We start from the raw sequence: 57,671 nt of genomic DNA on the forward strand, positions 1-57,671 counted from the left end.
CGGTGACCACGCGAACACCCATCGGTACGCTACGCAGCGGGCCAAAGATAAACGACAGGGCCATCAGCATCATCACCGCCACGGACATCGGCTGGAAGATTTTGCTCCACATATTGAGCTGATAACGCCCGGCATCCTGCCCGCTCGACTTCAGGTATTTGACGTAGTTGTGCAACCCGCTGATGGAGAGCGCGTCCGGATCCAGCGCCACCACCCCGAGTTTGTCCGGCGTGAGGTTGGTTTTCCACGTCCCGGACACCGTCTGAGAGCCGGTGATTTGTTTCGGGTTCGTCAGGTCAGACTCGTCAACCTGGGATAACCGCCACTGCTTGTGTTCGGGGTCAAACTTCGCTGACGATGCGTGACGTACAGACTGTAAACGACGCTCATCATTGAAGGCGTAAATACTCACGCCGCCCAGCTCATCATCCCCTTTCACGCGTTCGATATAGACGAAGTTCTGGCCATCTTTCGCCCATAACCCTTGCTGTGTAGAGAGCAGTGAACCGCCGTACATCGCCTGGGCACGATAGTTACGCGCCATCTGTTCGCCCTGCGGTGCCACCCACTCGCCAATCGCCATGGTCAACAGCACCAGTGGGATCGCGGTTTTCATGACCGACAGCGCCACCTGCAAACGGGTAAAGCCCGATGCCTGCATCACAACCAGTTCGCTGCGCTGTGCCAGCATCCCCAGCCCCAGCAGCGCGCCCAGCAGGGCCGCCATCGGGAAGAAGATCTGCACATCTTTTGGCACGCTGAGCAGGGTATACATCCCTGCACCCAGCGCGTCGTAGCTCCCTTGCCCGGCTTTTTTCAGCTGATCGACAAATTTGATAATGCCGGAGAGCGACACCAGCATGAACAACGTCATCATGATGGTGGTGAAAATGGTTTTACCGATATAGCGATCAAGAACGCCAAACGCCTGCATTAGATGGCTCCTTTACGCGAAAATCGGGCACGTATGCGGCGCACTGGCACCGTATCCCACAGGTTTAATCCCAGCGCCAGTAAGATGTACAGGCTGTTGACGAACCACGTCCAGACCATCGGGTCCAGCTTACCCTTCGCGCCGTTAGAACGAATCGAGGTTTGCAGCAGGAAGTAGATCAGGTACAGCAGCATCGCCGGCAGCATCGAGAGCACGCGCCCCTGACGCGGGTTCACCACGCTCAGCGGCACGACAATCAATGCCATCATAAACACGGTGAAGACGAGCGTAATACGCCAGTGGAACTCCGCGCGCGCTCTGTCGGTATCGGTGTTCCACAGCGTACGCATATCCATTTGCTCGGTATCCGTTGGATCGAGCGCCACCGCCTGATGACCAATAATGGCCTGATAGTTCTGGAAATCCGTAATACGGAAGTCACGAAGCATCGCGGTGCCTTCAAAGCGGGTGCCTTTATTCAGCGTCACGACCTGGGAACCATCTTTGCGCTGCGCAAGCTGACCGGAGTCTGCCACCACCACCGATGGACGGGCGTTTCCTTTGGTCCGCAGCTGCGCCAGGAAGACGTCGTTGAATTTACTGCCGTCGACGCTCTCAATAAACAGCACTGAGTTTCCGTCGGTCGCCTGCTGGAACTGCCCCTGCGCTAATGCCGCCATACCGGGGTTCGCTTTTGCTTCAGCCAGCACTTCATCCTGATGACGAGAGGACATTGGGCCCGCCCACATCACATTCACCGCGGCGACGATACCCGTGAACAACGCCAGTATCATGGCGGCTTTCACCAGAACAGCTTTGCTCAAGCCACAGGCATGCATCACCGTGATTTCACTCTCGGTATAAAGCTTACCGAGCGTCATGAGCAGACCGAGGAAAAGACTTAGCGGCAGAATAAGCTGCGCCATTTCCGGGATCCCTAAACCAAGCAGGGAAAGCACCAGATTCGTTGGAATTTCGCCGTCAACGGCCGCACCGAGGATCTTGACCAGCTTCTGACAGAAAAAAATCAGCAGCAGGATGAAGAGGATCGCCAGTTGGCTTTTGAGCGTCTCCCGCACCAGATATCTTATGATTATCACTTTAAATACGCCCGTAAAAACCCGTCTCTTTGCTGGAAAATCGCTTGTTTCATGGCTTAAACGTCATTTATTCTCTTGAGTCGTCGAAATCATCGCTAAGATTAAAACACCCGGCGGATTCACGCTTCAGGACTTTTTCTGACGTGTCGAAACCGTAATAACGTAAGATTAACACGAAGTCACCACAACAGCGGACTTGAGTTACGAAAGGTTTCAATTCTATCCGTAGCAGCCGCTGTTGTCTTTAAGATTCAGGAGCGTAGTGCATGGAGTTCAGTGTAAAAAGCGGTAGCCCGGAGAAACAGCGGAGTGCCTGCATCGTTGTGGGCGTCTTTGAACCACGCCGACTCTCCCCGATCGCCGAGCAACTCGATAAAATCAGTGACGGCTACATTAGCGCCCTGCTGCGCCGTGGCGAACTGGAAGGCAAACCTGGGCAGACGCTGTTACTGCACCATGTTCCGAACGTGCTGTCCGAACGTATTCTGCTGATTGGCTGCGGTAAAGAGCGCGAGCTGGATGAACGTCAGTATAAGCAGGTGATTCAGAAAACAATTAATACCCTGAATGACACCGGCTCAATGGAAGCCGTTTGCTTCCTGACCGAACTGCACGTCAAAGGTCGTAACACCTACTGGAAAGTGCGCCAGGCTGTCGAAACCGCAAAAGAGAGCCTGTACAGCTTCGATCAGCTCAAGACCAATAAAAGCGAGCCGCGCCGTCCGCTGCGTAAAATGGTCTTTAACGTGCCAACCCGTCGCGAACTCACCAGCGGCGAGCGCGCCATCCAGCACGGTCTGGCGATTGCCGCCGGGATTAAAGCCGCAAAAGATCTGGGCAACATGCCGCCTAATATCTGTAACGCCGCCTATCTGGCCTCTCAGGCGCGCCAGCTGGCTGACTCCTACAGCAAGAATGTCATCACCCGCGTTATCGGCGAACAGCAGATGAAAGAGCTGGGTATGCACTCTTACCTGGCGGTGGGCAACGGCTCGCAGAACGAATCCCTGATGTCGGTTATCGAATACAAGGGCAATCCGTCAGAAGACGCGCGTCCTGTTGTGCTGGTCGGCAAAGGCCTGACCTTCGATTCCGGTGGTATCTCCATCAAGCCTTCTGAAGGCATGGATGAGATGAAGTACGACATGTGTGGTGCAGCGGCGGTGTATGGCGTGATGCGTATGGTGGCTGAACTTCAGTTACCGATTAACGTTATCGGCGTGCTGGCGGGCTGCGAAAACATGCCGGGTGGACGCGCTTATCGTCCGGGTGATGTCCTGACCACCATGTCCGGCCAGACCGTTGAGGTGCTGAACACCGATGCCGAGGGCCGTCTGGTGCTGTGCGACGTATTAACCTACGTTGAACGCTTCGAACCTGACGTGGTGATCGACGTGGCCACCCTGACCGGTGCCTGCGTGATCGCGCTGGGCCACCACATCACCGGCCTGATGTCGAACCACAATCCGCTGGCGCACGAGCTTATCGGCGCGTCCGAACAAGCCGGTGACCGCGCATGGCGTCTGCCACTGGGTGACGAATACCAGGAACAGCTGGAGTCTAACTTTGCGGACATGGCGAACATCGGCGGCCGTCCTGGTGGTGCCATCACCGCGGGCTGCTTCCTGGCACGCTTCACCCGCAAGTACAACTGGGCGCACCTGGATATTGCCGGCACCGCATGGCGCTCCGGAAAAACCAAAGGCGCGACCGGTCGTCCGGTTGCGTTGCTGTCGCAGTTTCTGCTAAACCGCGCCGGATTTAATGGCGACGAGTAAGTCAAAACGGCAGTAAACCGTAGGCCGGGTAAGGCGAAGCCGCCACCCGGCTTAAGTATTTAAAGTGAGCACAAGAAGCCCCATATATGAAGAATGCAACGTTCTACCTTCTGGACAATGACACCCATCAGGATGGCCTCAGCGCCGTAGAACAGCTGGTGTGTGAAATTGCCGCAGAACGTTGGCGCGCAGGTAAGCGGGTTCTGATTGCCTGTGAAGATGAACAGCAGGCGATTCGTCTTGACGAAGCGCTGTGGGCGCGCCCGCCAGAGAGTTTTGTACCGCATAACCTGTCTGGCGAAGGGCCGCGCGGCGGCGCACCGGTCGAGATAGCCTGGCCGCAAAAGCGCAACAGCAGCGCGCGCGATATTCTGATTAGCCTGCGGATAGATTTTGCAGATTTTGCCACCGCTTTCACAGAAGTGGTAGACTTTGTCCCTTACGAAGAATCCTTGAAACAACTGGCGCGCGAACGCTACAAAGCGTACCGCCTGGCTGGTTTTAACCTGAATACGGCAACCTGGAAATAATGGAAAAGACATATAACCCACGCGATATCGAACAGCCGCTTTACGAGCACTGGGAACAGCAGGGCTATTTCAAGCCTAACGGCGATGAAAGCAAAGAGTCCTTCTGCATCATGATCCCGCCGCCGAACGTCACCGGCAGTTTGCATATGGGTCATGCCTTCCAGCAGACCATCATGGATACCATGATCCGCTACCAGCGCATGCAGGGCAAAAACACCCTGTGGCAGGCGGGGACTGACCACGCGGGTATCGCGACCCAGATGGTGGTTGAGCGTAAGATTGCCGCTGAAGAGGGTAAAACCCGTCACGATTACGGTCGCGACGCCTTTATCGATAAAATCTGGCAGTGGAAAGCAGAATCTGGCGGCACCATTACCCGTCAGATGCGCCGTCTCGGTAACTCCGTAGACTGGGAGCGCGAGCGTTTCACCATGGACGAAGGCCTTTCCAACGCCGTAAAAGAAGTGTTCGTCCGTCTGTACAAAGAAGACCTGATTTACCGTGGCAAACGCCTGGTTAACTGGGACCCGAAACTGCGCACCGCGATCTCTGACCTGGAAGTGGAAAACCGCGAGTCTAAAGGCTCCATGTGGCACATCCGCTATCCGCTGGCCGACGGCGCGAAAACCGCAGACGGTAAAGATTACTTAGTGGTGGCGACCACCCGTCCGGAAACCCTGCTGGGCGATACCGGCGTGGCCGTTAACCCGGAAGATCCGCGTTATAAAGATCTGATTGGCAAATTCGTGGTGCTGCCGCTGGTGAACCGCCGCATTCCGATAGTGGGCGACGAACACGCCGACATGGAAAAAGGCACCGGCTGCGTGAAAATCACCCCGGCGCACGACTTCAACGACTACGAAGTGGGTCGTCGTCACGCCCTGCCGATGATCAACATTCTGACCTTCGACGGTGACATCCGTGAAAGCGCAGAAGTGTATGACACCAAAGGCAACGAATCCGACGTTTACTCAAGCGACATTCCGGCGGAGTTCCAGAAGCTGGAACGCTTTGCCGCGCGTAAAGCGATTGTGGCTGCCGTTGACGCACTCGGCCTGCTGGAAGAGATTAAACCTCACGATCTGACCGTGCCGTACGGCGACCGTGGTGGCGTGGTTATCGAGCCAATGCTGACCGACCAGTGGTATGTGCGTGCCGACGTGCTGGCAAAACCGGCTGTTGAAGCGGTTGAAAACGGCAGCATTCAGTTCGTGCCGAAGCAGTACGAAAACATGTACTTCTCCTGGATGCGCGATATTCAGGACTGGTGTATCTCCCGTCAGCTGTGGTGGGGTCACCGTATCCCGGCATGGTACGACAACGAAGGCAACGTATACGTTGGCCGCAGCGAAGATGAAGTGCGTCAGGAAAACAACCTGAGCGCAGACGTTGCCCTGCGTCAGGACGAAGACGTGCTGGATACCTGGTTCTCCTCCGCGCTGTGGACCTTCTCCACCCTCGGCTGGCCAGAGAACACCGACGCGCTGCGTCAGTTCCACCCAACCAGCGTGATGGTGTCTGGCTTCGATATCATCTTCTTCTGGATTGCCCGCATGATCATGATGACCATGCACTTCATTAAAGATGAAAACGGCAAGCCGCAGGTTCCGTTCCATACCGTCTATATGACCGGTCTTATCCGTGACGATGAAGGCCAGAAGATGTCCAAATCCAAGGGCAACGTCATTGACCCGCTGGATATGGTGGACGGGATCTCCCTGGAAGAGCTGCTGGAAAAACGCACCGGCAACATGATGCAGCCGCAGCTGGCAGAGAAGATCCGCAAGCGCACCGAGAAACAGTTCCCGAACGGGATTGAATCTCACGGTACTGACGCCCTGCGTTTCACCCTGGCGGCGCTGGCCTCCACCGGTCGCGACATCAACTGGGACATGAAGCGTCTGGAAGGTTACCGTAACTTCTGTAACAAACTGTGGAACGCCAGCCGCTTCGTGCTGATGAACACTGAAGATCAGGATTGCGGCTTCAACGGCGGCGAGATGATCCTCTCTCTGGCCGACCGCTGGATCCTGGCGGAATTCAACCAGACGGTGAAAGCGTTCCGCGAGGCGCTGGACAGCTACCGCTTCGACATCGCGGCGGGCATTCTGTACGAATTCACCTGGAACCAGTTCTGTGACTGGTACCTGGAGCTGGCGAAGCCGGTCATGAACGGCGGAACGGAGGCAGAACTGCGCGGTACGCGTAACACGCTGATTACCGTGCTGGAAGGTCTGCTGCGTCTGGCGCACCCGATCATTCCATTTATCACCGAAACCATCTGGCAGCGTGTGAAAGCGATCGCGGGCATCAACGCCGACACCATCATGCTGCAGCCGTTCCCGGAATTTGATGCCGCTAAAGTGGATGAAGCTGCCTCAGCGGATACCGAGTGGCTGAAGCAGGCGATCGTCGCTGTACGTAACATCCGTGCAGAAATGAACATCGCCCCGGGCAAACCGCTGGAACTGCTCCTGCGCGGTTGCAGCGACGCGGCTGTTCGTCGTGTCACCGAGAACAATACCTTCCTGAAAACCATGGCTCGTCTGGAAAGCATCACCGTGCTGCCAGCCGATGACAAAGGTCCGGTCTCCGTGACGAAAATCATCGACGGCGCCGAGCTGCTGATCCCAATGGCAGGTCTCGTCGACAAAGACGCAGAGCTGGCACGCCTGGCGAAAGAAGTGGCAAAAGTCGACGTGGAAATTGGCAAAATCGAAAGCAAACTGGCGAACGAAGGCTTTGTCGCCCGCGCGCCGGAAGCGGTCATCGCCAAAGAGCGTGAACGCCTGGTTGCTTTCGCCGATGCGAAGACCAAGCTGATTGAGCAGCAGGCGGTGATTGCGGCCCTGTAATGCTTTTACCCCTTACGCTTCAGGGCGTAAGGGGTATTCTTCCTGAAAACTCCTCGCTTGCACTCCCCTTTCTGCGGTGCTATTAACAGCAATTGTGTGTCAATTTTTGTAATGAGTAATGCTATGAGCGTGATTACCCCCGTCGCGACGACGATGCGTCGGATCGCTGTGCAGGACAACCCGGCTATCGCCGCCGTTATCCGTACGGTTTCTGCCGAATATGGCCTGACGGCTGATAAAGGCTATACGGTTGCTGATCCAAATCTGGACGAGCTGTTCCAGCTTTACAGCCAGCCGGGCCATGCCTACTGGGTTATTGAGCAGAATGGCCAGGTGGTGGGCGGCGGCGGCGTTGCTCCGCTCAGCTGCAGTGAGCCGGATATCTGCGAGCTGCAGAAAATGTATTTCCTGCCATCTGTTCGCGGACAAGGCCTGGCGAAGAGACTGGCGCTGGTCGCACTCGACTATGCCCGCAATCAGGGTTTTACACGCTGTTACCTCGAAACAACCGCCTTCCTCAAAGAGGCCATCGGCCTGTATGAACATCTGGGCTTTGAGCATATTGATGCACCGCTGGGCTGCACCGGCCACGTCGATTGCGAAGTCAGGATGCTGAAAACGCTGTAAATACTTTTGCTGCCCTCTTCTGTTAAGCGGTGGTTAACTGAATGCTCTACACTCTCAGTTCACACCATAACGGGGGAAACACGATGTCGAAGATAAAAAGCTACGCCGCACCGCAGGCGGGTGCAGAACTTGAACTGTACGAGTACGATGCGGGCGAACTAAAAGCAGAAGACGTCGAAGTACAGGTTGATTACTGCGGGATCTGCCACTCGGATCTCTCCATGATCGACAACGAATGGGGCTTTTCAAGCTATCCACTGGTCGCCGGACACGAAGTGATTGGCCGCGTCGTGGCGCTCGGCAGCGCTGCGCAGGACAAAGGCCTGAAAGTGGGCCAGCGCGTGGGTATTGGCTGGACGGCACGCAGCTGCGGTCATTGCGACGCCTGTATCAGCGGCAACCAGATCAACTGCCTTGAAGGCGCCGTTCCAACCATCCTCAACAAGGGCGGTTTTGCCGATAAACTGCGCGCCGACTGGCAGTGGGTCATTCCGCTGCCGGACAGCATTGATATCGAATCCGCAGGCCCGCTGCTGTGCGGCGGCATTACCGTCTTTAAACCGCTGCTGATGCACCATATCACCGCCACCAGCCGTGTGGGTGTGATTGGTATCGGGGGGCTCGGTCATATTGCCATCAAACTGCTGCACGCGATGGGCTGCGAAGTGACGGCATTCAGTTCTAACCCGGCGAAAGAGCAAGAAGTGCTGGCGATGGGGGCGGATAAAGTGGTGAACAGCCGGGATCCAGACGCGCTGAAAGCACTGGCGGGTCAATTCGATCTGATCATCAACACCGTTAATGTCGATCTCGACTGGCAGCCGTACTTTGAAGCACTGGCCTACGGCGGTAACTTCCATACGGTGGGTGCCGTGCTGAAGCCGCTGCCGGTTCCGGCGTTTACCCTGATCGGCGGGGATCGCAGCGTGTCCGGCTCTGCAACCGGCACGCCGTTCGAGTTGCGCAAACTGATGAAGTTCGCCGGGCGCACGAAAGTATCGCCAACCACCGAACTCTATCCGATGTCGAAAATCAACGAAGCGATCCAGCACGTGCGTGACGGCAAAGCCCGTTACCGTGTGGTGTTGAAAGCAGATTTTTAATGTGACACCCCCCTCTCCCACCGGGAGAGGGCGCAAACACTAAAAACGGTAACGGTTGTTACCGTTTTGCTTCTACCATGGCCTTAAACACCTCTGCCACCGCAACCGCTCCCGGATCCATTACCCCATCCAGATTCTCTTTATTCACATACGACGAACGTCCCGCGCCCGCTTTGCCCATTCTGGCCGTTGCCTCTGCGCCCTGCTGTGCCGCCTGCGCCGCCGCCTGAAGATCGTTTTTCTGCAACGTCTCCAGCGCCGGCTGTAGCGCATCGATCAGCGTGCGATCGCCGAGATCGGCCCCGCCATACTGCTTCATCTGTGCCAGCCCGCTCAGCAATGCATCCGCAAGCGATTGTCCGTCATGCAGCTTTTGTCCGGCTGCCGTGAAAAAGATCGACATTAATACGCCACTCGATCCGCCCATCACCGTTGCCAGCCGCTCGCCCACCAGCAGAAGTAATGTCGACACGTCGTTAAGAGGAAGGTTGTTCTCCTCCAGACGCTGCGCAATCTCCCGCGCCCCTTGCGCAAAGGTGGATCCGGTATCGCCATCCCCCACTTTCGCATCCAGCGCGTTCAGACGGTTTTCCAGCTGAATCAACGTCTTTGTCACCACAGAGACATATTCGCCCACCTGCGGATTTGCGGACGGGGTAAACTCCACGCGGTCATGGATCGCACTATGCTCCAGGGTACGCAGCGGGGCAAACGCCACCGGCTTCTGCCAGCCCAGCGTCTCAACCTCTTCATGAAGGGCTTTTTCGAACAGATCGTTTAACTTCAGCAGCGTCAGCGAAAAGCCCTTCATATCGAGGGCGCTCACCAGCGGTGCCGGGCCAATCAGGTACGCCAGGTTATCTTTCAGTGCCGAGTGGGCCAGCTCTTTGGTGAGCAGAGCCATCTCAAGCGCTGATACGCCCCCCAGGTTATTGATCAACACTGCGAAGCGCCCGTCACCCGCCTTCGCCTTGAGCGGCGTCACCAGCGTGTCGATAATCGCTTTACTGTTCTGCGTATCCACGACGGAAGCCCCCGGCTCACCATGAATGCCCAGACCCAGCTCGACATGACCTTGCTTAATGCGCCCTTCTTCCTCGTCGCTTCCCGGCAGATTACACGTTTGCATCGCAACACCCAGGCTCCAGAGGTTATCGCAGGCCTGTTGCGCAATATTACGCACTTCACTCAGCGATTTTCCGTGCTCTGCGGCATAACCCGCGATCTTATGAACCAGCGCCGTACCGGCAATGCCGCGCGGCTGTTTGTTGTCCGGCAGCGCAATATCGTCTGCCACAATGACCATCTCCACCTTCAGGCCGTAGCGTTTCGCCTTTTCTGCCGCCAGACCAAAATTCAGGCGGTCACCGGTGTAGTTTTTAACGATCAGCAGGCAGCCACGGTCACCCGTCACCGCCACAATGGCATTCAGCACCGCATCCACGCTCGGCGAGGCGAAAAGATCGCCGCACACTGCTGCCGTCAACATACCTTTTCCGACAAACCCGGCGTGTGCAGGCTCGTGGCCGGAACCGCCACCGGAGATCACCGCCACGCGGCTCTTGTCCCAGTCGCTGCGGGCCACAATGCGAATGGCAGGATCAACATCAAGCTTGACGAGGTTACCGTGCGGAGCAGAAATCAGAATGCCTTCAATAGCATCGTTGACCAGTTGTTTGCGATTATTAAAAAAGAATCTGGACATACATTCTCAACTTGTTGTGAACCGTATGCAAAAGCATAGTCCGCGCTGGGTAATACGCCGCAAAGTAAGGAATTTTTAACGCCATTTTGCCGTCAGGTTGCCTATACTCCACCCAGGACTAAGAGAGGATGAGTATCATGAGTACACCATTGTTAATTGCCAGGACGCTGGAGAAAGAGCTGTTTTTACTGCCTGCGATGGCGAACCGTCACGGCCTGATCACCGGCGCCACCGGGACGGGGAAAACCGTTACCCTGCAGAAGCTGGCCGAATCGCTCTCTGAGATTGGTGTGCCGGTCTTTATGGCCGATGTAAAAGGCGATTTAACCGGTGTGGCTCAGGAGGGGGCACCCTCAGAAAAACTCCTTGAGCGTCTGAAAAATATCGGCGTCAATGACTGGACGCCGCACAACAACCCGGTAGTTGTCTGGGATATCTTTGGTGAGAAAGGTCATCCGGTACGTGCCACCGTCTCCGATCTTGGCCCGCTGCTGCTGGCCCGTCTTCTGAATCTCAACGATGTCCAGTCCGGGGTGTTGAACATCATCTTCCGTATTGCCGACGATCAGGGGCTGCTGCTGCTCGATTTCAAAGATCTGCGCGCCATAACCCAATATATCGGCGATAACGCTAAATCCTTCCAGAACCAGTACGGCAACATCAGCAGTGCCTCCGTGGGGGCCATTCAGCGCGGGTTACTGACGCTGGAGCAACAGGGTGCAGAACATTTCTTCGGCGAGCCGATGCTCGATATCAAAGACTGGATGCGCACAGACAGCAACGGCAAAGGCATCATCAACATTCTCAGCTCAGAGAAGCTCTATCAGATGCCGAAACTCTACGCCGCCAGCCTGCTGTGGATGCTCTCTGAACTTTACGAACAGCTACCGGAGGCGGGCGACCTTGAGAAGCCGAAGCTGGTGTTCTTCTTCGACGAAGCGCACCTGCTGTTCAACGATGCGCCGCAGGTGCTGCTCGACAAGATCGAGCAGGTTATCCGGCTGATCCGCTCCAAAGGCGTCGGCGTGTGGTTTGTTTCGCAAAACCCGTCGGATATCCCCGATAACGTGCTGGGGCAGCTCGGTAATCGCGTCCAGCACGCCCTGCGTGCCTTTACGCCAAAAGATCAGAAAGCCGTCAAAGCTGCCGCACAAACCATGCGCGCGAACCCGGCCTTTGATACCGAAGCGGCGATTCAGGCGCTGGGTACCGGTGAAGCGCTGATCTCCTTCCTGGATGCCAAAGGCAGCCCGTCAATTGTGGAACGCGCCATGGTGATAGCCCCTTGCTCGCGAATGGGGCCGGTAACGGACGATGAGCGCAACGGCCTGATTAACCACTCCCCGGTTTATGGGAAATACGAAGATGAGGTGGATCGCGAATCTGCCTTCGAGATGCTGCAAAAAGGGGTACAGGCCACCACCGACTCGCAGGACGCCCCACCCGCCAGGGGTCAGTCAGTCGCGGTGGATGACGGCATTCTGGGCGGGCTGAAAGACATTTTGTTTGGCAGTACCGGGCCGCGCGGCGGCAAGCGCGATGGCGTTGTGCAGACAATGGCGAAAAGCGCCGCGCGGCAGGTCACGAATCAGATAGTGCGCGGCATGCTGGGGAGTCTGTTAGGCGGTCGCCGCCGGTAGCGGAGCAACCCACGGCCGTCCCAGCGCCGAGCCCTGCACACCGTGCTCATGCAGATAGCGATCAATCTCCACCATCCCCGTCCAGCGGTTCTCACACCACAGCGGTGCCAGAAGCGTTGGACGACGGGCGCTGGCGGAGATACGGTGATAGACAATCTCGGGCGGCGTATGACGGATCATCTCCCCTGCCGTTACCGTATACTCGTCGAGTGCGATGCCATTTAACCGCCCGGCTTGCCAGGCTTTGGCCATAATGCTGCCCTGCACAATATGCAGCGGGTGCAGCTTGATCCCGTCCACGCCTGTCTCAATGACTTTTTCCAGCGTCTCCAGGCCATGCTGCTGCCCTTCTCCCGGCAGGCCGACAATCAGATGCGTGCAGACTTTCAGGCCACGTTCGCGGGCAAGGCGCGTGGTGCGCTGATAGCAGGCAAAATCATGGCCGCGATTAATACGGTGCAGGGTTTTGTCATGCGCGCTCTGCAGGCCTAGTTCCAGCCAGATCTCATAGCCCTGCTCTTTATACTCGCTGAGTAAATCCAGCACCGCGTCAGGCACGCAGTCCGGACGCGTACCGACACACAGCCCGACAATGTTCGCCTGAGCGACCGCCTGCTGATACATCGAACGCAGCACCTGTACTTCCGCCCATGTGCTGGTGTAGGCCTGGAAATAGGCCAGATACCGCTTTGCCCGGTTTACAAGGCTGGCCTGATGCGCGAGCTGTTCCGCGATAGATTTATGCTGCTGCGCCTCGTCCGCAAAGGAGGCCACGTTACAGAAGGTGCAGCCGCCGCGCCCGAGCGTACCATCGCGATTCGGGCAGCTAAAACCGCCATGCAGCGTCAGCTTGTGAACCTTTTGCCCGTAGCGCTGCAAAAGATCCCCACCAAACATATTGACTAATTTCTGTAACTGCATAATCTGATAGACCGTCCCGAAGAAAGGGGACAAGCCTGCCATTTTTAGCCACCATCGGCGATGACCTGGATCAATCGCCCTGGCTGGCCTTTATCTATTTGAATAACTACTCAAGATTACTGCAATTTCATTCACGGCAAATGTGATTACTTTTCCTTATGTTCTGATTGTTTTTTTTATTTATAACGCCAGCACTGAAAAACAGTGACTTTATGCGGGTTTAAACCGCACAGCAGTTTATTATCCTGTAAAAAAACCAGCATTCAGCACGCTGCATCAATAATACCGCTTTCATATAGTGAGTCAGATCACACTCCGCTGCGACTTCGCAGGGCGCTTAGTGGTTGTAAAAATAGTTAAATATCTTTTAAATACAATGCATTATCTTCTCTATAGCACATTTTTGTATAAATAAGATTGCCATTTGACCTGTGTACCAATTCCCGATAAGTTGGAAATCCGCTGGAAGCTTTCTGGATGAGCGGCCTGCTCATCATATTTATGCAGTAATTGAGATTCCCTCTGAAGCAAGTCCTCAAACTTGTTTACCTGCGCGAAAGGATGAAAAGAGGGCGAATGCGAGGTCCGCGTATGAAACGCAAACCCCGTCGCCATGCTCTTTCTGTGCCTGTGCGCCACGGTTCAGTGGGAAGCCCGACGAGCCTGGGGAGGTTCACTGATATGTTGTACGATAAATCCCTTGAGAAGGATAACTGTGGTTTCGGCCTGATCGCCCACATAGAAGGCGAACCTAGCCACAAGGTAGTGCGTACTGCTATTCACGCACTGGCCCGTATGCAGCACCGTGGTGCCATCCTTGCCGATGGTAAAACCGGCGACGGTTGCGGCCTGCTGCTGCAAAAACCGGATCGTTTCTTCCGTATCGTGGCGGAAGAGCGCGGCTGGCGTTTAGCCAAAAACTACGCTGTCGGTATGCTGTTCCTGAATCAGGATCCTGAAAAAGCTGCCGCCTCACGCCGCATCGTTGAAGAAGAACTTCAGCGTGAAACCCTGTCTATTGTCGGCTGGCGCGATGTGCCAACCAACGAAGGGGTGCTCGGTGAAATCGCCCTCTCCTCGCTGCCTCGTATTGAACAGATTTTTGTTAATGCGCCTGCGGGCTGGCGTCCACGTGATATGGAACGCCGTCTGTTTATTGCCCGCCGCCGCATTGAAAAACGTCTCCAGGACGACAAAGAGTTCTATGTCTGTAGCCTCTCGAACCTGGTGAACATCTATAAAGGTCTGTGTATGCCGGCTGACCTGCCGCGCTTCTACCTGGACCTGGCGGACCTGCGTCTGGAATCGGCCATTTGCCTGTTCCACCAGCGCTTCTCCACCAACACCGTTCCACGCTGGCCGCTGGCACAGCCGTTCCGCTATCTGGCGCACAACGGCGAGATCAACACCATCACCGGTAACCGCCAGTGGGCGCGCGCCCGTACCTATAAGTTCCAGACCCCACTGATCCCGGACCTGCATGATGCTGCGCCGTTCGTTAACGAAACCGGCTCTGACTCCAGCTCCATGGATAACATGCTGGAGCTGCTGCTGGCAGGCGGCATGGATATCGTGCGTGCCATGCGTCTGCTCGTGCCACCGGCCTGGCAGAACAATCCGGATATGGATCCGGAGCTGCGTGCATTCTTTGACTTTAACTCCATGCACATGGAGCCATGGGATGGCCCGGCGGGCATCGTCATGTCCGACGGTCGTTTTGCCGCCTGTAACCTGGACCGTAACGGTCTGCGTCCGGCGCGCTACGTCATCACCAAAGACAAGCTCATCACCTGCGCCTCAGAAGTCGGTATCTGGGATTACCAGCCTGACGAAGTGGTTGAGAAAGGCCGCGTAGGGCCGGGCGAGCTGATGGTTATCGATACCCGCGGTGGGCGTATTCTGCACTCCGCTGAAACAGACAACGATCTGAAGAGCCGCCATCCCTATAAAGAGTGGATGGAGAAAAACGTGCGCCGTCTGGTACCGTTCGAAGATCTGCCGGACGAAGAAGTGGGCAGCCGCGAGCTGGACGACGATACGCTGGCAAGCTTCCAGAAGCAGTTTAACTACAGTGCGGAAGAGCTGGATTCCGTCATCCGCGTGCTTGGTGAAAACGGCCAGGAGGCTGTCGGCTCCATGGGTGACGATACCCCGTTTGCCGTGCTCTCCAGTCAGCCACGTGTAATTTATGACTACTTCCGTCAACAGTTTGCACAGGTGACCAACCCGCCAATCGACCCGCTGCGTGAAGCCCACGTCATGTCATTGGCAACAAGCATTGGTCGCGAGATGAACGTCTTCTGCGAGGCAGAAGGCCAGGCTCACCGCCTGACCTTTAAATCTCCGATCCTGCTTTACTCCGATTTCAAACAGCTCACCACGCTGAAAGAGGATCACTACCGTGCAGACACGCTCGATATTACCTTCGACGTGACCGAAGCGACCCTCGAAGAGACGGTGAACGCGCTGTGTGACAAAGCGGAACAGATGGTGCGTAACGGCACCGTTCTGCTGGTGCTGTCTGACCGTAACATTGCGAAGAACCGCCTGCCGGTGCCTGCGCCAATGGCGGTGGGGGCTATCCAGACGCGTCTGGTCGATAAGAGCCTGCGCTGCGACGCCAACATCATTGTTGAAACCGCAAGCGCACGCGATCCGCACCACTTTGCCGTGCTGTTAGGCTTTGGTGCGACGGCGATCTATCCATACCTGGCCTACGAAACGCTGGCTCGTCTGGTGGACACCCGCGCGATCGACAAAGATTACCGTACCGTGATGCTGAACTACCGTAACGGCATCAACAAAGGTCTCTACAAAATCATGTCCAAAATGGGCATCTCGACCATCGCCTCTTACCGCTGCTCGAAGCTGTTTGAAGCGGTTGGCCTGCATAACGACGTGGCAAACCTCTGCTTCCAGGGCGTGGTTAGCCGCATCGGCGGCGCCGGTTTTGCCGACTTCCAGCAGGATCTGGTGAACCTGTCTAAGCGCGCCTGGCTGGCACGTAAGCCGCTGGAGCAAGGTGGTCTGCTGAAGTACGTTCACGGTGGCGAGTATCACGCCTACAACCCGGACGTGGTGCGCACGCTGCAGCAGGCCGTCCAGAGCGGCGAGTACAGCGATTATCAGCAGTATGCTGAGCTGGTGAACAACCGCCCGGCAGCCACGCTGCGCGATCTGCTGGCGCTGAACCCAGGTGATGAAGCGGTCAGCATCGACGACGTAGAACCTGCGTCTGAGCTGTTCAAACGCTTTGACACCGCTGCGATGTCCATCGGCGCATTAAGCCCGGAAGCCCACGAGGCGCTGGCCGAAGCGATGAACAGCATCGGCGGTAACTCTAACTCCGGTGAAGGCGGTGAAGATCCTGCCCGCTACGGCACCAATAAAGTGTCCCGTATCAAGCAGGTGGCATCCGGTCGCTTTGGCGTAACGCCTGCGTACCTGGTTAACGCCGACGTCATTCAGATTAAAGTCGCTCAGGGGGCAAAACCGGGCGAAGGCGGTCAGTTACCGGGTGATAAAGTCACCCCGTACATCGCCAAACTGCGTTACTCGGTACCGGGCGTGACGCTGATCTCCCCGCCGCCGCACCACGATATCTACTCTATCGAGGATCTGGCGCAGCTGATTTTCGACCTGAAACAGGTCAACCCGAAAGCGATGATCTCCGTGAAGCTGGTTTCCGAACCGGGCGTCGGCACCATCGCGACCGGTGTGGCGAAAGCCTATGCGGATCTCATCACCATTGCCGGTTATGACGGTGGTACTGGTGCAAGCCCGCTCTCTTCCGTGAAATACGCGGGTTGTCCGTGGGAGCTGGGCCTGGTGGAAACCCAACAGGCGCTGGTGGCAAACGGTCTGCGTCATAAGATCCGTCTGCAGGTGGACGGCGGTCTGAAAACCGGCCTCGACATCATCAAAGCGGCGATTCTGGGTGCGGAAAGCTTCGGCTTTGGTACCGGCCCGATGGTTGCGCTGGGCTGTAAATACCTGCGTATTTGCCACCTGAACAACTGTGCGACCGGCGTTGCAACCCAGGACGAGAAGCTGCGTAAGAACCACTATCACGGCCTGCCGTTCAAAGTGACAAACTACTTTGACTTCATCGCCCGTGAAACCCGCGAGCTGATGGCGCAACTGGGTGTAAAACGTCTGGTGGATCTGATTGGCCGTACCGACCTGCTGAAAGAGCTGGACGGTTTCACTGCCAAACAGCAGAAACTGGATCTGGGCAAGCTGCTGGAAACGGCCGAGCCGCATCCGGGTAAAGCGGTCTACTGCACCGAGAACAACCCGCCGTTCGACAATGGCGTGCTGAACGCGCAGCTGCTGCAGCAGGCGAAGCCATATGTGGATGAGAAGCAGAGCAAAACGTTCTGGTTTGATATCCGCAACACCGACCGCTCTGTGGGCGCGTCGCTCTCTGGTTACATCGCGCAAACGCACGGCGATCAGGGGCTGGCAGCGGATCCGATCACCGCGCACTTCAGCGGTACGGCGGGTCAAAGCTTCGGCGTGTGGAATGCCGGCGGCGTTGAGCTTTACCTGACTGGCGATGCTAACGACTACGTCGGAAAAGGCATGGCGGGTGGTCTGCTGGCGGTGCGTCCTCCGGTGGGCTCTGCCTTCCGCAGTCACGAAGCCAGCATCATCGGTAACACCTGTCTTTACGGCGCGACCGGTGGCCGTCTGTTTGCCGCGGGCCGTGCGGGTGAGCGTTTTGCGGTGCGTAACTCCGGTGCTATCACCGTGGTGGAAGGCATTGGCGATAACGGCTGTGAATACATGACGGGCGGGATTGTTTGCGTGCTGGGGAAAACCGGCGTGAACTTTGGCGCAGGTATGACGGGCGGTTTTGCATACGTCCTGGATGAAGATGGTGAGTTCCGCAAACGCGTGAACCCAGAACTGGTGGAAGTGCTGGACGTTGATACGCTGGCGATCCACGAAGAACACCTGCGCGGTTTGATTACCGAACACGTGCAGCATACCGGTTCTTCGCGCGGCGAAGAGATCCTGGCGAACTGGCCGGCGTTCTCTGCGAAATTCGCGCTGGTTAAACCGAAGTCCAGCGATGTTAAAGCCCTGTTGGGTCACCGTAGTCGTAGCGCAGCAGAGCTGCGTGTGCAGGCGCAGTAAGGAATTCAGATGAGCCAGAACGTATACCAGTTTATCGACCTGCAGCGTGTTGATCCGCCAAAGAAACCGCTGAAGATCCGTAAAATTGAATTTGTAGAAATCTATGAGCCGTTTTCAGAAGGCCAGGCCAAAGCACAGGCAGACCGCTGCCTGTCCTGCGGTAACCCTTACTGTGAGTGGAAATGTCCGGTCCATAACTACATCCCTAACTGGCTGAAGCTGGCCAACGAAGGGCGTATTTTTGAAGCCGCCGAGCTTTCTCACCAGACCAACACCCTGCCAGAAGTGTGCGGCCGCGTGTGTCCGCAGGACCGTCTGTGTGAAGGCTCCTGTACGCTGAATGACGAGTTTGGCGCGGTGACCATCGGTAACATTGAGCGCTACATCAACGATAAAGCGTTTGAGATGGGCTGGCGTCCGGATATGACTGGCGTGAAGCAAACCGACAAGCGCGTGGCGATCATCGGCGCGGGTCCGGCGGGCCTGGCCTGTGCGGATGTCCTGACCCGCAACGGCGTGAAGGCGGTGGTCTTTGACCGTCATCCGGAGATCGGCGGCCTGCTGACCTTCGGTATCCCGGCCTTCAAGCTGGAGAAAGAGGTTATGACCCGTCGCCGTGAAATCTTCACCGGCATGGGCATTGAGTTCAAACTGAATGTAGAAGTGGGCCGCGACGTGCAGCTCGACGATCTGCTGAAGGATTACGACGCCGTGTTCCTGGGCGTGGGCACCTATCAGTCCATGCGTGGCGGACTCGAGAACGAAGACGCGCCAGGCGTGTACGACGCGCTGCCGTTCCTGATTGCCAACACCAAACAGATCATGGGATATGGCGAAACGGCTGACGAGCCTTACGTCAGCATGGAAGGCAAACGCGTGGTGGTACTGGGTGGCGGTGACACCGCGATGGACTGCGTGCGTACCTCCATTCGTCAGAACGCGGCGCACGTAATCTGTGCTTACCGTCGTGACGAAGAGAACATGCCGGGCTCAAAACGCGAAGTGAAAAACGCGCGTGAAGAGGGCGTGGAGTTCCAGTTCAACATCCAGCCTCTGGGTATTGAAGTGAATGCCAACGGTAAAGTGAGCGGCGTGAAGATGGCGCGCACCGAGATGGGTGCCCCGGATGCCAAAGGCCGTCGTCGCGCGGAGATCGTGGCTGGTTCTGAGCACGTGATCCCGGCTGACGCGGTCGTCATGGCGTTCGGTTTCCGTCCTCACAGCATGGAGTGGCTGGCGAAGCACAGCGTTGAGCTGGATTCGCAGGGTCGTATTATCGCGCCAGAAGGCAGCGACAATGCGTTCCAGACCAGCAACCCGAAAATCTTCGCCGGTGGTGATATCGTTCGTGGTTCTGACCTGGTGGTGACAGCAATTGCCGAAGGCCGTAAGGCGGCAGACGGTATACTGAATTATCTGGAAGTGTAAAAATTGGCCCGGCGATTGCCGGGCCAACTTTTATTTTTTAAGCAGTTGCCAGGTTAAATCGGTCTCCAGCGCGGTTTGATCCGAAATATGGTTAAACGCGCTGTCATTGAGCACCGGGAAAATGGTGACGGTAAAGTTCATCTGCTGGCCGCTGGGTACCCTGCCGTTTTCAACCGCCACGACAGCCTCGTTATTGCGGATATAGAGCGATGACCCATTATCAGTATCCGGCGTAAAATTCACCTGATCCGTTGTTTTCCCTACGTTGTAGCTTTTACCATCCAGCGTCAGGTTGCTGACCTTTATCGCCACACCACCGTTCTGACCAAACTGAAAACGCCCTTTCTGACCAGAAGCCCCCTGTAACAGCGTCGCCATCTGTTGTTTTTCCGGGCAATAGACGCTGACATTTATGTCTTTTTCCGGCATTTTGTTCCAGCTCTGCTGGCTGGTGACAATGCTGTCACGCCGCATCTGGTGATAATCCACAACCGGCTGAGAGAGCGTTAGCTGACAATCGTCAGCATAAGAAAGGCACGGTAAAGCAAGCAGCAATAGCGCAGCCAGACGTTGAATGTTCATCGACATACTCCGTTAACTTCTTCGTAAAACGCGTCTTCGTCGTGCTTTTCAGGAAGCGTAAAATCAAGTTTGCACAGACGGTTATTGTCATCATCAACGGCATAAAGCGCGCTAATCTGATCGGCATCGTTCAGGAAGACATGTCCGTCATCAACCACCGTCACCACGTAGTTATTTTTATCATCCACCACCGAAAGACCTTTCGTCAGCGGCTTCCCGTCGGCCTGCTTAATACGTAACATCACGCGGCGACTGTTCAATACTTTAAAGCTCACTTCGCTTACCGAGCCATGTGCAGCAGCAATATATTTGGTCCCGTTCGCCAGGGTCATGCTCTGCGGTAGCTTGTTCGCATCCACTTCGATACGTGAGTTACGCCATTCAGTCAGGCCGGGAATGACAGCCTGGCCCCAGCGGTCGGTCCAGACGGTGCCCTGCGGCGTGGTGATCTCAACGCCCGCTTTCGGTTCGCTAAGTCTGGCGATGGCAAACGTGTCCTTGATGGAATACGGTGAGAAGGTCACACCGTCTTTGTGCATCGCAATGCCGCCAGACAGGGTCGCATTGTAGTTACGCTGATGATCGCCGCTGGTACCGCCCCCGACGCTAAGCTGGGTGTAGTGAAGATTAGTGTTGATGTTGCCGTTGAAGCTGTTTTCCTGTGATTCGTCATCACGATCGGCAGAAATATAGTAGTTGGTGTTCTCCCCCAGCGAGCCACTGTTCGCCAGACCATAGCTGGTGCTGTCGCCCTGCTTACGCATATACGAACTCAGGCTCTGCGAGCCGCCTAACGGAATGCTGAGGTTGATATAGAGCAGATCGTCGTCCTGGTCGTCCCCCGTGCTGCCCACTGCGCTTTGCCAGTTCACGTTGATTGAAGCGTATTTGAAGGTTTTTCCCCACGACAGAAGCAAGTAGCGGGAATCTTCGCCGTCTCCTGCGGCCTGGTTGTAGCTCAGGCCCGCACTAAATGCCCCGGCCAATTCTGTGGACCAACGTACGTTGGCCGAATAACTGTTGTCATAGCCCTGATAATCATCATCCATGGCATCTGCGAGTTCGCGATAATCACCGCTGTAATGCGCCACGCTGGCAGACAGGCCGACATTCTCAGTCAACGAGTAATCGCTCTGGAGTTCGTTTTTGATACCGTTATCACTGTCGCCAAATTGCGCGTTGCTGGCGGCCATACTGGTTGAGACGTTCCAGCCATCGGTAACCATAAATTCTGTGCGCGCCCCCGCGGCCTGATAATCTTCGGCTACCACGCCGGAGGCAAGCAGGTTCATCCAGGGGAAAATTCGCCAGCCATCGGATACGTTGAACACCAGCGGATCGCTGTAGTCACTGTCTATACCACGCACCTGGCCCGCCGAAACGGTCAGGCCGTTTGGTTTTGAAAGATTTCGGGCTTTTACAGATGCGGCGGGAACAATATAGTGGTTGGTCGAACCGTCGGACTCCACAACGGTGACGTCAAGATCGACGTTGTTACGGACCATCGGGACGTCATCCAGCGTGAACGGGCCCGCCGGTACTAACGTGTTAAAAATGAGTCTTCCGTTTTGACGCACTTCAACGCGCGCCTGCGAGGTTCGGGCAATACCGGATACGCTCACCCCCGAACTGTCTTTCTGCAGACCACTGGTCGGCATTAACTGCACACCGGTAATCGGGACGCCGCTTAACACATCTGACATGGCGTTAATTTCCCCCACCTGCATGGTCAGGCGTTGAGGAACAAACACATGCTCTGCGTAGGTATAAATACTCTCTGCGTTTCGGTTGCCGTTGTCATCCGTCAGGATATAGCGGCTGCGTAGCGACCAGTCCATCGCGTTGAAGCCCGCCTCCAGGCTTGCCTGTGAGTAACGGTTACTGCTGCTGTCACTTCCGCTGTATTCGTTTTTGGTGCTGAAGAGCGAGTAGTTAAGCATGCCTGCCGTGCCGCCATGCTGGAAATTTTTGACATCAGCGCTCAGGCTGTTAAGTGCTTCCGCTGGCAGATAAAGCTCGACCGCTTCCTGGTTTGGCAAGGGATTGATCACCGCCTGAGCGTAATCGCTACGCAGATCATGGCAGGTCTCATTCGCCTTTATGGGCACCGGCATGAGACCTGCAAATTCCAGGAAGTCGTTATCAACGCACATCGTTCCGTCTTCACTGAAGCGTACGGCCGCTGTTCCGCGATCGTTACCGTTCACTTTGACAGAAACGGAATGCGTCCCCGGTAAAAAGCGCGGCGCTTGTGCAAAATAGCGGTTTAGATCGGCCCCAAGACCACGTGATTTCAGGATATCAGTATCAAACGTCACCTCCCTCGCGTGGAGGGAGGGAGCATCAAGCAACATCAGAGGTATTGCGCTATAAATCACAGCGCGCACAAAAAGTGCAAGTTGGCTTTTTTTACGCACCGCCATAATCCTTTATTTTTTATTGAGATCCGAGATAAAGCTGGGCACTTCGACCCCATAGCGGCTGGCCGGGAAAAACTTCACTTTCGTGTTTCCACTGACGGATTTGCCCATAGAAACCGTCATGGTTTCACCGGGTAAAATGTAGGTTTTGGCAAGCGATCCGCTGATGCCTGAAGGCTGCAGCACCACGTTCTGTGCCAGACGCACAACATATTTGCTTGGGTTTTTTACCGTGACGGACGTGCCTGACGCGGTCCATTCGAGGAATTTCCACGCATCGGTTACCACGGCCAGCTTCGCAGGGCGAATCAGTACGGGCAGGTCCTGACGAATATTGATGCCAATTTTCACTTTATTGTCATCGCTCTTCGGCGGGATCCCTTCGAAGGTCACACGCTTGTAGTGCTCAACGTCCAGCGGTTTGCTGGTTTGCAGGATGAAGCGCAATTGCTGAGTCTGACCGGGCTCGAGACGTACCACGGGCTGAGTGGTGACAAGTTTCAGGCCTTTATCATCTGGCAGATCCACCACGTCGGTGTACAGCAGCGACGGATGGCTATCGGTATTTTTGACGTTAATGGTGCCACTGTGGGTCGCTTCATCAATCACCAGCAGACTGGTTTCTGGCACCATACCGGCTGCATGTACGCCAAACTGCACAGAGAATAAAGCTGCGGCAGCGAGTGTTTTAAATAAAACCTTTTTAGAGCATGTCATATGTATATTCCTTGAAAGCACTACTTAACATTCCGTGTTGATGGCGCTTATTTTTGAGAGAAAGGGTGTTCCCTCTGCATTAAATTTAACTCACTTTAAATTTGAAAGAATTACAGATACTTTAGGCTGATCGTCAACTGACCATCCAGCCGGGTATCATCGGTAATGGAAAGCGTTGTGGTATTCTGAATAGCCAGAGACGTTACCAGCGGAAATGTTGCTGTCTGGAAAGCAAGCGGGTCAATACTTCCCGCTAATGCGACGGTAATATTACGATTATTTTCACCCTGACTTGAACCATCAGTACTCTTAGCCCAGGTCATTGAGCCATTCTGCTGATATATTGGATCGACAGATTTTCCGTCTGCAGTAACGCTATTCACCTTCATAAACATGGCATAAGAGCCAATATTTACCGTGCCTGCTTTGCCAACGCCATAGGTCTGGTTAGTCGCACTCTGTGCCCCACCCGTAAATGTACCGGCAGAAACGGTTAATCCTGCGTTAGAGTCGGCGCGATCGTCTATCATATTCCAGGCCACTTTTGTTGCTGCCGTGCAGGTAATGGTGAGATCGATATTCCGTTGCCCTAACTGGTTCACCGCCGTAGAGGACAATTCACCTAAGCGGATATTTCCATAGTCCACCACGCCGCCATTGCTAAATTCAGGAGTACAGGCCGAGGCTGTCAGCGTCCCTTTAATTTTCAATATCGCGGTTTCAGCGGCAAACGTAGAGTTTACGCAAAGGAATAATGCTGTAGCCAATAGAATTTTTTTCACGAGTTAATCCATAACTTATGATTTAAAGAAAATAAAATTCGACTGAGTTCATCCTTGATAGTCGCTATTACCTCCGTTTGCAAAATGCATGGTGCGATAATATAGAAATCATAAATACATGCAACTTAGGTTTATTAACTTTTCTTTTTAGATTTACTCAAACAATAGGCAGGATTTATAAAACAGAGGTTTCCAGTTCTTTTTTGACCATTTATATTCAGAATAATTATTGCTTGCGATGATTTATTTTCGCTGGCTTTGTATTCCAAAATTTCTGTCATATAGAATAAAGCATTGCACTGTCTTAATTTTGTACAAATCTATACATAGAAAAAATATTCGTTCAACAGGCGCTTAATCTTTACATCGACAAAAAAAATCCAGCCGACTGAGGAGGGCTGGATTTTATAATGGATGACGTTTATTTTACCACTCTGAGAGCCGGACGCCCGCCGCGTGGTGGCGGATCGTCATCAGGATCGTTTTCATCCTGGCGGTCAGGTTTGTCGCCGTCAATAACCGACATCACCGTGTCGCTGTCTCGCTCCCCGGTTGCATCGTCTTCATTCAGGCTGGCAACGTCTTCATCGTAAGCCGCTTCCGGCTCGAACATCGTACCCGCGCCGTTTTCCCGCGCGTAGATAGCCAGCACCGCGGCCAGCGGCACGGAAACCTGACGCGGTACGCCGCCGAAACGCGCGTTAAAACGCACTTCGTCGTTCGCCAGTTCAAGATTACCCACCGCACGGGGGGCAATGTTCAAAACGATCTGTCCGTCACGCGCGTATTCCATCGGAACCAGCACGCCCGGCAACGTCACATCCACAACCAGGTGCGGCGTGAGCTGGTTATCCAGCAGCCATTCATAGAAGGCGCGCAGCAGATACGGACGGCGTGGTGAAAGTTGTGACATTTCCACAGTCATTAGCCTCGGCCGAGACGCATTTCACGTTCCGGTTCAGTTAAGGATGCCAGGAAGGAGTCGCGTTCAAAGACGCGGGTCATATAGCCTTTCAGCTCTTTTGCGCCCGGGCCGCTGAATTCAACGCCAAGTGTCGGCAGGCGCCACAGCAGCGGTGCCAGGTAGCAGTCCACCAGGCTGAACTCATCGCTCAGGAAAAACGGTTTCTGGCCGAACACAGGGGCAATCGCCAGCAGCTCTTCACGCAGTTGTTTACGTGCAGCGTCTGCTTCTGAAGCAGAGCCGTTTTCGATCACGTTCATCAGCGTGTACCAGTCTTTCTCGATACGCTGCATGTACAGGCGGCTTTCGCCACGCGCAACAGGGTAAACAGGCATCAGCGGTGGATGCGGGAAACGCTCATCCAGGTATTCCATAATGATACGGGATTCCCACAGGGTCAGCTCGCGATCCACCAGCGTTGGTACACTTTGGCTCGGGTTGAGATCGATCAGATCCTGAGGTGGGTTATCCTTTTCCACATGCTCGATCTCAAAACTGACACCCTTCTCGGCCAGCACGATACGAACCTGATGGCTATAAATGTCAGTAGGACCAGAAAACAGCGTCATTACCGAACGTTTGTTGGCAGCGACAGCCATGAAAACCTCCAGGTATATTCAGAATTTTTACTGCTACCGACCCGGTGGGGCCAGCCAGATGATGTAGCGCCCATCCCAGAGAAGACACATTGTTCAAGAATCGAACAAAAATCGAGTATTCACCGATATTTGGGCAGAAAATTGGATGATAGTTTACCAGATTTTGATGGCTTTGTGGTGAGGGGATTCTGGAAATGCGGAAAAAGAGGAGATATATGCATTGATAATGTGGATAACCTGAGCATTACCCATAAAAAAACCCGCCGAAGCGGGTTTTTCGCCAATCGTTCTGCGTGAGCAGAAAATGATTAACGTTTGGAGAACTGTGGACGACGACGTGCTTTACGCAGACCCACTTTCTTACGTTCAACCTGACGAGCGTCACGAGTAACGAAGCCAGCTTTACGCAGTTCAGAACGCAGGGATTCGTCGTACTCCATCAGAGCGCGGGTGATACCGTGACGGATCGCACCTGCCTGACCGGAGATACCACCACCTTTAACGGTGATGTACAGATCCAGTTTTTCTACCATATCAACCAGTTCCAGCGGCTGGCGAACTACCATGCGGGCAGTTTCGCGACCGAAGTACTGTTCCAGAGAACGCTGGTTGATTACGATTTTACCGTTGCCCGGTTTGATGAACACGCGAGCTGCGGAACTTTTGCGGCGACCAGTGCCGTAGTATTGATTTTCAGCCATTGCCTATAATCCCGATTAGATGTCAAGAACTTGCGGTTGCTGTGCCGCGTGGTTGTGCTCGTTACCTGCGTAAACTTTCAGTTTACGGAACATAGCACGACCCAGCGGGCCTTTTGGCAGCATGCCTTTAACCGCGATTTCAATCACACGCTCAGGACGGCGAGCAATCATCTCTTCAAAGGTCGCTTCTTTGATACCACCGATGTGGCCAGTGTGGTGGTAGTACATTTTGTCTTCACGCTTGTTGCCGGTTACAGCAACTTTTTCTGCGTTCAGAACGATGATGTAGTCACCAGTATCAACGTGCGGAGTGTATTCCGCTTTGTGCTTACCGCGCAGGCGACGAGCCAGTTCAGTAGCCAGACGGCCCAGAGTTTTACCGGTCGCGTCAACAACATACCAGTCGCGTTGTACGGTTTCTGGTTTAGCTGTAAAAGTTTTCATTAAAAGCTTACCCAAATAATAAGTTACACGTTGGTGAACACCCAAACGTTTAGTCAGTTGAGGTTCACACGACAAAGTCCGGCAAACCTACCCCTTCGAATAGCTCATGCCGACACATAGAAAGTTTCGGGAAAAAAACCTTCTCGTAACGTGGGGTCGCAAGATTATAGAGAAGTTGAGGTCAAAGATCGACCCTTAAATGTGATTTGGAATGGGTTTTTCGGGGGGCGAGTTTTTGCGGTCCGGTGCCCTCACCCCCAGCCCCTCTCCCACAGGGAGAGGGTAGCATTTAAGGCATATGCTCCAGCTTCAGATACTCCTCGCTCTGCATCTCCTGCAGGCGCGACAGGCAGCGCTGGAACTCAAACTTCAAACGTTCCCCCTGATACACCTCATATAAAGGCACCTCGGCGCTCACCACCAGCTTGACGTGGCGTTCGTAAAACTCGTCCACCAGCGCAATGAAGCGTCGCGCCTCGCTTTCCATCAGCCGTGTCATGACGGGTACATCCAGCAGCATCACCGTGTGGAACAGGCGCGAAAGAGCGATGTAGTCGTGCTGACTGCGGGCATCCACGCACAGCGTCGCAAAAGAGACCGCCAGCGTTTGGTTTTCAACACCGAGCGTAGGCAACGGACGATGGTTAATCTCCAGCGTCGGGGCGTTTTCGCGCTTTGCCCCCGCCAGCGCCAGCCACAGTTTATCCATCTGGCGGGTGGTCTCGGCATTCAGCGGTGAGAGCCACAGGTGCGCCTGAGTCAGCGTGCGCAAACGGTAATCCACGCCCGCATCAACATTCATAATGTCACAATGCTGTTTGATGGCATCAATGGCAGGCAGGAAACGCGCCCGCTGGAGGCCGTTACGATACAGCTCATCCGGCGGAATATTCGAGGTGGCGACCAGCGTGATGCCGCGGGCAAACAGCGCTTTCATCAGGCCGCCCAACAGCATGGCATCGGTGATATCCGAAACAAAAAACTCATCGAAACAGAGGACGTCCGTTTCAGCTTTAAACCTGTCAGCCACAATCTCCAGCGGATCGCTTTTGCCCTGCAGCGCCGTTAACTCTTCATGCACCCGCAGCATAAAGCGGTGGAAGTGCAGGCGTTGTTTACGCTCACCCGGCAGGCTCTGATAAAACAGATCCATCAACCAGGTTTTCCCGCGACCGACACCGCCCCACATATATAAACCGCGTGCCGGAGCGTTAGCCTGTGGCTCTTTTTTTCCGAGCAGTCGGCTCAATGCCGCCTTCAGTCCACCGCTCTGCCCTGCTTCCGCAGGTTTTGCCGTAAGCTCATGGAAAAGGGTATCCAGACGGTTAACCGCTTCACGTTGAACGTCATCCGGCTGATGTGAGCCCTCGTCCAGGGCCAGTTGATATCGCGATGCGGGGGACAGGTTTTGCATAATCTTGTTGTTATTCCTTCAATTAAACCTCATCAGCAGGCGTGACTGATGAAAAAAAGGCCGTTCTACACTACGCGATGATACGTCAGGATTCCACTTCTGCAGAAATAGCGGTTATAGTGGCAATATCAGGCACAGGCAGGAGCCGAGCCAACACCCTACGGAACAACAAGACAACGGGAGAAGTTCATGACCTGGGAATATGCGCTAATCGGTTTAGTCGTCGGCATCGTGATCGGTGCTGTGGCCATGCGTTTCGGTAATCGCAAATTGCGTCAGCAGCAGTCACTGCAATACGAACTGGAAAAGAACAAAGCCGAGCTGGAAGAGTACCGCGAAGAGCTGGTCAGCCACTTTGCCCGTAGCGCTGAGCTGCTGGACAACATGGCGACCGACTACCGCCAGCTGTATCAGCACATGGCAAAAAGCTCCAGCAGCCTGCTGCCGGAAATGACCGCGGAAACCAACCCGTTCCGCAACCGTCTGGCAGACTCTGAAGCCGGTAACGATCAGGCCCCTGTTCAGATGCCTCGCGACTATTCTGATGGCGCGTCCGGCCTGCTGCGCGGCGGTGTTAAGCGCGATTAATCACACAACCTGAAATTATTTTACGGGCGCAGCGATTGCGCCCGTCCTTTCTTCCTGACCCCAGCTATTATTTAGTTAAACACCTCATTGTTCAGCGGTTTAAAATTCAATAACATCAACGTGTTTTTGGGCCCGTTTTTTCCTTTACTCCAGGTTACGAGAGTCAGCATCGATGAAGAAAAAGAACCAGCTGTTGAGCGCGTTAGCGTTAAGTGTCGGGTTATCTCTCTCGGCGTCCTTCCCTGCCTTTGCCGCCCTTCCCTCGCAGGTGCCGGGCCAGACGGCGATTCCGAGCCTCGCACCCATGCTGGAAAAAGTGTTGCCTGCGGTAGTCAGCGTGCAGGTTGAAGGCACTGCCGTGCAAAGCCAGCGCGTACCTGAAGAACTGAAAAAATATTTTGGCGATGAGTCGCCCGACCAGCAGGCTCAGCCTTTTGAAGGGCTGGGCTCAGGCGTCATCATTGATGCGGCCAAAGGCTATATTCTGACCAACAACCACGTTATCAGCCAGGCCGATAAAATCAGCGTGCAGTTGAATGATGGTCGGGAATTTGATGCCAAACTGATCGGCGGCGATGACCAGAGCGACATCGCGCTGTTGCAGGTGCAAAACCCAAGTAATCTGACCCAGATTGCCATCGCGGACTCCGACAAACTGCGCGTCGGCGACTTTGCTGTTGCCGTGGGCAACCCCTTTGGTTTAGGACAAACGGCGACCTCCGGGATCATTTCCGCGCTGGGGCGCAGCGGCCTGAATCTTGAAGGCCTGGAAAACTTTATCCAGACCGATGCCTCCATTAACCGCGGGAACTCCGGCGGGGCGCTGCTGAACCTTAACGGCGAGCTGATTGGTATTAACACAGCAATCCTCGCGCCAGGTGGCGGCAGTATCGGGATCGGGTTTGCCATTCCCAGCAATATGGCCAAAACGCTGGCACAGCAGCTTATCCAGTTTGGTGAAGTCAAACGCGGCCTGCTGGGCATCAAAGGGATGGAGATGAGCGCCGATATCGCAAAAGCGTTCAACATCAACGTGCAGCGCGGTGCGTTCGTCAGTGAAGTGCTGCCCAATTCCGGCTCGGCAAAAGCGGGCATTAAATCAGGTGATGTGATCGTCAGCCTGAATGATAAGCCGCTGAGCAGCTTTGCAGAACTGCGCTCACGTATCGCCACCACCGAACCGGGCGCCAAAGTGAAGCTGGGCCTGATTCGTGACGGCAAACCGCTGAATGTGGAAGTGACGCTGGACAAGAGTACCTCTTCCTCCGCCAGTGCGGAGCTTATCGCCCCCGCACTGCAGGGAGCGACCCTCAGCGACGGGCAACTGAAAGACGGCACCAAAGGCATCAGCATCGATACCGTAGAGAAGAGCAGCCCTGCCGCGCAGGCGGGATTGCATCAGGATGATGTGATCATCGGCGTGAATCGCACCCGCGTGCAGTCCATCGCTGAGCTGCGCAAGGTGCTGGAAAGTAAACCAACGGTCATTGCCCTGCAAATTATGCGCGGCAACGAATCTATCTATATTCTGTTGCGCTAAGCATTTGCTATCCCGGGTATCACCGCCGCGTGTGATGTCCGGGATAACTCATGTTATGCTGCAAACCGTTCCTTTTTTAACGACACGCGCATCATGCTTTTAAAGCTCTTTCGTTCCATTGCCATCGGTTTGATTGTTGCGGGCCTGCTGTTAGCGGCCATGCCGTCTTTACGCCAGTTCAACAAGCTGTCGGCTCCCCAGTTTGACAGCGCGGATGAAACGCCTGCCACCTATAATCAGGCCGTTCGCCGTGCCGCACCCGCAGTGGTGAACGTCTACAACCGTGGTCTTAACAGTTCAGCCCATAACCAGCTGGAGATCCGTACCCTCGGCTCCGGCGTGATTATGGACGATCGCGGATACATCATTACCAACAAGCACGTGATCAACGATGCTGACCAGATCATCGTCGCACTTCAGGATGGCCGCGTGTTTGAGGCCTTACTTGTCGGCTCTGACAGCCTGACCGATCTGGCCGTGCTGAAAATCAACGCCACCGGCGGGCTGCCCGTGATTCCGATCAACCGAAAACGCACTCCGCACATTGGCGATGTGGTTCTGGCTATCGGTAACCCATACAACCTGGGGCAGACCATCACCCAGGGGATCATCAGCGCCACAGGTCGCATCGGTCTGAACCCATCGGGACGGCAGAACTTCCTGCAAACCGATGCCTCCATCAACCACGGGAACTCCGGCGGCGCGCTGGTCAACTCGCTGGGCGAGCTTATGGGTATCAACACCCTCTCCTTCGATAAAAGCAACGATGGCGAGACGCCGGAAGGGATCGGCTTTGCCATTCCGTTCCAGCTGGCAACCAAAATTATGGACAAGCTGATCCGGGACGGTCGCGTGATCCGCGGTTACATCGGGATTGGTGGTCGCGAAATTGCCCCTATGCATACGCAGGGTGGCGGGATCGATCAGATTCAGGGGATTGTGGTTAACGAAGTGGCGCCTGGCGGACCGGCTGCCAATGCGGGCATTCAGGTTAATGATGTCATTCTGTCGGTCAACGGCACACCGGCGGTCTCTGCGCTTGAGACGATGGACCAGGTGGCAGAAATTCGCCCGGGTTCCATCATCCCGGTTGAAGTCATGCGCAACGATAAGAAACTGACGCTGCATGTGACCATTCAGGAATACCCGGCCACAAACTGACGGGCATAAAAAAACGGAGCGTAGCGCTCCGTTTTTTTTTACCGGGACAAGATCACTTGTTAACGAACTCTTCGCCCAGCGTGATATCTTTCTTCAACGTGTCCAGCATGCCTTCCATCGCGTTTTGTTCAAACGCGCTCAGCGTGCCAATTGGCTTACGCTCTTCGATACCATTTTTACCGAGCAGCAGCGGCTGGGAGAAGAAGCGCGCGTGTTCGCCATCGCCTTCAACATAAGCGCATTCAACCACGCCCTTCTCGCCCTGCAGCGCGCGAACCAGTGACAGACCGAAACGTGCAGCCGCCTGGCCCATAGACAGCGTTGCAGAACCGCCACCCGCCTTCGCTTCCACCACTTCGGTGCCTGCGTTCTGGATACGTTTGGTCAGGTCAGCCACTTCCTGCTCGGTGAAGCTCACGCCAGGGATCTGCGAGAGCAGAGGCAGAATTGTCACACCAGAGTGACCACCGATGACCGGCACTTCAACTTCCGTAGGCTGCTTGCCTTTCAGCTCAGCCACGAAGGTGTTAGAACGGATGATATCCAGCGTGGTCACGCCGAACAGTTTGTTCTTGTCGTAAACGCCTGCTTTCTTCAGCACTTCTGCCGCAATAGCGACCGTGGTGTTCACCGGGTTAGTGATGATACCGATGCACGCTTTCGGACACACTTCAGCGATCTGCTGCACCAGGTTTTTCACGATGCCTGCGTTGACGTTGAACAGGTCGGAACGATCCATACCAGGCTTACGCGCCACGCCGGCGGAGATCAGCACAACGTCAGCACCCTGCAGCGCAGGACGCGCGTCTTCGCCGGAGAAGCCTTTGATGTTAACAGCGGTCGGGATGTGGCTCAGGTCAACCGCCACACCTGGGGTTACCGGAGCAATGTCGTACAGGGAGAGTTCTGAGCCTGAAGGCAGTTGGGTTTTCAGTAGTAGGGCAAGCGCCTGGCCGATACCACCAGCAGCGCCGAGGACTGCGACTTTCATCCTAAACTCCTTATTATGGTTAACTTAAGTATCTGTAAATCCGTTGCGGCGACCTTAATTCAGCAGGTAATTAATTACAATTTTCGTAGCTAAAGAATTTGAGGTCACGCGACTTTCTCTCTTCCCAGAAGACTCTCTGACAACAGACGGCAACGAATTAAGAGGTGGTTACAATACACCCTGCCACGCCACCAAAACAACATCATTTTGATAACATTTAATTTACTTTTAAGCTTATTTGCGTGGCGTGACCCAGGCATGTTTTCCGATAACGAAATCTGATAATATCACTCCCTTTCATAACATTATTTCAGGCTACTGCCTGGTAGATAATTTGCATAAAAATTCATCCACATGCATAATAATGTTGTTTCTATCGTCATATTCCGGGTGACTTATGCGAAGCTCGTCTAAGCAAGAAGAATTAGTAAAGGCGTTTAAAGCGCTACTCAAAGAAGAGAAATTCAGTTCTCAGGGAGAAATTGTTCAGGCGCTGCAGGAACAAGGCTTCGACAATATCAACCAGTCGAAAGTCTCCCGTATGTTGACCAAATTTGGCGCGGTGCGTACCCGTAACGCCAAAATGGAGATGGTCTATTGCCTGCCAGCTGAACTTGGCGTGCCGACAACCTCCAGCCCGCTGAAGAATCTGGTTCTGGATATCGACCACAACGATGCCGTTGTGGTGATCCACACAAGCCCCGGTGCCGCACAGCTGATTGCCCGCATGCTGGACTCTCTGGGTAAAACGGAAGGGATTCTCGGTACCATCGCCGGTGATGACACCATCTTTACCACGCCAGCCAACGGCTTCTCGGTGAAAGATCTCCACGAGGCGATCCTGGTTCTGTTCGAACAGGAGCTGTAATCCTCTCTCCCCGTAGCGTCGCTACGGGGTTCATTCTGCCCCCGCTGCGTTTTCCCCTGTTTTCTCCTGTCCTCAATTTAACAAATAGTGCTTTTTACCACTCATTAACATTCAGCCAGTGAATGATAAATCAAAGAATCGCACAAAATATCAAAATCATTTATCCATATGATTTACTTAGATATAACACGCCAGGGTGAACAGAAAACAACCAACATTATGCCATTAGGTTATAAAAATTGCGCTGTTTAACACGTAATTACCCATGAAACAATTAGTCTGGTATTAATTTTTACCGTTATTAGCGTATACTTGATTTTGTGATGAGGGTCACGAAACAAAGACCCCACTAAAAAATTCGACTAGGTAAAAATCATGAAAATCAAAACAACTGTAGCGGCGCTGAGCGTCCTGTCTGTCCTGTCATTCGGTGCTTTCGCAGCAGACTCCATTAATGCCGATCAGGCGCAATCCCGTGAGGCTATCGGTACGGTTTCTGTCGGCGCAATCGGCACGTCTCCAATGGACATGCATGAGATGCTGAACAAAAAAGCGGAAGAACAAGGTGCATCATCCTATCGCATCATTGAAGCGCGTTCCGGTGACCACTGGCACGCTACCGCTGAGCTGTATAAATAAGTTTTAGTAATAACAGAAGACGACTATCTCCACTCAACGGCACCAGGCATAAAAATAGCAGTTCAACCCTTCTCGCCGTTGAGCAAAAACCTCTTCAGGAGCAAAGACTATGAAAACCAAATTAATCATCGCAACCCTCGGTCTGGCATCGGTTCTCTCTTTCGGCGCAAGCGCAGCCGTCCAGCAGGTGAATACCGAGCAGGCGCAAAATCTGCAGTCTATGGGTAGTGTTTCCGTAACGTCCGTCACCGGCTCTCCGATGGATATCCGTCAGGAGCTGGCCGCAAAAGCTGAAAAAGCAGGCGCCAGCAGCTACCGCGTCACCGAACTGAATCAGGGTGACCACTGGCACGCTACGGCAGAACTGTATAAATAAACCCTCGTCGTATCTCATCATACGACTTGCCCCAGGCCTCGCTGGTCAGGGGCTTTTTTTCGCGTAATCAATGGCGCGCGTTGAAACGCAACTGCCCTTCCAGCTCTTCTTCTGCTTCATCAAACAATAAAATCAGCGCCCCAAATCGTCTGCGCAGCTTATCGGGCAGATGAATAAACTCTATCTCCAGCGGTAACGGCAGCTGACTGCCGGTCACCACATCCCACAGCATATCCAGATTCGTGACGCTTTCCCGTTCCAGATCAAACGCCCGGATAAATTCACGATAGAAGTCTTCCTGACTGTCGATCTCGTCAAAATCAAAGGTATAGGTTTTCATTGCCAGCCACCCAGTCCAGGCGAGCGGCAGATGCCGCCCTGTCTATTATAATCCCCCGATATGCAGGGTTTTGACTTCCAGATACTCTTCCAGCCCCAGCACGGACCCTTCTCGACCCAGGCCAGACTCTTTTACCCCACCAAAAGGTCCAAGCTCCGTGGAAACGGCGCACTCATTAATCCCAATCATCCCGCTTTCGATTGCCTGCGAGACGCGGAAAACGCGCGACAGATTCTGAGTATAAAAGTAAGCCGCCAGACCATAAGGCGTGTTGTTGGCGCGCTGGATGACTTCATCTTCAGAAGTGAAACGGAAGCAGGCGGCAACGGGACCAAACGTCTCTTCTTCCGCCAGTTTCATGCCTTCATGACAGTCGCCAAGCACGGTGGGCATCCAGAAATTGCCCCCAAGCGGATGTGGTTTACCGCCCGCCAGGACAGTCGCCCCCCGGGCAACAGCGTCTTCCACATGCTCGCGCACTTTGTTCACCGCGGAGGGTTCAATCAGCGGGCCTACGACCACACCGTCTTCCAGACCATTTCCCACCTTCAGCGCGTTCACCGCATCGGCCAGTTTGTTCACAAACTTGTCGTAGACGGTTTCCTGAATATAGAAGCGGTTAACGCTGACGCAGACCTGTCCGGCATTACGGAATTTGTTGGCGATCGCCCCTTTGACGGCAGCATCGATGTCCGCATCTTCAAACACGATATACGGGGCATTCCCCCCCCGCTCCATCGAAACTTTTTTCATGGTGTCCGCGGCGTTACGCACCAGCGTTTTGCCGACGGAAGTGGAGCCAGTAAACGAGATTTTCCGCACCTCGTGACTCGCCATAATCGCGTCGCTGATCTCATGCGTATTACCGGCCACGGCGTTGAGGACGCCATCCGGCACACCGGCCTGTTTCGCCAGCGTGAGCAGCGCAAACGCGCTGAGCGGGGTGTTGTTTGCCGGTTTGATGACCCCGGTACACCCCGCGGCCAGCGCCGGACCAAGCTTACGGGTGAGCATCGCCATCGGGAAGTTCCACGGCGTAATTGCCGCCACCACCCCCACAGGCTCACGGGTAGCCAGAATGCGGGAGCCCGGTTTGATCGGTGGAATAATTTCACCGTTAGCGCGCTTGGCCTCTTCGGCAAACCACTGAATAAAACTGGCGGCGTACTCCACCTCGCCTTCAGCTTCTTTCAGGGGTTTGCCCTGTTCGGTGGTCATTAACCGACCAAGCCAGCTTTTATTCTCGATAATCAGTTCATACCAGCGATAGAGAATGGTCGAGCGCTCTTTCGCGGTTTTGGCCCGCCAGGCCGGGAAGGCTTTCGCGGCGGCGGCAATCGCCTCTTCGGTTTCTGCTTTACCGGCTTTCGCCACTTTGGCGATAACATCACCGGTGGCCGGGTTCAACACATCAAACGTCGTGTCCAGCGTTTTCCATATGCCGTTAACCAGATAACCGGTCTGAAAAAGAATGTGGTCCTGAAGCGCCTGGGTAGTCATGTGTCCTCCCTTTCTGAATGTAAGAGCCTGCAGAAATAAGTATAGCCACAAAAAAACCGACGCTTTTAGCGTCGGTTTTTTACTTCAGTCAGTTATCCGTCAGGACATTCTGGTAGCGGTGCAGCATAAACACCAGCCGCGCTACCGGCTCGGTCACCTGAGGAGGCGCTTCCCAGACCCTGAGCTTCTCCTGGTAGACATCCAGCTCTTCCAGCAACTGCTTAAAGTAACGGCGTCGTTTGTCATCACTGGAGGCGGAAAGCACATGGTCCGCGGTACGGCGCAACTGGCGGTGGAATGCCGACAGATCGTCGTTGATGGGCACCGGTGCGTTACGCAGACGCTGATGCGCAATGATCATGGTTAACGCCAGACGAAAGCGGGCAATGTCGCCAGGGAACTTATTCAACAGTAAAAACAGCTGCTGATAGAGCGCAGGCAGATGGTTCTCTTTACGGCGCGCAGTGTTGGTGGTCATGGAGGAGACCGCCGCCGAAACGAACTGGTTCAACAGCACGCGACCTGTTCGCGCCTGGGAATTGTCGCGCACCAGCAAAATCACCATCATCGCCAGGAAACAGCCCACCAGCTGACCCAGGGCGCTGTCGAGGAACTGGCTGAAATGGAACGTCATGGGGTTATCCAGCACCAGAATGTTAATAGTACTGGCGAGGGCACCGAGCGATCCCAGACGGCGCTTCTGCACTTCTATCCCGATAAAGAATGCCATCACCGCAAGACTGATACAGAGCAGCAACATGCTCTGCTGCGTGGACGGGAGGATCACCAGGAAATAGAGCGCGCCAAGCGGTAACGCGGCAATCGTGCCGTACAGGAAATCGATAGCGACCATACGCGGGTTGGGCAGACGCATTGCCAGCGCCGTGACGACGGCAATCATGACCATCGCGCCGCTGCCGGAGGTCCAGCCAGTCCACAGCCAGAACAGCGTGCCGAGCATACAGGCAAGCGTGGTACGCCAGAAGTTGACCATCGCGTGGTGGCGCTCGGCCGACTCCGCCTTGATCACCACTTCGCCCTGCAGGACTTCCTCTTCCGCCGCGCTGATTTTCGTATTGCCGATCACGCCCCGTTTCAGCAGCAGGTAGCGCGTCGCGGCGCCAACCCACGTATAAATGGTCACCGGTGTGTCGCGCTCTCCGGTCCAGGCAATGACCCGCCGCATGCGTTTGAGCTGCTTATGTACGTCCTGCACCGTTTCCACCGGCTCGGCAAACAGTTCGCGGAAGGTATCGGTAACCGATTCCGGGCGGGTGTTCTGAATAAGATAGGTTTCGCACGCCTGGGTAATCAGCGTTAAGGAGACGGTATTGATCGCTTTAAGACGACGGTTGGCGCGCGCCCAGCGCGAGGACTCCATATTAAGGTTACTGCGCATCCCTTCCAGCGCCTGCGTGCGGCGAACCAGTCCACTCCAGGCTTTGTCCACCTCTTCGCTGTCACCGTGCTTGATGCAGAGCTGCATCAGCTGATACTGGGAGACGATCAGCGCATCCAGTTCGCGATCCACCTCCTGTTTGATGGAGCGAGGGGAGAAAAGCAGGTCAGCAACAATTGCGCAGACGATACCAATCACGATCTCACTGCAGCGTTCCACGGCAAACTGCGGCGCGAGCAGCGGTTCGGTTTGAATGGTGATGACAATAATCAGTGCGGTATAACCCGCCAGCCCCCAGGCGTAAGAGTTTTCGACCTTCACCAGAGAGGAGAGCCAGGTGCAGAAGCCCGCCCAGATACAGCACACCAATACCATCAACAGTGGCGTGCGGATCATCAGAATGATAATAGTGAGCGCGGCGATACAGCCGATAAACGTCCCGATGATACGCAGCATCCCGCGATAGCGGATCGCCCCGGAATAAGGCTCCCCACCTGCCGCGAATGCCGGGCCAGCCGCGACAATCGCCGCCGTTAACACCGCCCAGCGGGGGGTTTCCAGCTGGAAGTGAAAGCCGACAAACAGCGCCAGCACAATGGCACTCGCCAGCTTCACGGCGAAGCGAATGTGCTGGCTGGCGATAGTAAAGATCCCCATAGCGATTAACCAAACTCGCGCAGACGATGGGCGATTTTACGGAAAATAGAGTCCTGGCTGGCGTCCCGGTCTTTCTCACCGGTGATCACCACCGTCGCGGTTGTGCCCGCAGGCCACAGGTTGCCCTGCTGTTCGTCCAGATGAATACGTACCGGCACACGCTGGGCCAGGCGCACCCATTCCAGGTTGGAATCAACCGTCGCCATCCCTTTCGCATCATTGGAGCTGCTGGAGTTGGTGACGCCAGCCGCAACGCTATCTACGGTACCTTTAAAGACGCGGTTGCTGCCAAGCGGCGTGATCTCTGCGCGGTAGCCCGTACGAACGCCTTCCAGTTTGGTCTCTTCCATATAGGCAAGCACATAGAATGAGTTTTGTTTCACCAGCGCCACGGCGGTTGAACCGCGGGTGATAAACTCCCCGGCATAGACATTCAGGTTGGTGACCCAGCCATCGGCAGGTGCGCGGATCACGGTACGCTCCAGATCGAGCTTCGCCAGGTCGCGCGTCGCCTGCGCCTTTGCCAGCTGATGCAGCACGGTTTGCAGCACGTTGTTAGACTGATCGATCTCTTCCCGGGACATCGCCTGAACCCCCAGCTGGTTACGGCGGCCCGCCTCGCGGCGTTTCTCCGCAGCCAGCGCCTGGTAATAGGCGACATCCGCTTCCGCTTCTTCCAGTGCTTTCTGGTAACGCGGCTGGTCAATGGTGAACAGCACCTGGTCTTTCTTCACCAGCTGGTTATCGTGGACGTTAACCGCCGTGATAAGACCGGCCACGTCGGGGGCGATCGCCACAACATCGGCGCTAAAACGCGCGTCACGCGTCCACGGTGATTCGGTGTAATAGACCCAGGCGCGAAAAATAGCGATGAACGCGAGGATAACCAGCGCCATGGTGATGGCGGTGCGGGAGATTTTTCTTGTTAGCGTTTTCACATCAACCTCAGACAAACATGCGCGATATCAGGTAGAACAGGCAGCAATACAGCGCGGTATTGAACAATGCAGGGTGCCAGACGAAATCGTAGATCCCGGTAGGAACCAGCACCTTGCGCACCAGCCAGAAGATCGCCAGTGATAAAAGAAGCTCGAAAAATATCGGTGGGAACGACAGACCGAACACCACGATAACGGGAAACAGACTCATGTTGACCTTGATAAGAGAGAGTGCAGGCTTCAGAATTTTTAGCGCACGCCACCGCGGGAGAGCAAGAAACGCCGGGCGAGAATGGCGCAGCCGTTATGTAATTAATAATATATTAACGTAACTGTTATGCTGTTATCTATAATATGTGATCTAAATCACTTTTAAGCCAGAGTGAACAATGGAACGTTTAAAACGCATGTCGGTCTTCGCCAAAGTGGTTGAACTTGGCTCATTTACTGCTGCTGCCCGGCAGTTGCAGATGAGCGTCTCCTCCATCAGTCAGACGGTGTCAAAACTGGAAGATGAACTGCAGGTGAAGCTGCTCAACCGCAGCACCCGCAGTATTGGTCTGACGGAGGCGGGTAAAATTTACTATCAGGGCTGTCGCCGCATGATGCATGAAGTGCAGGATGTTCACGAGCAGCTCTATGCCTTTAACAACACGCCCATCGGGACACTGCGGATTGGCTGTTCTTCAACTATGGCACAAAATGTTCTCGCCGCCATGACCGCAGAGATGCTGAAAGAATATCCGGGATTAACCGTGAATCTGGTTACCGGTATTCCCGCCCCGGACCTGATCGCAGACGGGCTGGATGTGGTGATCCGCGTTGGCGCGCTGCAGGACTCCAGCCTCTTCTCCCGTCGACTCGGGAGTATGCCGATGGTGGTCTGTGCCTCGAAGAGCTATCTGGCGCAGTACGGCGTGCCGGAGAAACCAGCCGATCTCGCCAACCACTCCTGGCTGGAGTACAGCGTCCGCCCCGATAATGAATTTGAACTGATTGCCCCGGAAGGCATTTCTACCCGACTGCTGCCGGAAGGACGGTTTGTCACCAACGACCCGATGACCATCTCGCGCTGGCTGGTGGCGGGCGCCGGGATCGCTTACGTCCCGTTAATGTGGGTGATCAATGAGATCAACAGCGGAGTGCTGGAGATCCTGTTCCCTCGCTACCAGTCCGATCCGCGTCCGGTGTATGCCCTGTATACCGAAAAAGACAAACTGCCGCTTAAGGTGCAGGTGTGCATTAACTATCTGACCGAGTATTTTGTGGAGGTTGCGGAACTGTTTCAGGGCATGCGGGGAAGAAGGAAAGAGTAGGTATTTCCCCCCTCCCCGTTGGGGAGAGGGTTAGGGTGAGGGGAGAAAATTACGCCGTGCCGCCCACCGTGAGGTTATCGACCTTCAGTGTCGGCTGGCCCACGCCCACTGGCAGGCTCTGGCCCTCTTTACCGCAGACGCCCACGCCGTTGTCCAGCTTGAGATCGTTACCGACCATGGAGATCTGCTGCATGGCTTCGATACCGGAACCAATCAGCGTCGCGCCTTTCACCGCTTTGGTCACTTTGCCTTTTTCGATCAGATACGCTTCTGACGTAGAGAAGACGAATTTACCGGAGGTGATATCCACCTGACCACCGCCAAAGTTTGGCGCGAAGATCCCGTAATCAACAGACTCAATGATCTCCTGCGGTGTGGACTGGCCTGGCAGCATGTAGGTGTTGGTCATACGCGGCATCGGCAGATGTGCATAAGATTCACGACGGCCGTTACCCGTTGGCGCCACGCCCATCAGGCGCGCGTTCAGTTTGTCCTGCATATAGCCTTTCAGCACACCGTTTTCGATCAGCACGTTGTACTGACCCGGCGTACCTTCATCATCGATGGAGATAGAGCCACGGCGATCAACCATGGTACCGTCATCCACCACCGTGCACAGTTCAGAGGAGACAAGCTGCCCTATCTGACCGCTAAATACGGAGGTGCCGCGGCGGTTAAAGTCCCCTTCCAGACCATGCCCCACGGCTTCATGCAGCAGCACGCCCGGCCAGCCAGCGCCCAGTACCACCGGGAATGTCCCCGCAGGTGCCGCCACGGCAGAAAGATTGACCATCGCCATACGCACGGCTTCTTTTGCCCACGCGTCGGCACGGGCTTCACCGTCGACGTCACCCAGGAACCAGTCATAACCAAAACGACCACCGCCGCCGCTTGAGCCACGCTCGCGCTTGCCGTCCTCTTCCACCTGCACGCTGATGGAGAGACGCACCAGCGGACGGACATCCGCCGCCAGGGTGCCGTCCGTCGCCGCGACCAGAATCAGTTCATAGACACCGCTCAGGCTGGCAGACACTTCCTGTACGCGTTTATCAGCAGCACGCGCCACTTTGTCCACGCGGCGCAGGATATCCAGCTTCTCTTCACGGCTCATGCTCTGCAGCGGGTCGATACTGGTGTAGAGCGCAGAATGCTGCACCTCACCCAGCGTTTTAACACGGCCATCGCCAGCGTCACGCACAATGGTACGCGCCGCCTGCGCGCTCTGCTCCAGCGCAGCCAGGCTTATCTGGTCCGCATAGGCAAAACCGGTTTTCTCGCCGCTGATGGCGCGCACGCCAACGCCCTGGTCAATGTTGTAAGAACCATCTTTGATGATGCTGTCTTCTAAAACCCAGGATTCGTGATAGCTCGACTGGAAATAGAGATCGCCGTAGTCGAGACGGCGTTCGGTCAGTTGACCAAGAATGGAGAACAGGTCCTGATGGCTCAGGCCGTTCGCTGCGAGCAAATGTTCACTTACCAGGTTCAGACTCATCGTATTGCTACTCGTTCGTTGCCGCCTGTGGCGGTATAAAGATCGTATTTATTGAGAGTGAGGCAATTACCTGCCCACGTCAAATCATTGCTGTGCATCTTTGCGCGGCTGGCGCAGCACTTCATTAATCTGCGGTTTATCCACCGGACCGGTGATGCGGTAGCGCAGAATAGAGACTTTGCTCCACAGCGGCCCCAGCACTTTACTGGCGGCAAACACCGCAGCACCAACAATCGGGTTCACCACAAAGGCGGCTGCCACCCCCACGCTCGCGGAGATTTCTGGCGCCACCACGGCTTCCATATCAAGCTCGCGACGTACAAGGTTAACCGAGCCCTTCATGGCGATATCTGCTTCCAGGCCGTCCACCAGCGTGTCGTCCGTATGCATAACGCCGTCCTTGATCCATGCCGTACTGCGGATGGAATCGTAGTAGAACCCTTCACTGAAGGTATCGCTGAAATCAAAACGCAGCTTACGCAGCAGCGCATCAAAGCTCAGAAGACGCAGGATCTGCCCGGCGCGTCCCGTGCTCACATCGGCAATTTCACCTTTTCCGAAGCGGGTTTTCAGTATGCCGTTAAGCGAGGCCTCATCCGGCTTCCACGGCGCGTCACGCCAGTGAAGATCGTAATCGACGTCAAATGACGAGCCGCGCAGCGGCGTGCTGATACCAAAGAAATTGGCTGCTGCATCCAGTTTGTTACCCTTAATGTCGCCTTTCAGCGAGGTGCGCTGTTCGCCTGGGTTATTCACCCACTCGCCCGCGGCCGTCAGACGACCAAAGCCGGTATCGACCAGCCCACCCGTGAGGCTCAGCGTGTTGCCCTGAATCGCGAAGTCACCGTCAATGCGGCCATATTTTTGTCCCCACAGCCAGCACTCAGCACAGCGCAGTTGCAGATCCGGCCAGCCGCTGAAGTCCACGCGGGAAGTGTTACTCAACGGCGATGCCGGAGTCGATTGATCTTTCCCGCCCGCCGTTGCCGGGTTGTAGTAGAGATAGCGGATTGCCGCCTGCCACGGGGCGTTATCGCGCATGGTCAGGGTGGCGTTGATCTCCCTGCCCTGAGCCTCTACTTTCGAGCCGTTAGCCGTGGGCTGAGAGACGATACTCAGGTTGTTCCACTGTTGCCCACCCAGCGTGAGCGACGGTGTGCGCACGGTGACGGTTTGCGGGAACTGCGCCGCCTCATCCACGTTTTGCCCGACGCCTTTCTGGAACAGCGCCAGCCACTGCGCGCCATCCATCGGCGGGAGATTCAGCTCAATGCCCTGGTGATCCGGGAGCGGAGGCGTGGTTCGGCTGTCCGTCGTCCAGATGGCTTTGTCCAGCGTCAGCTTACGGTTGAGCAGCCAGCGGCTGTTGAAATGATTCGTGCCACCCGCGCTGCCGGTCAGTTCGAAGCTGTTCAGGTTGCCCACGACGTTAAGCTTCACGGGCAGCGCCTGTCCGGCCTGTTTATCCAGCGGTGCAGGCAGCTGGCTGCTGAGATTTTTCAGATCGCCAGTAAGATCGACCTTATACTTCGTACCGGCGTGGTAGGGCAGTTCAATATCCACCTTCCCCTTCCAGGCGGCTGCACCATCAACCGACTCCTGAATGGGTTTCGGCAGTACATCCATCCGCGAGGGTTGCCAGTTACCGTCCAGATTGACAGCCACCTGGTAGGCCTTCTCCCCCTCGGTGGTCGAGAAGTCGATGTTGACGGGCTGATTGAACCAGTTGGCTGTGAGCGGCTCACTCTTCAGGTTGCCGTTCACAAAGCTGAACTGCCCGCTGAGGTTCTTCAGCGTACTTTCCAGCGGTTTGATATACAGGCTGTTGTTGTTCAGGCGGACATCACCTTTGGCGGTGGTCATTTCGCCGTCCAGCGGGATATCCAGATGTAAGCGAGCATTCATATCGCCATCAAGCTGGAGTTGCTCAAGTGTGGCAGCCAGCGAGGCTTTCAGCGGCGTCTCTTCAAAATAGGGACCGACCGCCTTGCCCGGCCCGTTGATATCGGCATCAATCAGCAGTTTCTCTTTTGAGTAATCGGGGATATTTGCCGTCAGGTTGGTGGCCGTCACGCCGCCCAGCGCGACGCTGTCTGACTTCATCCACAACCCGTCATTGAGAAAATTAAGCTCGATATCGAGGTTTTTCAGTGCAGGCCAGCCCGGCTGGAACGCAAAGGTAGCGTTGTGCAACGGCACCAGCACCTGGAACTGACCTTCGTTATGTTTGTATGGGAAAAGATGCGGATTACCGCCATAGGCCAGGGTGGCGTTATCCGCCTGACCGCCCTGGATCGCCCCGCTCAGGTAGTCCACGAGCGCTTTACCCATCAGGTTTTCCGGGAAGTAACGCCAGGCCTGAGAACCGTCGCTGGTGCTGATCCCCGCCAGAATACCCAGCCACGGCTCTTCACCTTCAGGCTTTAAATAGCGGAAATCCCCGCGGGCATGAACCGCTTTGGCTTTCACATCGATATGGCGGCCATCAAGCTGGAAGCCTTTATCATTGCGCAGCCAGTTAAGCACCGCGTTGCCTTTTTCAATTTCCAGCGGTGCCCTGAAGACCGTTTCATAAGGCATTTTGGCGTCATGCATCTCAATGGTCAGCCTGCCGTTCTCAACGCTGCCCTCCAGCTTGCCACTGAAGTTCTCAGCCCCCGGCAGCAGTTTCCACTGTTTCCAGGCCAGATCTTTCCACGTCGCCTGGAAGCGGGTTTTCTCGGTTGCCTGCAGCGGGATATCCAGCGCGAGGGCGTCAATTTCCCCACTTGGCTGCGTTGCCAGCCAAACGTCACCCAAATCCGGAGAGAGCTTCGCTGCCATGGAGCGCAGCCCTTCAATGGCCGCCAAATCGAGATGCGTGGCGCGGATACGCAGCTCATCGCTACGCTTATTATTCGTGCCGCCGACATCCTGCTCAGGCATCCATGCCAGCGTCAGCGCGCCGCGCGGCCAGGGTTTGCCGTCCATGGTGATGCGCGTATCCGGGATGGCAAACTGCCAGCCCGCTTTCTCTTTCGTCACATGTGCGGTGAGGTTATCTACAGAGAGTTGATGCTGCTTGCTTTCGCCTTGCCAGCTTGCACCGCCCTGCTTCAGCCAGATATCGCCGCTGGCGAACACGCCTTTCGTCAGGGTCATCCAGCCTTCCAGGCTAAAACGGGCCGTTTCCAGCTGCATATTTTGCTGCAGCCAGTCGCCGAGCCACGGCTTCACATCCACGTCGTCAGCCTGCAGCCACACCTTGCCGTTGTTGAGCAAGCCGTCGTCATCACGCAGATCCATACGGACCTGCATGACCCCATGCTGGCCGTTCAGGCTGGAGAGGTTCACCTGCCCCTCGGCACGGTGACGCTCTTTGCCGTTAAGCCAGGTCAGTTGCGGGATCTTCAGTTCGGCGCGCTGGCCGGAAAGGGTAATAAAGCTCACTTCGCTGTCGCGCAGATCGAAATGATCGAACTGACGCAGGAAGAGATCGCTCAGGCGGTTGGCTTCAAGGCTCTGCGTGTTATCCCCGCCGGAGAGCGGCGTGTTGGTCAAAAACTGAAGCTGATAAAAGGTGAGATCGCGGAACTGCCAGCGCATGTGCAGCAGGCTTTGCCAGACATCCAGTGCCAGGGTCACGCGTTTGATTTTCAGATAGCCGCCATCTTTCAGGCTGGCACTGATGTCCCGGGCATCCAGCGTCGGGCCAAAGTTTTGCCAACTGGCGCTGACCTGGCTTACGTCAACCGGCACACCGGTGGCGGATTCGATCTTCGCCAGCACCTGCGGACGCCAGCTGTCCAGATGCGGTAAAACGAGGCGCAGCCCACTCACGAGCAGCGCGACAATCACGACAAGCGTTGCCCCTGTAAGCAGTAAAATCCCCGGCAATCGCCTCACGCATCTCTCCTTGTCAGCTTTTTCACGCAGCGAACTGCGTCTTACATCATGACGACGTCAAATTGCTCCTGGTTATAGAGCGGCTCAATTTGTACTTTTACCTGTTTGCCGACAAAGATTTCCACTTCCGCCAGCGCGTGCGACTCTTCACCTTTCAGCGCTTCAGCCACCGCAGGGGAAGCATAGACCAGAAAACGATCGGAGTCGTAGGCATGATGAACGCGGACAATTTCACGCATGATCTCATAGCAGACGGTCTCCACCGTCTTTACGGTGCCGCGTCCGTGGCAGGTTGGACACTCGTTACACAGCACATGTTCCACACTTTCACGGGTCCGTTTACGCGTCATTTCCACCAGCCCCAGCTGTGAGAAGCCGTTAATGCTGGTTTTCACGCGATCTTTACTCAGCGCCTGCTCAAGCGAGTGCAGCACACGACGGCGATGGTCTTCATTGTTCATATCGATAAAGTCGATGATGATAATGCCACCCAGGTTGCGCAGACGAAGCTGGCGCGCAATGGCCTGTGTCGCTTCAATGTTGGTATTGAAGATAGTGTCATCCAGGTTGCGATGACCGACAAACGCACCGGTGTTAATATCCACGGTGGTCATTGCTTCGGTCTGATCGATGATCAGATAACCGCCGGACTTCAGTTCAACCTTGCGCTCCAGCGCACGCTGGATCTCATTTTCGACATCATAGAGATCGAAGATTGGCTGACGCCCGGTGTAATGTTCCAGCAGGCCAGGCATTTCCGGGATGTACTCAGCGGTAAATTCGAGCAGCGCTTCGTAGGTGAGGCGCGAGTCCACGCGGATTCGGTCGAGCTGAGCATCAGCAAAATCACGCAGCACGCGCTGGGCAAGCGCCAGCTCACCGTACAGCTGATAGCGGGTCTGGTTGCGTTTCTTACGCTCCATCACCTTGGTCCAGACGCGCTTCAGGTAAGCCGCATCGGATGCCAGATCCTCTTCGCTAACCCCTTCGGCGGCGGTACGGATGATAAACCCGCCCTGTTCGTCGCAGTAGGCGCTGACCACTTTCTTAAGGCGCTCGCGCTCGCTTTCACTTTCAATACGCTGGGAAACCCCCACGTGCGACGCGCCGGGCATAAAGACCAAATAACGGGAAGGTAACGTGATGTCGGTTGTCAGACGGGCGCCTTTGGTGCCAAGGGGGTCTTTCACCACCTGCACCATCAGATCCTGCCCCTGACGCACCAGCTCTGAAATGTCGCGTACGGCAAACTGCTTTTGCTCTTCGCCTGCGACACACTCGGTATGCGGCATGATGTCGGAGGCATGTAAAAATGCCGCCTTATCCAGTCCAATATCTACAAAAGCCGCCTGCATACCCGGCAGTACGCGGCTGACACGACCTTTGTAGATATTGCCTACTATTCCGCGTCGCGCTTCACGCTCAATATGAATTTCCTGAAGAATGCCACCATCAATGTAGGCCACACGGGTTTCCGATGGCGTTACGTTTACCAACAATTCAGCCGTCATAATTATCCCTTCCCTCACGCAGTGAGTTAAAATTGCTCAGCAACTCATACGTTTCCACCAGCGGTAAGCCGACTACGGCGTGATAGCTGCCATTTATCTTCCTGACAAAACAGCCACCCAGCCCTTGAATACCGTATGCACCTGCTTTATCCATCGGTTCACCGCTGGCAATATACGCGGCGATCTCGTCGTTGGTCAGTACTCTGAAGGTCACGTCCGTCACCACCAGACAATCCAGCACGTGCTTGCTGTCCGCCAGCGCCACCGCGGTCATCACCTGATGCGTTTGCCCGGACATTTTGTGCAGCATATGTGCTGCATGCTCAGCGTCTCGCGGTTTCTCAAGCACTTCACCGTTAAGGATAACGATGGTATCCGCCCCCAGCACCGGCAGGTCGCGTGGCACGCACGCAACGCCAGCCTGCGCTTTCTCACGCGCCAGGCGAGAAACATACTGCTGAGCACTTTCGCCCTCAGCACGTTTTTCTTCGATGCCGGTAACGATACGTTCAAAAGCGATGCCCAACTGCGTGAGCAACTCCTGACGACGTGGAGAACCGGAGGCAAGATAGATAGACGTCATAGAAACCTTTTACTGCACAGCAAACTGCTGGCGAACCTTACGCATCAGCAGGAACAGCCATGGCCAGAGCACACCGTTGACTACACTACTCCAGAATACTTCGGGTCGGAAAGAGACGTTGATCACTAAAAACTCTGCCCAGAAAACAACGATATCCGCGGCAAGCGACAACAACATCACGACCAGCGCCTGTTGCCAGAGCGCGAGGTTACGAAAGAGCTGGAATTTGAGTGCAACGAGATATGCAATGATGCTCATGGATAACGCGCGAACACCCAGCGTTGAGCCACTAATGAGATCCAGTATGGCACCCATTACAAAGCCTGTGCCAACATTTACGCGGTGCGGCAGGGCGAGGATCCAGTAGAGCAAAATGAGCAATACCCAGTTTGGCCGGTAAACAAGGATGTCGTCCGGCCAGGGCATTATCTGCAGCAACAGCGCGATGAGAAACGAGAGCCAGATAACCCAGCGTCCCTGGCTACGATAACTGGCCACTACTGCCCTCCGGATGAGAGTTTAGGCGGTGGCGGCGCATCCGTTATCCCGGTGGCCGGCGCGGGTACTGGCGCAGGTGGCCCCATCGCATCCGGAGCAGGAAGAACCTGCGGCATCATCTGCATCAGGCGCTCATTGGCAACGCGATGCACCTCTTCAGGCGTCATTGGGTTGGCACCGTTACGATCGGCTCCCCACAGCAGCAGCAGGTAGCGAAGACGCTGTAAACCCGCCGTTGGACGCGCCTGAATCACGGTGTAGGCACGCTGCGTATCAAGCTTCACAGAAGAGACAACCGCAACCGGATACCCTTCAGGGAAACGTCCACCCAGACCGGAGGTGACCAGCACGTCGCCCACACGGATATCCGTGTTGGCTGGCAGGTGCTCCAGCTGCAGATCGTCCGTGCAGCCGTTACCCGCCGCAATGACGCGAATATCGTTACGCAGTACCTGAATAGGCAGCGCATGGGTGGCATCGCAGATCAGCAGTACACGGCTGGTCAGTTTGGCGACGGCGACCACCTGGCCCACCACACCTTTATCACTGATAACAGGCTGACCTTCATACACACCATTCACGCTACCTTTGTCGATCACCACCTGATCGCTGTAAGGATCGTTTACGGTGGAGATCACCTGCGTCACCATCTTCTGCTCATCCTGACGCAGCGGCGATCCAAGCAGCTCACGCAGACGCGCATTTTCCTGCTTGTATTGCCCTAACATCAGCAGTTCGCTGTTTTTCAACAGCAGTTCCTGGCGCAATGCCCGGTTTTCAAGTTCGAGTTGGTCACGTGAGGACAGCGTTTGAGAAACGGAGTCGAGCAGTTCACGGGGACCATTGGATATAAAGTAGAAAGGACTGACGGCGGTATCCATGTACGTTCTGATCTGGCTGAACGTACCGAGGCGGCTATCGGCAATAATGACACCAAGCGCAACCAGAACCGCCAGGATCAGGCGAAACTGTAGCGAGGGGCCACGGCTAAAAATTGGCTTCATAGGCTATGCGTATTCTCGTGTCAGAGAGAAAGGGTAGCGATTCGCTACCCTTTCACCATGACTACTCTTCGCTGAACAAGTCGCCGCCGTGCATGTCGATCATTTCCAGCGCCTTGCCACCACCACGGGCGACGCAAGTCAGTGGATCTTCTGCAACTACGACAGGAATACCTGTCTCTTCCATTAACAGGCGGTCGAGGTTACGCAGCAGCGCACCACCACCGGTCAGAACCATACCGCGCTCAGAGATATCGGACGCCAGTTCAGGTGGGCACTGTTCCAGCGCAACCATCACCGCGCTCACGATACCGGTCAGCGGCTCTTGCAGCGCTTCCAGAATTTCGTTGGAGTTCAGGGTAAAGCCGCGTGGCACACCTTCCGCCAGGTTACGGCCGCGCACTTCGATTTCGCGAACTTCATCACCCGGATAAGCAGAACCGATCTCGTGCTTGATGCGCTCAGCGGTCGCTTCACCGATCAGGGAGCCGTAGTTACGGCGCACGTAGTTAATGATCGCTTCATCGAAACGGTCACCACCGATACGCACGGAAGAGGAGTAAACCACGCCGTTCAGGGAAATAACGGCCACTTCAGTAGTACCACCACCGATATCAACCACCATCGAACCGGTAGCTTCAGAAACAGGCAGGCCTGCACCGATAGCCGCAGCCATTGGCTCTTCAATCAGGAACACTTCACGCGCGCCTGCACCCTGAGCAGATTCGCGAATTGCGCGACGTTCTACCTGGGTCGCACCGACCGGCACACAAACCAGCACACGTGGGCTTGGACGCATGAAGCTGTTGCTGTGAACCTGCTTGATGAAGTGCTGAAGCATTTTTTCAGTCACGAAGAAGTCAGCGATAACGCCGTCTTTCATTGGGCGGATCGCGGCGATGTTACCTGGGGTACGACCCAGCATCTGCTTCGCGTCATGACCCACTGCGGCTACGCTTTTCGGCGAGCCGGCACGATCCTGACGAATGGCCACAACAGAAGGCTCATTCAATACGATGCCTTGTCCTTTTACATAAATAAGGGTATTCGCGGTACCCAGGTCAATGGACAGGTCATTGGAAAACATGCCACGAAATTTTTTCAACATACTAAGGGATAATCCTGAAAGCTGGGGCGGAAAACAAAATCCGCTTACTTTACCAACCACACGCAGCAGCGACAAGGCGCAAAAATCACCTGCTGCGGTGAAAATTTGTGCAGTACGTTTCCTTCTGTTACAAATTCATCCCCTGACTCCCTCAGGGCTGAGTACACAGTAGCGTTCCTCACTTTCATTTGTAACCCGCTAAAGGTCGTTCACTGGCTTTTTGCTCGTCATACTCAAAGCTACAGGCGCGATATTCTACGTGAAAACAGCGTAAACGGCAGGTCAAACAGAGTATCTTTGCAAATATTTTTTCACATTGGTGTCAAGCGGCTGAGAGGCGGCAAAAAAATCCCCCTGACCGCCCATCACACCACGCTCTGTCAACATCTGCCATTCGCCTCTGGAGCGCACGCCCGTGGCAAATACTTGTGTTCGCGTTCCCTTGCACGCTTCCACCAGACTCTGCACCAGCAGCTGGTTTTCCGTGCGCTTCTCAATATTCCTGACCAGCCCCGGATGTAGCTTTAATAATTCCACATCCAGCTCCTTGATCCAGCTGGTACTGACCAGCGTCAGGCCCGCCTGTGTCACCGCCACACGCGCACCCAGCGCATTGATCAAACGTACCACCGGACGTAACCGGCTGATGTGTTGACCAACATCCGCCTCTGCAAGTTCAAAAATAATGTGTTTGCGTTGCGATTTTTCGCATTGCATTAATGTATCGCGCAGCCAGCGTTGAAAACGCGGGCGAATTAACGACTCGACGGTCACCTGTAATGCCAGACTTTCTTCAGGCCAAAAAGATAAAAACGGAATCAGTCGGCTAATTTGCTGACGGTCATACTCTTCGGAGAGTCCAAATTGCAGGACCATCGGCAGATATTCCGCCGAAATAACCTCTTCCGTGCCATCGAAAATGCGACACATTAATTCACGGTGGTGAACATGGCCGTTTTTCATCACCGCTGGTTTTTGATAAAGGCGGGGGCCACCGCGGCTCAACATTTGTTCAATCAGGGTACGCCAGCGCACATTGCCACGCCCTTTCTCAGGCAGGGAATCGTCATATACCGCCCAACCGTTCGCCCCTTGCAGCACCGCGTTACGGGTTGCCGCTTCCGCATGCTCCATCACCTGTTCAGTTGACTGCCCGCCGCGCCAGGCGCAGATCCCCATATGCACCATATCATCCCGGTCGAGCATTTTGCTCTGCGGCAGCGCATCCACCGCCTTCAGCAACTGGCTGGCGATGCTCTCCGATTCCTTAAGTGTACGATGGGGTAACAACACCGCAAAGTCACTGCGGTGATAGCGCGCCAGCAGCGCGCCGGGATAGCGCATAATAAAAGTCGACAGCAAGTTGATGAGCGTAAAGAGGTTCTCTTCCGCCACGCGGCGTCCCCAGGTATCGCGCAGGAGATCGAAATCCGGCAGACGAACCATCATGACGACCCCGTGCGTTCCCACTTTTTCCGGGTCGTCCAGCAGCGTGGCCAGTTGATTATCAAAGAACAGGCGGTTATTCAGACCGGTTTTGTTATCCTGCGCGGCATAGGAACGGATCAGCGTATCCATGCGGCTGCGCTGATCGCTGGCGAATTGAATTTCTGAAAGCAGCGTGTCCAGCGCGCTGCTGGTGCTGGACGGCCACTCATAGACCGACCCCCGCACCTGTGGGCCGCGTTCCCCGTTGAGTATTCGCACGGAGCGGTTTTCCAGCAGCTCCTGACCGGAGAGCTGACGGCGTAGCCAGCGAACCGCAAGAAAAATCAGCAGGACAATAAAGGCGACGGCAACGGTGAGTGGCGCGGTGGTCATCATCGAGCGGAAATAGCTGGCCATGGGATCGAGGTAGACCAGGCGTATCGTCATCCCCGGATTTTTAAGGGAATGGACATTCACTTCCCGATACTGGCTCACGACGCCCGCAGGCCGATAGCTCCCCTGACGCTGATGGCTTAATACCGGATGCTTTCCCTGCGTGATGTCGACCTGCACAATATCAACCGGTACCATCAATTCATCCAGCTCGCGGGAGAGTTCCGGTAGCGGAGTGGTAATCAGACGCGTATCAATAACTGACGCAACAGACTCAACCCGGTTGACCAGCTTGTCCTGAATGGCGTTATAAAAGCTCAGGGAGCAGCCAAGGAGCGTGACAAAAATGGTTAACCCCGTCAGCAACGTGATAAAAGCTGAGAACTTCGTCGTTAATCGCATCCTTGAGATTACTCCGTGGGTTGATGGGTAGCGAGTAAGCGCTAACTTGCATTTCAAATGCGCCATACTACCAAACCTGGTGTATCTGGCAATTTATTGCGTTAAATCGGCATAGCGTTTCATTGAGCGAGTATAGTCTTCAGAACGCATTTTCCAATCATCAGAATAGTGAGGATCCTGTATGCAGGCTTTGATCTTAGAACAGCAGGACGGCAATACCGTTGCCTCGGTGCAAGCCCTTGATGAGAGCCGTCTGCCCGAAGGCGACGTCACCGTCGACATCGACTGGTCCAGTCTGAATTACAAGGATGCCCTGGCCATCACCGGCAAAGGTAAAATCATCCGAAATTTCCCGATGGTGCCAGGGATTGATTTTGCAGGCCACGTTCATTCCAGCGAAGATCCGCGGTTTCATGCCGGCCAGCAGGTGCTGCTCACCGGTTGGGGCGTCGGCGAAAATCACTGGGGCGGGCTGGCAACGCAGGCGCGGGTGAAAGGCGAGTGGCTGGTGCCCATGCCTGCTGGGCTGGATGGCCGCAAAGCGATGATTATCGGCACCGCAGGCTTTACCGCCATGCTGTGCGTCATGGCCCTTGAAGATGCCGGTATCCGCCCTGAGTCAGGCGAGATAGTCGTGACCGGGGCCAGCGGTGGCGTTGGCAGCACGGCGGTGGCTTTACTGCACAAACTGGGGTATCAGGTCGTCGCGGTCTCAGGCCGTGAAAGCACCCATGACTACCTGCGTCAGCTTGGTGCCAGCCGCATTCTTGGCCGCGACGAATTTGCCGAAACCCGTCCGCTGGAAAAACAGCTCTGGGCCGGAGCGGTGGATACCGTCGGAAATAACGTGCTGGCAAAAGTGCTGGCGCAGATGAACTACGGTGGCTGCGTGGCGGCCTGCGGTCTGGCGGGCGGTTTTGCGCTGCCAACCACCGTTATGCCCTTTATCCTGCGTAACGTGCGCCTGCAGGGTGTGGATTCCGTTATGACTCCGGCGGCCCGTCGTGCAGAAGCCTGGGAGCGTCTGGTACGCGACCTGCCTGAGTCCTTCTTCACGCAGAGTGCAACCGAAATCGCCCTCAGCCAGGCGCCGGAATATGCCGGTAAGATCATGGATAATCAGTTCCATGGCCGCGCGCTGGTAAAAATTGCCTAATCTTCAAATTTTCGTGACATATTCGCGCTAATCCTTCTCCTCCGTCATGCTTAGAAAAACGCATGACGGAGGATGCCATGAAAACCCGAAAACTGACGGAAGCCGACGTAACGTCCGAATCTGTCTTTATGTTACAGCGCCGCCAGATCCTGAAAATGCTTGGCATCAGTGCCACCGCGTTGACGCTCACACCTGCGGCTCACGCTGATTTGCTCGACTGGTTTAAAGGCAACGATCGGCCAAAAGCCCCTTCCGGTGCCCCGCTCACCTTTACGAAACCTGCCGAGTGGCAAAACAAACTGACGCTCACGCCAGAAGATAAAGTCACCGGTTATAACAACTTCTACGAATTCGGGCTTGATAAAGCCGATCCTGCGGCCAATGCAGGCAGCATGAAAACCGATCCGTGGACGTTGAAAATTGACGGCGAAGTGGCAAAACCATTAACGCTGGATCATCACGATCTCACCACCCGTTTCCCGTTAGAGGAACGCATCTATCGTATGCGCTGCGTGGAGGCCTGGTCGATGGTGGTACCGTGGGTAGGTTTTCCGCTGCATAAGCTGCTGGCAATGGTTGAACCCACCAGCAATGCGAAATATGTCGCATTCCAGACGCGTTACGCCCCGGACGAGATGCCAGGCCAGAAGGACCGGTTCATCGGCGGTGGGCTTGCATATCCTTATGTAGAAGGATTACGCCTTGACGAAGCCATGCATCCTCTTACCCTTCTGACCGTCGGCGTTTACGGTAAAGCGCTCCCGCCGCAGAACGGCGCCCCCATCCGGCTGACAGTACCGTGGAAATATGGCTTCAAGGGCATTAAATCGATCGTCAGTATTAAGCTCACCCGCGAGCGTCCGCCCACAACATGGAATCTCGCCGCGCCGGACGAATACGGTTTCTTCGCCAACGTGAACCCGCATGTCGATCACCCACGCTGGTCGCAGGCGACGGAACGGTTTATCGGTTCCGGCGGGGCGCTGGATGTGAAGCGTCAGCCCACGCTGCTTTTTAACGGCTATGCGGATGAAGTGGCGTCGCTCTACCGTGGCCTCAATTTACGGGAGAACTTCTGAGTGCGTTTAACGGCAAAACAGGTAACCTGGCTGAAAGTGCTGCTGCATTTAGCCGGGTTGCTCCCTTTTATCTGGTTGTTCTGGGCCGCCAGCCAGGGGCTCTTTAGTGCCGATCCGGCCAAAGATATCCAGCACTTTACCGGTCGGATGGCTCTGAAATTTTTACTGGCGACCTTGCTGGTTTCGCCGCTGGCGCGCTACGCTAAACAGCCATTATTGATACGCACACGTCGGCTTTTAGGGCTATGGTGTTTTGCCTGGGCCACGTTGCACCTGACCAGCTACGCGCTGCTGGAACTGGGGATTAACAACCTGGCACTGCTGGGTCGCGAACTGGTCACGCGTCCTTATCTGACGCTGGGCATTGTCAGTTGGCTGGTGTTACTGGCATTAGCGCTGACATCCACGCAATATGCGCAGCGAAAACTGGGTAAGCGCTGGCAGTTGCTGCACAACTTCGTCTATCTTGTCGCGATCCTCGCACCCATCCATTATCTGTGGTCCGTGAAGATCCTCTCGCCTCAGCCCATCCTCTACGCGCTGCTGGCTTTGGCGCTTTTAGCATGGCGTTACAAGAAGTTCCGCCAGTGGTTACGATAGTTCGCGAAACTGTGCGTTTTCCCGCAGATTACTTATCAACCGCCATTCTTTTTCGGATAGCGGTTGATAATCTTCCCTGATAAGACCAGTATTTAGCTGCCAAATGCTACGAAATCGTTATAATGTGCGACTTTGGTTTTCCTGAATGCATTTTAGGAAAGTCATCAGGTGACTTTCGCGTTTCAAAGGTATATTTTGGTTTTTACCCGAGATTCGCAGGAGATAGCGACACAATGGCAGAAAAATTCCGAATCTTAGTTTTAAACGGACCGAACCTGAACATGCTCGGCACCCGTGAGCCAGAGAAGTACGGCACGCTGACATTGAGTGAAATTGTTAACCGTTTGGGCACGGAAGCAGCGTCACTGAATGTGGATTTGGATCATTTTCAGTCAAACGCGGAGTACGCACTCATCGACCGTATTCATCAGGCTAAAGACACTGTGGACTATATCCTGATCAATCCGGCCGCGTTTACGCACACCAGTGTTGCTATCCGCGACGCACTGCTGGCGGTGAGTATCCCGTTTATCGAGATCCACCTCAGCAACGTGCACGCCCGAGAGCCGTTCCGCCACCATTCGTATCTGTCGGATATCGCCGCTGGCGTTATCTGCGGACTGGGCGCAGACGGTTATTCATACGCTTTACAGACAGCGGTAAAACGCCTGTCACAATCACACTAAACAAGAGTACGGAACCCACTCATGGATATTCGTAAGATTAAAAAACTGATCGAGCTGGTTGAAGAATCAGGCATCTCCGAACTGGAAATTTCTGAAGGCGAAGAGTCTGTACGTATCAGCCGTGCAGCCCCAGCCGCTAGCTTCCCGGTAATGCAGCAAGCTTATGCTGCGCCAGTGCAGCAGCCTGCGCTCTCTGCAGCCGTTGCACCAGCCGCAACTGAAGCCGCACCTGCCGCTGCAGCAGAAATCAGTGGTCACATCGTACGTTCCCCAATGGTTGGTACTTTCTACCGCACCCCGAGCCCGGACGCGAAGGCGTTCATCGAAGTGGGTCAGAAAGTCAACGTAGGCGATACCCTGTGTATCGTTGAAGCCATGAAAATGATGAACCAGATCGAAGCAGACAAATCAGGTACTGTGAAGGCGATTCTGGTCGAAAGTGGTCAGCCGGTAGAATTTGACGAGCCGCTGGTCGTCATCGAGTAACGAGGCGAACATGCTGGATAAAATTGTTATCGCCAACCGCGGCGAGATCGCACTGCGTATTCTTCGTGCCTGTAAAGAACTGGGCATCAAGACTGTCGCTGTGCACTCAAGCGCGGACCGCGATTTAAAACACGTATTGCTGGCGGATGAGACGGTCTGTATCGGCCCGGCTCCGTCCGTAAAAAGCTATCTGAACATCCCGGCAATCATCAGCGCCGCTGAAATCACTGGCGCGGTGGCAATTCACCCGGGTTATGGCTTCCTCTCCGAGAACGCCAACTTTGCTGAGCAGGTTGAACGCTCTGGCTTTATCTTCATCGGCCCGAAAGCTGACACCATCCGCCTGATGGGTGACAAAGTGTCTGCAATCACCGCGATGAAAAAAGCCGGTGTTCCAACCGTTCCAGGTTCTGACGGCCCGCTGACTGACGACATGGATGCAAACCGTGCTCATGCTAAACGCATTGGCTACCCGGTGATCATCAAGGCGTCCGGCGGCGGCGGCGGTCGCGGTATGCGCGTAGTGCGCAGCGACGCTGAACTGGCACAATCCATCTCCATGACCAAAGCGGAAGCGAAAGCAGCTTTCAGCAATGACATGGTGTACATGGAAAAATACCTGGAAAACCCACGCCACATCGAAATTCAGGTGCTGGCTGAC

General features: G+C 55.1%; 48 protein-coding genes (2 of these 48 running past the window's edge). 21 read left to right on the forward strand and 27 right to left on the reverse strand.

The window, feature by feature from the left end; all coding sequences use genetic code 11:
- Both lptG and lptF read right to left on the reverse strand, forming a co-directional pair.
- Positions 1-934, reverse strand: partial view of an LPS export ABC transporter permease LptG gene (gene lptG / locus ACOTX3_RS03265; protein ID WP_013098949.1) — the 5' portion only. The gene continues 149 nt to the left of window position 1, outside the view; 934 of the gene's 1,083 nt are visible here — the first part of the coding sequence; the start codon lies at positions 932-934; its stop codon lies beyond the left edge, outside the window.
- Entirely contained in the window at positions 934-2,034 is a 1,101-nt protein-coding gene (lptF, locus tag ACOTX3_RS03270; RefSeq protein ID WP_029883394.1) for an LPS export ABC transporter permease LptF, read from the reverse strand. Before lptF ends, lptG begins: the two co-directional genes overlap by 1 nt.
- Before the next feature lie 266 nt (positions 2,035-2,300).
- Between lptF and pepA the strand changes: the two genes are divergently transcribed.
- The 5 genes from pepA (at position 2,301) to ahr (ending at position 8,927) form a co-directional block, all read left to right on the forward strand.
- Positions 2,301-3,812, forward strand: a complete 1,512-nt coding sequence (gene pepA, locus ACOTX3_RS03275; protein WP_058679448.1) for a leucyl aminopeptidase — start codon at positions 2,301-2,303, stop codon at positions 3,810-3,812.
- Positions 3,813-3,898: 86 nt separating this feature from the next.
- A complete protein-coding gene (holC, locus tag ACOTX3_RS03280) occupies positions 3,899-4,342 on the forward strand; it encodes a DNA polymerase III subunit chi (RefSeq protein WP_008502815.1) in 444 nt (147 codons plus the stop codon).
- A complete protein-coding gene (locus ACOTX3_RS03285) occupies positions 4,342-7,197 on the forward strand; it encodes a valine--tRNA ligase (RefSeq protein ID WP_013098952.1) in 2,856 nt (951 codons plus the stop codon). The genes holC and ACOTX3_RS03285 overlap by 1 nt, the downstream gene beginning before the upstream one ends.
- A 123-nt stretch (positions 7,198-7,320) precedes the next feature.
- Positions 7,321-7,824: a GNAT family N-acetyltransferase gene (locus ACOTX3_RS03290; protein ID WP_013098953.1), complete on the forward strand. Its 504-nt coding sequence runs from the start codon at positions 7,321-7,323 to the stop codon at positions 7,822-7,824.
- Between the two features lie 83 nt (positions 7,825-7,907).
- Positions 7,908-8,927, forward strand: coding sequence for an NADPH-dependent aldehyde reductase Ahr (gene ahr, locus ACOTX3_RS03295; RefSeq protein ID WP_013098954.1), 1,020 nt, complete (start codon positions 7,908-7,910; stop codon positions 8,925-8,927).
- Between the two features lie 58 nt (positions 8,928-8,985).
- On the opposite strand, the gene ACOTX3_RS03300 is transcribed toward ahr, so the two are convergent.
- Complete coding sequence (locus ACOTX3_RS03300; RefSeq protein WP_040021918.1) at positions 8,986-10,632, reverse strand: dihydroxyacetone kinase subunit DhaK; 1,647 nt, start codon at positions 10,630-10,632, stop codon at positions 8,986-8,988.
- A 137-nt stretch (positions 10,633-10,769) separates the two neighbouring features.
- Here ACOTX3_RS03300 and ACOTX3_RS03305 point away from each other — a divergent pair, with 137 nt between their 5' ends.
- Positions 10,770-12,272 (forward strand): helicase HerA-like C-terminal domain-containing protein, encoded by a 1,503-nt coding sequence (locus ACOTX3_RS03305; protein WP_013098956.1) that lies wholly within the window; start codon positions 10,770-10,772, stop codon positions 12,270-12,272.
- Here ACOTX3_RS03305 and ACOTX3_RS03310 read toward each other — a convergent pair.
- Positions 12,252-13,193 carry a TIGR01212 family radical SAM protein gene (locus tag ACOTX3_RS03310; RefSeq protein ID WP_100245148.1) on the reverse strand — a complete coding sequence of 314 codons (942 nt, stop codon included), beginning with the start codon at positions 13,191-13,193 and terminating at the stop codon, positions 12,252-12,254. The two genes, ACOTX3_RS03305 and ACOTX3_RS03310, sit on opposite strands and share 21 nt — an antisense overlap.
- A gap of 681 nt (positions 13,194-13,874) precedes the next feature.
- Here ACOTX3_RS03310 and gltB point away from each other — a divergent pair.
- Positions 13,875-18,335: a glutamate synthase large subunit gene (gene gltB / locus ACOTX3_RS03315; protein WP_013098958.1), complete on the forward strand. Its 4,461-nt coding sequence runs from the start codon at positions 13,875-13,877 to the stop codon at positions 18,333-18,335.
- A gap of 9 nt (positions 18,336-18,344) precedes the next feature.
- Positions 18,345-19,763, forward strand: coding sequence for a glutamate synthase subunit GltD (gene gltD, locus ACOTX3_RS03320; RefSeq protein WP_013098959.1), 1,419 nt, complete (start codon positions 18,345-18,347; stop codon positions 19,761-19,763).
- Between the two features lie 30 nt (positions 19,764-19,793).
- Here gltD and ACOTX3_RS03325 read toward each other — a convergent pair whose 3' ends face one another.
- From ACOTX3_RS03325 to zapE, 9 genes are all read right to left on the reverse strand, one after another.
- Positions 19,794-20,345 carry a membrane protein gene (locus ACOTX3_RS03325; RefSeq protein WP_013098960.1) on the reverse strand — a complete coding sequence of 184 codons (552 nt, stop codon included), beginning with the start codon at positions 20,343-20,345 and terminating at the stop codon, positions 19,794-19,796.
- The gene (locus ACOTX3_RS03330) at positions 20,342-22,768 is read right to left on the reverse strand and encodes a fimbrial biogenesis outer membrane usher protein (RefSeq protein ID WP_058679449.1); all 2,427 of its coding nucleotides are present in this window, start codon (positions 22,766-22,768) and stop codon (positions 20,342-20,344) included. The genes ACOTX3_RS03325 and ACOTX3_RS03330 overlap by 4 nt, the downstream gene beginning before the upstream one ends.
- 6 nt (positions 22,769-22,774) lie before the next feature.
- Entirely contained in the window at positions 22,775-23,482 is a 708-nt protein-coding gene (locus tag ACOTX3_RS03335; protein WP_058679450.1) for a fimbria/pilus chaperone family protein, read from the reverse strand.
- A gap of 110 nt (positions 23,483-23,592) precedes the next feature.
- Positions 23,593-24,264 carry a DUF1120 domain-containing protein gene (locus tag ACOTX3_RS03340; protein WP_013098963.1) on the reverse strand — a complete coding sequence of 224 codons (672 nt, stop codon included), beginning with the start codon at positions 24,262-24,264 and terminating at the stop codon, positions 23,593-23,595.
- Between the two features lie 421 nt (positions 24,265-24,685).
- A complete protein-coding gene (sspB, locus tag ACOTX3_RS03345; protein WP_013098964.1) occupies positions 24,686-25,183 on the reverse strand; it encodes a ClpXP protease specificity-enhancing factor in 498 nt (165 codons plus the stop codon).
- Between the two features lie 5 nt (positions 25,184-25,188).
- Positions 25,189-25,827 (reverse strand): stringent starvation protein SspA, encoded by a 639-nt coding sequence (sspA, locus tag ACOTX3_RS03350; RefSeq protein ID WP_013098965.1) that lies wholly within the window; start codon positions 25,825-25,827, stop codon positions 25,189-25,191.
- Positions 25,828-26,135: 308 nt separating this feature from the next.
- On the reverse strand, positions 26,136-26,528 hold the full coding sequence (gene rpsI, locus ACOTX3_RS03355; protein WP_000829818.1) for a 30S ribosomal protein S9: 393 nt from the start codon (positions 26,526-26,528) through the stop codon (positions 26,136-26,138).
- Positions 26,529-26,543: 15 nt separating this feature from the next.
- Entirely contained in the window at positions 26,544-26,972 is a 429-nt protein-coding gene (gene rplM / locus ACOTX3_RS03360) for a 50S ribosomal protein L13 (RefSeq protein ID WP_013098967.1), read from the reverse strand.
- Positions 26,973-27,261: 289 nt separating this feature from the next.
- Positions 27,262-28,386, reverse strand: a complete 1,125-nt coding sequence (gene zapE, locus ACOTX3_RS03365) for a cell division protein ZapE (RefSeq protein WP_020687372.1) — start codon at positions 28,384-28,386, stop codon at positions 27,262-27,264.
- A gap of 189 nt (positions 28,387-28,575) precedes the next feature.
- On the opposite strand from zapE, the gene zapG reads away from it, so the two are divergent.
- From zapG to degS, 3 genes are all read left to right on the forward strand, one after another.
- On the forward strand, positions 28,576-28,974 hold the full coding sequence (gene zapG / locus ACOTX3_RS03370) for a Z-ring associated protein ZapG (RefSeq protein ID WP_008502832.1): 399 nt from the start codon (positions 28,576-28,578) through the stop codon (positions 28,972-28,974).
- 172 nt (positions 28,975-29,146) lie between these two features.
- Entirely contained in the window at positions 29,147-30,514 is a 1,368-nt protein-coding gene (gene degQ / locus ACOTX3_RS03375; protein ID WP_013098969.1) for a serine endoprotease DegQ, read from the forward strand.
- Between the two features lie 93 nt (positions 30,515-30,607).
- Positions 30,608-31,675, forward strand: a complete 1,068-nt coding sequence (gene degS, locus ACOTX3_RS03380) for an outer membrane-stress sensor serine endopeptidase DegS (RefSeq protein ID WP_013098970.1) — start codon at positions 30,608-30,610, stop codon at positions 31,673-31,675.
- A gap of 52 nt (positions 31,676-31,727) precedes the next feature.
- On the opposite strand, the gene mdh is transcribed toward degS, so the two are convergent.
- The gene (mdh, locus tag ACOTX3_RS03385) at positions 31,728-32,666 is read right to left on the reverse strand and encodes a malate dehydrogenase (RefSeq protein WP_020687375.1); all 939 of its coding nucleotides are present in this window, start codon (positions 32,664-32,666) and stop codon (positions 31,728-31,730) included.
- Between the two features lie 397 nt (positions 32,667-33,063).
- Between mdh and argR the strand changes: the two genes are divergently transcribed.
- The 3 genes from argR to yhcN (ACOTX3_RS03400) all read left to right on the forward strand — a co-directional run bounded on the left by argR (position 33,064) and on the right by yhcN (ACOTX3_RS03400) (position 34,549).
- Complete coding sequence (gene argR / locus ACOTX3_RS03390; RefSeq protein ID WP_013098972.1) at positions 33,064-33,534, forward strand: transcriptional regulator ArgR; 471 nt, start codon at positions 33,064-33,066, stop codon at positions 33,532-33,534.
- A 375-nt stretch (positions 33,535-33,909) separates the two neighbouring features.
- The gene (gene yhcN, locus ACOTX3_RS03395) at positions 33,910-34,173 is read left to right on the forward strand and encodes a peroxide/acid stress response protein YhcN (protein ID WP_013098973.1); all 264 of its coding nucleotides are present in this window, start codon (positions 33,910-33,912) and stop codon (positions 34,171-34,173) included.
- A 109-nt stretch (positions 34,174-34,282) separates the two neighbouring features.
- A complete protein-coding gene (gene yhcN / locus ACOTX3_RS03400) occupies positions 34,283-34,549 on the forward strand; it encodes a peroxide/acid stress response protein YhcN (RefSeq protein ID WP_013098974.1) in 267 nt (88 codons plus the stop codon).
- 67 nt (positions 34,550-34,616) lie between these two features.
- On the opposite strand, the gene ACOTX3_RS03405 is transcribed toward yhcN (ACOTX3_RS03400), so the two are convergent.
- The 5 genes from ACOTX3_RS03405 to aaeX form a co-directional block, all read right to left on the reverse strand.
- Positions 34,617-34,889 carry a barstar family protein gene (locus tag ACOTX3_RS03405; protein WP_013098975.1) on the reverse strand — a complete coding sequence of 91 codons (273 nt, stop codon included), beginning with the start codon at positions 34,887-34,889 and terminating at the stop codon, positions 34,617-34,619.
- 45 nt (positions 34,890-34,934) lie between these two features.
- Positions 34,935-36,389, reverse strand: a complete 1,455-nt coding sequence (locus ACOTX3_RS03410; RefSeq protein WP_421631598.1) for an NAD-dependent succinate-semialdehyde dehydrogenase — start codon at positions 36,387-36,389, stop codon at positions 34,935-34,937.
- A gap of 88 nt (positions 36,390-36,477) precedes the next feature.
- Entirely contained in the window at positions 36,478-38,445 is a 1,968-nt protein-coding gene (gene aaeB / locus ACOTX3_RS03415; protein WP_013098977.1) for a p-hydroxybenzoic acid efflux pump subunit AaeB, read from the reverse strand.
- Positions 38,446-38,450: 5 nt separating this feature from the next.
- Complete coding sequence (aaeA, locus tag ACOTX3_RS03420) at positions 38,451-39,383, reverse strand: p-hydroxybenzoic acid efflux pump subunit AaeA (RefSeq protein WP_058679454.1); 933 nt, start codon at positions 39,381-39,383, stop codon at positions 38,451-38,453.
- A 7-nt stretch (positions 39,384-39,390) separates the two neighbouring features.
- Complete coding sequence (gene aaeX / locus ACOTX3_RS03425) at positions 39,391-39,594, reverse strand: p-hydroxybenzoic acid efflux pump operon protein AaeX (protein WP_003860416.1); 204 nt, start codon at positions 39,592-39,594, stop codon at positions 39,391-39,393.
- 178 nt (positions 39,595-39,772) lie between these two features.
- Here aaeX and aaeR point away from each other — a divergent pair, with 178 nt between their 5' ends.
- Positions 39,773-40,699 (forward strand): HTH-type transcriptional activator AaeR, encoded by a 927-nt coding sequence (gene aaeR, locus ACOTX3_RS03430; RefSeq protein WP_013098979.1) that lies wholly within the window; start codon positions 39,773-39,775, stop codon positions 40,697-40,699.
- 49 nt (positions 40,700-40,748) lie between these two features.
- On the opposite strand, the gene tldD is transcribed toward aaeR, so the two are convergent.
- The 8 genes from tldD to csrD all read right to left on the reverse strand — a co-directional run bounded on the left by tldD (position 40,749) and on the right by csrD (position 53,003).
- Complete coding sequence (gene tldD / locus ACOTX3_RS03435; RefSeq protein WP_020687383.1) at positions 40,749-42,194, reverse strand: metalloprotease TldD; 1,446 nt, start codon at positions 42,192-42,194, stop codon at positions 40,749-40,751.
- An 84-nt stretch (positions 42,195-42,278) separates the two neighbouring features.
- On the reverse strand, positions 42,279-46,079 hold the full coding sequence (yhdP, locus tag ACOTX3_RS03440) for an AsmA2 domain-containing protein YhdP (protein ID WP_127869225.1): 3,801 nt from the start codon (positions 46,077-46,079) through the stop codon (positions 42,279-42,281).
- 41 nt (positions 46,080-46,120) lie between these two features.
- The gene (gene rng, locus ACOTX3_RS03445) at positions 46,121-47,590 is read right to left on the reverse strand and encodes a ribonuclease G (RefSeq protein WP_014833490.1); all 1,470 of its coding nucleotides are present in this window, start codon (positions 47,588-47,590) and stop codon (positions 46,121-46,123) included.
- Complete coding sequence (locus ACOTX3_RS03450) at positions 47,580-48,173, reverse strand: Maf family protein (RefSeq protein WP_038420713.1); 594 nt, start codon at positions 48,171-48,173, stop codon at positions 47,580-47,582. Before ACOTX3_RS03450 ends, rng begins: the two co-directional genes overlap by 11 nt.
- A gap of 9 nt (positions 48,174-48,182) precedes the next feature.
- A complete protein-coding gene (mreD, locus tag ACOTX3_RS03455) occupies positions 48,183-48,671 on the reverse strand; it encodes a rod shape-determining protein MreD (protein ID WP_013098985.1) in 489 nt (162 codons plus the stop codon).
- Positions 48,671-49,675 (reverse strand): rod shape-determining protein MreC, encoded by a 1,005-nt coding sequence (gene mreC / locus ACOTX3_RS03460; protein WP_013098986.1) that lies wholly within the window; start codon positions 49,673-49,675, stop codon positions 48,671-48,673. Before mreC ends, mreD begins: the two co-directional genes overlap by 1 nt.
- 61 nt (positions 49,676-49,736) lie before the next feature.
- Complete coding sequence (gene mreB / locus ACOTX3_RS03465; protein ID WP_000913396.1) at positions 49,737-50,780, reverse strand: rod shape-determining protein MreB; 1,044 nt, start codon at positions 50,778-50,780, stop codon at positions 49,737-49,739.
- Positions 50,781-51,062: 282 nt separating this feature from the next.
- Positions 51,063-53,003 carry an RNase E specificity factor CsrD gene (gene csrD / locus ACOTX3_RS03470; RefSeq protein ID WP_013098987.1) on the reverse strand — a complete coding sequence of 647 codons (1,941 nt, stop codon included), beginning with the start codon at positions 53,001-53,003 and terminating at the stop codon, positions 51,063-51,065.
- Positions 53,004-53,184: 181 nt separating this feature from the next.
- On the opposite strand from csrD, the gene ACOTX3_RS03475 reads away from it, so the two are divergent.
- The 6 genes from ACOTX3_RS03475 to accC all read left to right on the forward strand — a co-directional run.
- Positions 53,185-54,159 (forward strand): MDR family oxidoreductase, encoded by a 975-nt coding sequence (locus ACOTX3_RS03475; protein WP_023620881.1) that lies wholly within the window; start codon positions 53,185-53,187, stop codon positions 54,157-54,159.
- 77 nt (positions 54,160-54,236) lie between these two features.
- Positions 54,237-55,238 carry a protein-methionine-sulfoxide reductase catalytic subunit MsrP gene (gene msrP / locus ACOTX3_RS03480; RefSeq protein ID WP_040021899.1) on the forward strand — a complete coding sequence of 334 codons (1,002 nt, stop codon included), beginning with the start codon at positions 54,237-54,239 and terminating at the stop codon, positions 55,236-55,238.
- Positions 55,239-55,838 carry a protein-methionine-sulfoxide reductase heme-binding subunit MsrQ gene (gene msrQ, locus ACOTX3_RS03485; protein WP_013098990.1) on the forward strand — a complete coding sequence of 200 codons (600 nt, stop codon included), beginning with the start codon at positions 55,239-55,241 and terminating at the stop codon, positions 55,836-55,838. It begins immediately after the preceding gene.
- Positions 55,839-56,071: 233 nt separating this feature from the next.
- Positions 56,072-56,524: a type II 3-dehydroquinate dehydratase gene (gene aroQ, locus ACOTX3_RS03490; RefSeq protein ID WP_013098991.1), complete on the forward strand. Its 453-nt coding sequence runs from the start codon at positions 56,072-56,074 to the stop codon at positions 56,522-56,524.
- A 21-nt stretch (positions 56,525-56,545) separates the two neighbouring features.
- Complete coding sequence (gene accB, locus ACOTX3_RS03495) at positions 56,546-57,010, forward strand: acetyl-CoA carboxylase biotin carboxyl carrier protein (protein WP_013098992.1); 465 nt, start codon at positions 56,546-56,548, stop codon at positions 57,008-57,010.
- A gap of 10 nt (positions 57,011-57,020) precedes the next feature.
- A protein-coding gene (gene accC / locus ACOTX3_RS03500) for an acetyl-CoA carboxylase biotin carboxylase subunit (protein ID WP_003860388.1) crosses the window boundary here: on the forward strand, positions 57,021-57,671 show its start. 699 nt of this gene lie beyond the right edge of the window; only the first 651 of its 1,350 coding nucleotides appear in the window; the start codon lies at positions 57,021-57,023; its stop codon lies beyond the right edge, outside the window.

Origin of the sequence: Enterobacter cloacae complex sp. IR5384 (assembly GCF_049237265.1) — a bacterium.
Taxonomy (GTDB): Bacteria; Pseudomonadota; Gammaproteobacteria; order Enterobacterales; family Enterobacteriaceae; genus Enterobacter; species Enterobacter cloacae.

Bases quoted from the DNA above. Each gene is read 5' to 3' on its own strand.
- rpsI (WP_000829818.1), bottom strand. From the start codon at position 26,528: ATGGCTGAAAATCAATACTACGGCACTGGTCGCCGCAAAAGTTCCGCA.
- ACOTX3_RS03335 (WP_058679450.1), bottom strand. From the start codon at position 23,482: ATGACATGCTCTAAAAAGGTTTTATTTAAAACACTCGCTGCCGCAGCT.
- yhcN (WP_013098973.1), top strand. From the start codon at position 33,910: ATGAAAATCAAAACAACTGTAGCGGCGCTGAGCGTCCTGTCTGTCCTG.
- ACOTX3_RS03300 (WP_040021918.1), bottom strand. From the start codon at position 10,632: ATGTCCAGATTCTTTTTTAATAATCGCAAACAACTGGTCAACGATGCT.
- degQ (WP_013098969.1), top strand. From the start codon at position 29,147: ATGAAGAAAAAGAACCAGCTGTTGAGCGCGTTAGCGTTAAGTGTCGGG.
- ACOTX3_RS03410 (WP_421631598.1), bottom strand. From the start codon at position 36,389: ATGACTACCCAGGCGCTTCAGGACCACATTCTTTTTCAGACCGGTTAT.
- ahr (WP_013098954.1), top strand. From the start codon at position 7,908: ATGTCGAAGATAAAAAGCTACGCCGCACCGCAGGCGGGTGCAGAACTT.
- sspA (WP_013098965.1), bottom strand. From the start codon at position 25,827: ATGGCTGTCGCTGCCAACAAACGTTCGGTAATGACGCTGTTTTCTGGT.
- ACOTX3_RS03405 (WP_013098975.1), bottom strand. From the start codon at position 34,889: ATGAAAACCTATACCTTTGATTTTGACGAGATCGACAGTCAGGAAGAC.
- accB (WP_013098992.1), top strand. From the start codon at position 56,546: ATGGATATTCGTAAGATTAAAAAACTGATCGAGCTGGTTGAAGAATCA.
- mreB (WP_000913396.1), bottom strand. From the start codon at position 50,780: ATGTTGAAAAAATTTCGTGGCATGTTTTCCAATGACCTGTCCATTGAC.
- degS (WP_013098970.1), top strand. From the start codon at position 30,608: ATGCTTTTAAAGCTCTTTCGTTCCATTGCCATCGGTTTGATTGTTGCG.
- ACOTX3_RS03330 (WP_058679449.1), bottom strand. From the start codon at position 22,768: ATGGCGGTGCGTAAAAAAAGCCAACTTGCACTTTTTGTGCGCGCTGTG.
- ACOTX3_RS03475 (WP_023620881.1), top strand. From the start codon at position 53,185: ATGCAGGCTTTGATCTTAGAACAGCAGGACGGCAATACCGTTGCCTCG.
- gltB (WP_013098958.1), top strand. From the start codon at position 13,875: ATGTTGTACGATAAATCCCTTGAGAAGGATAACTGTGGTTTCGGCCTG.
- zapG (WP_008502832.1), top strand. From the start codon at position 28,576: ATGACCTGGGAATATGCGCTAATCGGTTTAGTCGTCGGCATCGTGATC.
- aaeR (WP_013098979.1), top strand. From the start codon at position 39,773: ATGGAACGTTTAAAACGCATGTCGGTCTTCGCCAAAGTGGTTGAACTT.
- ACOTX3_RS03310 (WP_100245148.1), bottom strand. From the start codon at position 13,193: ATGCAGTTACAGAAATTAGTCAATATGTTTGGTGGGGATCTTTTGCAG.
- holC (WP_008502815.1), top strand. From the start codon at position 3,899: ATGAAGAATGCAACGTTCTACCTTCTGGACAATGACACCCATCAGGAT.
- ACOTX3_RS03285 (WP_013098952.1), top strand. From the start codon at position 4,342: ATGGAAAAGACATATAACCCACGCGATATCGAACAGCCGCTTTACGAG.
- ACOTX3_RS03290 (WP_013098953.1), top strand. From the start codon at position 7,321: ATGAGCGTGATTACCCCCGTCGCGACGACGATGCGTCGGATCGCTGTG.
- ACOTX3_RS03305 (WP_013098956.1), top strand. From the start codon at position 10,770: ATGAGTACACCATTGTTAATTGCCAGGACGCTGGAGAAAGAGCTGTTT.
- mreC (WP_013098986.1), bottom strand. From the start codon at position 49,675: ATGAAGCCAATTTTTAGCCGTGGCCCCTCGCTACAGTTTCGCCTGATC.
- zapE (WP_020687372.1), bottom strand. From the start codon at position 28,386: ATGCAAAACCTGTCCCCCGCATCGCGATATCAACTGGCCCTGGACGAG.
- ACOTX3_RS03325 (WP_013098960.1), bottom strand. From the start codon at position 20,345: ATGAACATTCAACGTCTGGCTGCGCTATTGCTGCTTGCTTTACCGTGC.
- aaeX (WP_003860416.1), bottom strand. From the start codon at position 39,594: ATGAGTCTGTTTCCCGTTATCGTGGTGTTCGGTCTGTCGTTCCCACCG.
- pepA (WP_058679448.1), top strand. From the start codon at position 2,301: ATGGAGTTCAGTGTAAAAAGCGGTAGCCCGGAGAAACAGCGGAGTGCC.
- tldD (WP_020687383.1), bottom strand. From the start codon at position 42,194: ATGAGTCTGAACCTGGTAAGTGAACATTTGCTCGCAGCGAACGGCCTG.
- mdh (WP_020687375.1), bottom strand. From the start codon at position 32,666: ATGAAAGTCGCAGTCCTCGGCGCTGCTGGTGGTATCGGCCAGGCGCTT.
- msrP (WP_040021899.1), top strand. From the start codon at position 54,237: ATGAAAACCCGAAAACTGACGGAAGCCGACGTAACGTCCGAATCTGTC.
- ACOTX3_RS03450 (WP_038420713.1), bottom strand. From the start codon at position 48,173: ATGACGTCTATCTATCTTGCCTCCGGTTCTCCACGTCGTCAGGAGTTG.
- rng (WP_014833490.1), bottom strand. From the start codon at position 47,590: ATGACGGCTGAATTGTTGGTAAACGTAACGCCATCGGAAACCCGTGTG.
- aroQ (WP_013098991.1), top strand. From the start codon at position 56,072: ATGGCAGAAAAATTCCGAATCTTAGTTTTAAACGGACCGAACCTGAAC.
- csrD (WP_013098987.1), bottom strand. From the start codon at position 53,003: ATGCGATTAACGACGAAGTTCTCAGCTTTTATCACGTTGCTGACGGGG.
- gltD (WP_013098959.1), top strand. From the start codon at position 18,345: ATGAGCCAGAACGTATACCAGTTTATCGACCTGCAGCGTGTTGATCCG.
- yhcN (WP_013098974.1), top strand. From the start codon at position 34,283: ATGAAAACCAAATTAATCATCGCAACCCTCGGTCTGGCATCGGTTCTC.
- rplM (WP_013098967.1), bottom strand. From the start codon at position 26,972: ATGAAAACTTTTACAGCTAAACCAGAAACCGTACAACGCGACTGGTAT.
- aaeB (WP_013098977.1), bottom strand. From the start codon at position 38,445: ATGGGGATCTTTACTATCGCCAGCCAGCACATTCGCTTCGCCGTGAAG.
- argR (WP_013098972.1), top strand. From the start codon at position 33,064: ATGCGAAGCTCGTCTAAGCAAGAAGAATTAGTAAAGGCGTTTAAAGCG.